Origin of the sequence: Haloferula sargassicola (assembly GCF_040362925.1) — a bacterium.
In the GTDB taxonomy this organism is placed as follows: domain Bacteria; phylum Verrucomicrobiota; class Verrucomicrobiia; order Verrucomicrobiales; family Akkermansiaceae; genus Haloferula; species Haloferula sargassicola.
On sequence record NZ_BAABRI010000009.1, the window covers coordinates 55,891 to 110,611 of the forward strand.

Genomic DNA, 54,721 nt, shown 5'->3' on the forward strand with positions numbered 1-54,721 from the left:
CAGCGGGCCTTTGCGATGATCCGCAACCTGCCACAGATTCCGCGCAAGCAGGGCGAATGAGGGTGACCCACGAGATGACGGCCATCGTGGCCGCCGCGGTGCTGTTGTCCGCGGGGCATTGGCTGGCCGATGGCCGGCCGAGCGGCATTCCCGCCGTGGAGCTGGCAAAAACCCCGCTCAAGGAGGGCGAGATCGCGCTGGCGACCTTGCAGGAAGAGGGCCTTGACGGCGTGGTCTTCATCGACGCCCGGAAGCCGGAGGAGTGGCGGGCGGACGGGCTGGAGGGATCGATCAACGTGACCACGCTCAGCGACCAGGACCTGGTGCAGCAGCTCGAGCCCCACCTGGAGCGGCTGATGACGGCCCGCCGGATCGTGGTTTACTGCGGTGATATCCACTGCGGGCTCAGCCACGAGCTGGCCGAGCGCCTGAGGGACGGTTTTTCCGACGTACTGCCCGGGCGGCCGCTGGTCCTGCAGGGCGGCATGACGGCGCTGCGCGAGGCGGGCCTGGTCAAGGAGACCAGTTATAGCTCTTGATGTCCGAAACCCGGATGTAGGGGTGGTTCGGATCCTCGGTGGTGTTCCAGCTGAGCAGCAGGGTGGCGCACACGCGCTTGCCCCAGCGGGCGGGCGAGGAAATCGAGTAGAGCTGCTCGGCGAGCTTCGAGTGCTGGCTGGCGTAGGCGCGGGCGATTTCCGTGCCGCCATCGGCGGAGAGCAGCTTGTAGGTGAACTTGTCGTCGGGGTTGGGAATGCCTTCCTCGAAGGACCGCGGCATGGGCTCGATGATCGCCCGGAAGGGGTAGGTCATGCCGTCGCCGGTCGGCGCCTTGGCGAACTCCGCGAGGCGGCCGCCGAGGAGGTCGAGCACCGGCTCCACCAGCACCCGCGGCGGTTGTTGGTCGCGCTGACGGACCATCAGCAGCATCCGCCGCACCGGCGCATTGCCACTGAAGCCGACCAGGAAGGGGAAATCGATGTACTGCTCGACGATGTCGCGGGTCTGCGGCAGCTCCTTGATGGCGTGCATTTCGGGCAGCGGGCCGGCGAGGAGGGTGCCCCCGAGCTGTTCGGCGGTGAGGGCGGGCTCGATCATGTCGAGGCGCGGCTCCAGCGAGGTGGCCTTGAGAAAGGCGACGGCCACGCGCTTGGCCTCCTGGACCTGGGTGAGGGCGACCGGTTCGTTCTCGGGCGGCGTTTCCCCGGCGGGTGCCGGGGCCTCCGGCATGGCCGGCCGCACGGCGGGCGGCTGGGCGGTGGCTTCAAACGCGGCCGGCGGAACGGCCGGGACCGGCGGACGGGCCGTCGGCTCCTCGTCGCGCGATTTCATGATGAAAAACACGACCGCCCCGCTGGCGATCACCAGCAGCAGGGGAATGCCGATCCGGATCAGCCCGTTGCCGCCGGACGGGCTGTCGAGCGACTTGCGGTGGGGGGGGACGGCCGCGGTCGGCTGTTGGAAGTCCTCCATCGGCCGGGCCGAGATCTTTCTGGGGTCCCGCTCCGCCTGGAGGTGGCGCGGCGAGGGGGCCACGGCGAGCGGGTCCACCGGCGGGGCCGGCTCGGGGCGGGGGACGGGCACCTCCGCGGGGGGAGGGGGTGCTGGCAGCGGGGCCTGGATTTCCGCCGAGCAGATCGGGCAGGGTCCCCGCACGCCGGCCATCGAGGCGGGCACCGTCAGGACGGCTTGGCAGGCGGGGCAGTGGAAACGGAGGGTTTCGGCGGACATGGGCGAGTGGCGACATGTAACCAAAGCAACCACCAGCGTCAACGCCACCCCTTGTCTGCCGGGATAGCAGGTGACAGACCCGCGGAACCGGTCGTAGCATGCCGCCGCAGATGGAGTGGCAAGACATCACCCGGCACTGGCGGCACGCGGTCGAGATCCTCGTGCTGGCGGTCCTGATTTACCAGATTTACCGCGCTTTCCGCGCCACCCGCGGAGCGCGCATCTTGGTCGGGCTGGTGGTCATCCTGGTGGTCTTCACCGGGCTGCTGCAGTTGTTCAAGTTCCAGGTGATCACGTGGCTGGTCACCAAGGCGCTGTTCGTGCTGCTGGTCGCACTGCCGGTCATCTTCCAGCCGGAGATTCGCACCGCGCTGGCGCGGGTGGGCAGCAGCCGCTGGCTGGACTGGCTGCTGCGCAACGAGCGCCGCCAGGTCGCTTTCCTCGGGATTCTCGGCGAGGCCGTCGTTTCCCTCTCGAAAAAACGCATCGGCGCGCTGTTCGCGATCGAGCGCAACATCTCGCTCAAGCCCCAGCAGGACACCGGCGTGACGCTCAACGCGGTGTTCACGCCCGAGCTGGCGCAGAGCCTGTTTTTCCCGAAAAGCCCGCTGCACGATGGTGCCCTGATTCTCGCCGAGGAGCGCGTCCAGGCCGCCGCCTGCGTGCTGCCCGTGAGCCAGAAGGAACTCAGTGACCGCTCGATCGGCCTGCGCCACCGCGCGGCGATCGGCCTGACCGAGGAAACGGACGCGGTCTGCGTGGTGGTCAGCGAGGAAACGGGCGGGATTTCCATTTGCATGGACGGCCAGATCGAGCGCGGTCTGTCCGAGGAAAAATTCCAGGAACGGATGGAAGAGATCTTCCTGGGCAAATCAAAGGAACATGAGAAAGGCGTTTCGGAAGAACTGGGGGCCGAAGATGATCTCCCTGATCCTGGCGATCGCGATTTGGATCGTGATTCGGGCTCAGCTGATCGCTGACGGCGTGTGGGAGGACGAGAACGGTGGCGAGCAGCCCAAGCGCGCCATCATCGTGCCCGAAGACGAAGCCAAAGCCTACGAAGGACAATGAGCTGGTTCATCACAGGCACCGACACCGGCGTCGGCAAGACATGGTTCTCGCGGCTGCTCGTTTCCGCCCTGCGGGAAAACGGCATCCATGCCGCCGGCTACAAGCCCGTCTGCTGCGGTGATCGCGACGATGCCATCGCCCTCGCCGAAGCCTCCGGCGGACTCACCGTGGAGGAAATCAACCCCGTCTACCTGCAGGCCGGCGTGGCTCCGAAGGTCGCCGCCATGCTCGACAACTCGCGCGTGAACCCCGGCGCGATCCTCGCCGACTGCAAGCAGTTCGAGAAGCGCTTCGACACCGTCGTCATCGAGGGCGCCGGCGGCTGGCGCGTGCCGCTGGCCGACGGCTACGACATGGCCGACCTCGCCACCGACATCGGCCACCCGGTCATCGTCGTGGTCGCCAACCGCCTCGGCGCACTCAACCACACCATCCTCACCGTGGAGGACATCCGCGCCAGCGACCTCGAGGTCGCCGGGCTGGTGCTCAACCACCTCCAGGACGAGCTCGACACCGCCGCGGTCACCAACAAGGGCGTCATCGAGGAACTCACCGGCGCGCCGATCCTCGCGGAAATCATCCACGGCCAGGATTTCCTCGACGTGGATCCCTTTCTTCAGCTCGTCGAAGCGCGGACTTGAGAAAAGCCGGCGGACGGGGTTGGTTGAGACTTGTCGTGGAAACCTTTGCCAAGCTGCAGACCGTGGCCGGCCTCGACCCGATCCAGATCGGGTTCAACGAGGCCGCCGTGCTGCAAGTCGAGGGTGGCGAGTGGACGTCCTACCTGATCGCCGCCGGCTGCACGACCGGCCGGGAGGTGCTCCACCTGCACGAGGTTTGGTTCTGCGGCGTGTCCGCCGAAATCGTGGAGCTCGGCCACGCGGCGGAGGTCATGATCAGCTGCCGGCACGATTGGTGGTCGGCCGTCAATCCGGCAAGCATCGACCTGCTCCCTTGTCCGTCCCGCCAGGCCTATCCGCTGCGCTTCATTTCCCGGCACGGCTTCCGCTGGATGGCCGACATGATCCGCCACCAGGAGTTCGAGCCGCTGCTGGAGCACCTGCACGGGCGCTTCCAGGCCGCGGGGCTGGTGACCGATCGCCGGCAGCTCCGTGAGCTGCCGTTTTCCCGCGCCCGCACCGCGCCGGTCCGCGTCCATCCGCTCGATCGACTGCCGACCGGCTGAGCGGCGCATTTTCCCCTCGGCACGCGGCGCCCGCGCGCCCAGCCTGCACGCTCCCATGGCCCTGCTGGAACTGACCCTCCGCCCCGAGCGCACCACCGAAGTCCCGGACGAGGTGGCCGCCTACCTCGATGAGGCCGACCGCCGCGAGGCTGCGTTCTTCGAGCAGGGGCTGGGGAAAAAATTCTCCCGCTACGTGCCGAGCGACCCCGTCGCCTTCCTCGCGGCCCTCGTTTACCTGCGCAAAGAGAAGCTCCTGCGCGGCAGCCGGTTCTGCGAATGGGGCTGCGGCTTCGGCTTCGCCGCCTCGCTGGCCGCGATGGAGGGCTTCGAGTCGTATGGCATCGAGTTCGTCCCGGAGCTGGCCGAGCTGGCCGAGCAGCTGGCGGCCGACTTCGGCCTCGAGGTGACCATCCTCAACACCGACTACCTGCCCGACGGCTTCGACGACTGCGAGGGCGTCGGCGGCAAGATCCTGGTCTGTCCCAATCCCATGTCCGACCCGCCCGAGTACGACGGGCTGGATCCGGCCGAGGTCGATCTGTTCTATGTCTTCCCCTGGCCCGGTGAGGAGCGGCTGATGATGGACCTGTTCGAGGCCGTCGCCACCGAGGGGGCGATTCTTTTGATGTATCTCGGCGATGGCGAACTCGCGGCCTATCTGAAGGACGAGTGCTGAGACTTTCGGTGGACGCACCGCCAACCTCCGGCATGGTCGGAGAGATCATGGCGGATGATGGAAACGACAAGATGGGCCCCCTGTCGGCGGCGTTGATCGGCATCGGCGGCATGGTCGGCGGCGGCATCTTCGCGGTGCTCGGCACGGCGGTCGCGCTGGCCGGTGGTGGCACGCCGTTGGCCTTCGCCCTTGCCGGCGTGGTGGCGCTGCTCACCTGCTACGCCTACGTGAAGCTCTCCTGCCAGTTCCCGGAAGCCGGCGGCACCGCGTTGTTCCTCGACCAGGCCTTCGGCGCGAATCTTTTCACCGGCGGCCTCAACCTCACGCTGTGGCTCAGCTACCTGGTCACCATCGCCCTCTACGCCAGCGCCTTCGCCTCCTATGGCATGACGTTTTTTTCCAGCCAAGCCGGCTGGCTGGAGCACGTGCTGATCAGCGTGGCGATCCTGCTGCCGACGGCGATCAACCTCCTCAACGCGTCGATCGTCAGCAAGTCGGAGTCCTACATCGTGATCGGCAAGCTGATCCTGCTCGGCGTCGTGATCGCCGCCGGCATGTTCCACCTCGATGCCACCCGGCTCGAACCCGCATCGTGGAAGGCCCCGGGCGCGCTGGTGGTCGGCGGCATGGTCATCTTCGTGGCCTACGAGGGCTTCGAGCTGATCGCCAACGCCGCCGGTGACGTCCGCGAGCCGCGGAAAAACCTGCCCCGCGCGTTCTTCGGCTGCGTCGCCTTTGTGGTGCTGCTCTACGTGCTGGTCGCCGTGGTCACGGTCGGCGGTGTGCCCGCGGAGACGATCCAGCAGGAAAAGGACTACGCGCTTGCCGCCGCCGCCCGGCCATCGCTGGGTCAGGCTGGATTCACGCTGGTCTCGGTCTCCGCCTTGATGGCCACCTTTTCCGCGATCAACGCGACCATCTACGGCAATGCCCGCCTCGGCTACAGTCTCGCGGTCGATGGCGAACTGCCCGAGGAACTCGAGAAGAACGCCTGGAATCGCCCGCTGCCCGGGGTCATCGCCACCGCCGCCATCGCTTTGGCGCTGGCGAACTTCATCGACCTGCGCTCGATCGCCATCCTCGGCAGCGCCGGCTTCCTGGTCATCTTCGCCGCGGTGTGCGCGGCCGCCTTCAAGCTCTCCGCGAAGATCGGTGCCCGGAAATGGCTGTGCGCCGCCGGCTGTGCCGCCTGCCTCGTCGCGCTCGTGGCGCTACTCTACCACACGGCCACCGACAACCCGCCCGCCCTCGCCATCTTCGGCGGACTGCTGGTCGCGGCCTACGGTTTCGAGTGGCTTTATCCGAAGCTCAGCGGGCGGCCGAAACGCCAGGCATCGGAAGGGTAAATCGGATTCCACTTTCTGGATCGGTCGCGGGCGCAGGCTCGTCGCGGCGTTGGTGCTCTCTCAAACCCTCAGGAAAATCTGCCGCACGTAGAGGAACCGGCAGATCCATACGGAAAAGGCGAGCGCCAGAAGGGCGGTGGCGAGCTCGCCGAGACCGGTGCGCAGGCTCTCGAGCCAGGCGTGGATCTCCCCACCGATCAGACCGCTTGCCAGGCCGGTGAGGTCAACGACGTGGACCAGAAGATAGATCGTGATCGCGTTCATGCCGATCCACACGAAGGGCTGACACCAACGACGGTGCTGGCGAAGATCGACGACGAAATAAAACAAGGCCATCAACAAGGTGCTGAGGCCGCCCGTCAGCAGTACGAAGGACGAGGTCCAGATCTTCTTAATGACCGGAAACTGCAGGTGCCAGAGCAGCCCGGCCGCGACGCCGGCGAGGCCCCAGACCACCAGCCGTCGGACTTTTCGCGAAGCGTCCACCTCAGGGTCGCGAAGCAGCCGCCCGGCGAACACGCCGAGCAGGCAGGTGGCGATCGCGGGCAGGGTGCTCAGCAGGCCCTCGGGATCGTGGTCGCCATCCCATTTGCGGAAGGGGAGGTAGTGCTGGTCGATCCAGTTGGTGAGGTTGTGCCCCTCCGCGAAATCGCCGGCACCGAAGCCCGGGACCGGCGCGAAGGACAGCAGCGCCCAGTAACCCGCGATCAGCCCGACCGTGAGCGCCAACAGGCCCCGCGGCCGCAGCCAGACAAAGGCCAGGCCGGCCGCGAGGTAGCAGATCGCCAGCCGTTGGAGGACGCCCAGCAGGCGGACCTGCTCGATGCCTTCGCCGATGCCGCCATACATCCACACGCCGAGCAGATAGAGGATCGCGCTGCGTTTCAGGATCTTCAGCGTGGTGGATTTCCTGCCGTGCAGTTGGGTGGATTTGGTCAGGGAAAAGACCAGCGACACGCCGATGATGTAGGCGAACAGCGGGAAGATCAGGTCGTAGAAATGAAAGCCCGCCCACGGTGCATGCTGGACGCGGTCGTTGAGCGAGGGCGACATCGGGAACATTTCCGACAGCGCCTCGAAGACCTCCTCCATGCCGACGATGAAGAACATGTCGAGGCCGCGCAGGGCATCGATCGACATCAGCCGCGGGCTCTTGGGCAGTGGGCGGGAGTCTTCCTCACTCATTCGCGCAAGCTGGGCAACCGCGCGCAGCTCGACAAGGCGAATGCCCGCTCATCCGGATTCCGGTGGCTCCCGGGTGGTCGCGCGCCGGGCGAGGCTGATCGTGACGAACTCGAAGGTCAGCGGGTGGTCGCCTTCCGGGCTGGGGGGAGCTTGTAGGTGTAGTTCATCTCCGGGCTGGTCGGCCAGCCGGCTTCGTCCCCCTTTTCCCAGATAATGTGCGGGGAGACCGTCCAGACGCGGACCGTTTCGCCATCCGGCAGGAACTCCAGCAGGCGCAGCCAGCCATCGCCGCCGTGCGGCGCCCATTGGCCGTTGAAGAGCATCTGGTGCACGCTACGGTGATCATCGTAGACGTCGTTCCGGCGGGAGACGGCAAGCCCGCGGATGGCCTTCACCTCGTTGCCGTCGGGGCTGACGCGTTCGTAGGGCTTGTAGTGGCCGTTGACGACGAGCTCGAAGTTGGAGTGTTTGGAAACGAAGGCATCCCAGAGTTCCGAGCCGCAGTGGACGTTGCCGTCCTTGCTGATGCCGTAGGAGTAAGGACTGTTCTTCGTCTGGCGGGTGGTGCGGCGTGCCAGCCCGTCGTCGCTGAACAGGGTCGATTCCTGGTCGATGAACTCGTGGGTGACGAGGATGTAGGACTCGTCCGGATGGCGATCGGCGACCTTGCCGGCCCATTGCACGACCTCCCGCCGCGGACCGAACTCGAGCGAGAAAATGACGTACTTCCGGCCGCCGTGCTCGAAGTGATACCAGGCGTTCTCCAGCCGGCCTTCCTCGAAGGCACCGCCGAAGATCTGCTCGTTCAGGCGGTTGTCCGAGATCTTGAAGTAGTCGTTGAGCATCGTGCTGCGGTCCGAGGAATTGTGCCCGAGGTCGTGGTTTCCCACCGCCAGCACGTAGGGTAGCTTGCCATCCAGCACTTCGAGGCTTTCCTTCGCCCGTTCCCACTGCTCCGGGCGGTTGCCATCGACGATGTCGCCCACGTGAAGCACCAGCTGGATGTGGTACTTTTTCCGCTGTTTCACGAGCCAGCGGGTCATTTCCGTGAAATACGGGGCATGGTCCTCGTTGTTCACGTAATACTGGGTGTCGGGAATGACCGCGATGGTCCATGAGTCCTTCGATGGCCGCTCGTTCGGGCTTTGGGCAAAGCCGGAAGTCGCGGCCGCGAGAAGGAGGAGCGAGACAAGACGGGTGGTGGGGAATCGGTGGATCATCGGAGCGGGTTGCGAAGACATGGTCGGGCCCGCCATTTCCGCAGGAAGCCCCGACGGAGCGGATACTCGCCGAACCGGCCGATCTTTCCGCCTGATTTACCCCGAGGCCGCGGTCCTTCCGATGTGGGAACGGCCTCGGCACGCCCCGCCGCCGGGACCGGATTCCAGAGCCTAAAGCCCCAGCCATGCGCGGCCCCACAGCAGCACGAAGGGCAGCGTGACCAGGCTCGCTACCGTGGTCGCGACCACGATTTCCACCGCTACCGCCGGTCGGCCGCCGTAAAGCTTGGCCAAAAGAATCGGCGTCATCGCCGCGGGCATCGAGGCCTGAACCATCACCACCTGCTTCAGCGCCACCGGCATCGGCAGCCATTTCGCGACCGCGAGCATGACCAGCGGGATCAGCGCCAGCCGCATCGCCACCCCGCCGAGCGATGCCTTGAGGGTGGGTCGCTCGGTGCCGATCAGGTCGATCATCAGCGCGCCGGTCACGAAGATCGCCAGGGGAAAGGCGCCCGCGCCCAGCCAGTGCATCGCCTCGCGCGGGGGCCCGGTCACGCGGCGGTCCCAGCCGAGCCCGACCAGCGTCAGCCCGAGCAGCACCGAGACCGTCGGGCCGTTGATGACGCGCCGCCAGGGGATTGATTTGTCGCCGGACATCAGCATCACGCCGACCGACCACACCGCCAGCTCGACGCCGAGGTTGTGCACGAACAGCACGGCCAGCGCCCCGGTTCCCCACAGCGATTCGACCACCGGGATGGCGGTGTAGCCGAAATTCTGCACGCCCGCGGTGACGGCGAAGGTGCGTTTCCCATGGCCGCGCTGGTAACGCAGCACACCGGCGGCCAGCCATGCCAGCGTGAAGCCGCCGACAGTCAGGCCGAAGCCGGTGCCGAGCCCCCATGCCACCGTGCCGAAGCTACGCACGCTCTCCGCCCCCAGGATCTTGTCGAGGATGAAGCACGGATACATCACGTGGAAGACGAGCTGCAGCACGGCATCGTCGTTGCCGCGCTTCACCAGCCCCGCCTTGCGGGCCACCGCCCCCCCGATGATCAGCAGATAGACCGGGAAAACCTGCTTCAGAACCTCCAATGCGGACACGGGGGGAACGCTCGCGGGTCGGGCGCCCGATGTCGAGAGTGGCGCCCGCTCAAATGGCCGGCGGCCGGGGCCGCTTGAAGTAGACCACCAGCACGGCGACGACCCCGATGCCCCCGCCGATGATAAAACGGGTCAGCGACATCCTGCCGCTTTCCTCAAGCAGCATCTCCCTGCCGATCGCCGAACGCGTGGCGCCCAGCCAGAACAGCACGCCCGAAATAAGGAATACCAACAGTAGGGAAAAAGCGATCATCGCCCGGTGGAACCAGGGGGCCCACCACGGCTCCCGCTCCTCCTCCCCCGTCCAGGTTTCGAACGAATCCCAGTCCGGCGGCTTGGCGGGCGTCTCGCGCTCATCGTCCATCGACATCGACCAGAGCCTGTCATGCGGCCGGGGGGAAGGAGGATTTCGAAAACCCTCAATCCCGTTTTCCCGCCGCACTGCTCCAGGCCCGCAGCTTCGTCCAGTGAGCCGCGATGAAGTGGCTTTCCTGCTCTCGTCCGGCCGGGGAACGGAGCCAGCGCCAGCCATGACGCACCAGCGCCCTGAGGGTGCCGACCGCTCCCGACCACGCCACCTTCAGGCCGTGACGACGCGCCAGCCGGAACGCCACGGGGGCGAAAATGTCCATTCGTGTCCCGCCCTGCCGGAGGTGGCGGAAGGGGTATCGGAGCCGCCCCACCGCGTAGCCGCGCCGCAACATCGCCACGGCCCAGGCATAGTCCTCACACTCGCGCTGTTCGGGATCGAACGGGAACTCCCCCCAGCAGGCCCGGCGGAACATGCCCATGCTGTTGGAGTAAATGCCACCGAACTTGAGGCCCTTCTCCTGCAGTTCCCGCCAAGTGATACGACAGCTGTAGTAGTTGTCACCATCCCATGGGGAGCTCACCGCGCACAGTTCGGGGTCGCGGGCTAGGGCGTCGGCGAGCCGCTCGATCGTGTCGGGCCCATCAAGGGCGGTGTGCGAACTCAGTGCGAGGATGAAGTCGGCCGGGCAATGCTCCACCCCGAAATTGAGGACCCGCGGGTGCACATAGGCTTCCGACCATGAAATCACCCGTCCACCGGCTTGGCGGATGATTTCGGCGCTGCCGTCCGAGCTGCCGGTGTCCACTCCCACCAGCAGGTCGGGCCGGCGGGTCTGGGCCTGCAGGCAGCGGAGCACCTCGGGCAGCGTCCCGGCGCTATCGCGAAAACGGATCACCACCCCCACGGTCGGTGGGCCTCCGATGGAGGATGGGGTCGGATCGGGCATCGGAAGAGATGGGATAAGGAAAGCGCACGCATCTTGTGGCACCGATTCGTCTCCGGCCCACTTCCTCGAACACGTAGAAACGCGATCGCGTTCCCACGTGAGTTGGGAATGCCGGCCATCATTTTCCCATGGATGATCGGCACCACTTCACCGACGCCCATGTCATCCGATCTCCTCATGTCTCTTCGCCCCACCGCCTTTCGAAGCTGGCTGGTGCTCGCCCTTGGTCTGGCAGGCGCCACTTCCAGCCAGGCGGCCTTGATCATCACTTATGCCGAAAGCCCCGGCGAGATGCAGACCACGCTGACCTCGACCCAGGTCTTTACCTTCAACTCGCTGCCCGGCAATTCGCGCCAGTCCAACGTGAGCTGGGCCGGCGTGGGCACCATCAACCAGGTCTACGTCCGATCCGCCGACCAGTATGGCGGTGCCACGCTGGATGGCCTGACCACCGGCACCAACACCAACTACGCGGTGCAGTCGACCTCCGTCGGCGGCGGCAGCGCGACCTCCTCGACCACGCTCACCTTTGCCGCAGAACAAGCCTACTTCGGCCTGTGGTGGTCGGCCGGCGATCCCAACAACCAACTCCAGTTCTACAAGAACAGCGTGCTGGTGGCCCAGTATTCCACGCTCACCCTGCTCGACGCGGTGGCGGCCGACGCCGGTTACAAGGGCAATCCCACCACGGCCTTTGTCGGCAAGAACGCCGGCGAAGGATATGCCTTCGTGAACTTCTTCGGACTCGAAGGCACCACCTGGGACACCATCGTTTTCACCAACACCGCCAATACCGGCTTCGAGAGCGATAACTGGACGACCCGCTTCGAAGCCTACGGCACGCTTCCCGGAGAAGATCCCGACGAGCTGCCCGGCAAGGAAGTGGCCAAGGTGACCGGCACCCGGGTGGAGACGCTTCCCGAGCCCACTGCCGTGGTGTTCGCCGGTCTCGGCGGGCTTCTCGCCTTGGTCCGCCGTCGGCGCGCGGTCTGAGCTTCCTGCCACCCCGATTGGAGTAGACAGGGCGGAAAGGAGACCGGTGTAGTCTCCAGCACCCATGCGTGCCTTGATCCTCGTTCTTTCCTCGGCGTTCCTCATGGCGGCCTCGGCCCGTGAGGAACGCGTCATCAACCGGGACTGGTTTTTTCATCGCGGAAAACTGACCGGGCCGGATCAAGCCGACACGCCCGGCACCGACTGGCAGGCGGTCGATCTGCCGCACGACTGGGCCATCGCGGGACCTTTCGATCCGGAGGTCTCCGGCGAGCAGGGCAAGCTGCCGTGGAAGGGTCAGGGATGGTACCGGAAAAACCCTCGACCTCACCGAGGCCGCCCCCGCCGGCGGGGATGGTTCGGAAAAGGAGGTCCTCGCCCCGTATTATGCCGTCACTGACCGCCACCGGCTACGCTGGGAAAACGTGACCTATGAGCCCGGACGGGCCTCGATCCCTTTCAGGACGCGCGCCATCCGCTGTTCCATGGAAAAGCGGTGCTGATCCTGCGGCGCGATGGCGGAAAGACCGGCGAGGTGACGATCCGCGCCACCGCCGCCGGCATGCAGCCGGGCACCGCGAAGGTCACTTTCCGCTGATCGTCGGGATCGGCGAGCCGTGCCGGTGCAAGGTCTGCGAGATGGCCTGTTCGTGGAAATAGCGGGTCAGCTCGACGCGGCCGTTCGACACCGGCGCGGCGGGGCTGAGGCGCAGGCCGTTTTCCGCCGCGGCGGAGCGCACGGACGGTGGGGCCCCGACCACTCGCATCGAGCCATAGAGCCCGGGCGCGATCCGATCGGCGAGCTGCTTGTCCGTTTCCCGCAGCGTGGTGAAGCCGCGCATCCAGTCGAAGACCGGCTGGTCGGGCACCAGTGAAAGGTCGATATCTCCCGCCGTCCGTCCGCTGGCCAGCGCGGCGATCATCATCCGGCGCAGGTCGCGCTCGTCCTCGGAGCGCAGCAGCACGCGGCCGACGGCGCGGTAGCGGAAGACGTTGCTCTCGCACTTGAGGCCGCTGGGATCGTGCTCGATGCCGAACTCGTGCTTCATCCACCACGCATCGCTCTCCGCTGCCGGGCGGAACTCGCCGGTGGCGTCGAGTTTCAGGAAAGCCTCCACCGCCGGCGAAACGCGGGCCTTTTTTTCCGGAGGCGCGGCGTCCTCCCACGCACCGAACTGGGCGACGTAGTTCGGCCCGCCGGCCTTGGCTCCGGGGCCGAAGCACGACTGCTTCCAGCCACCGAAGGGCTGGCGACGGACGATGGCTCCCGTAATCGGGCGGTTGATGTAGCCGTTGCCCACCTGCGCCTGCTCGCGCCACCGCGCGATCTCCTGCGGGTCGAGCGAGTGGAGGCCGCCGGTCAGCGCGAAGGAGGAGTCGTTCTGGATTTCGATGGCATGCCGGAGATCGCGGGCGCAGACCACGCCGAGCACCGGCCCGAAGCACTCGGTGCGGCGGAACCACGAGTCCGGCTTCACGCCGAGCTTGATGCCGGGCGACCACAGCTGCGGGTTTTCCGGGTCCTGCCGCGGCTCGACGAGCCACGACTCGCCTCCGTCCAGCGAGCTCAGTGCGCGCCGGAGTTCGGGGCCGGGGGGACGGATCACGGGCGTGACCACCGAAGCGAAGTCCCACGACGGGCCGACCCGCAGCGACGAGGCGGCATCGGCCAGCTTGCGGCGGAAGGACGGATCATTGAAAACCTCGGCCTCCAGGATGGCCAGTGAGGCGGCCGAGCATTTCTGGCCGGCATGGCCGAAGGCGCTACGGACCAGATCCTTCACCGCCAGGTCGGGATCGGCCGCGGCGGTGATGATCAGCGAGTTTTTGCCCGAGGTCTCGGCGAACAGGTTCATGTCCGGTTTCCAAGAAAGGAACAGCCGTGCGGTGTCGAAGCCGCCGGTCAGGATGACCGCGCCGATGCGGGAATCCGTTACCAGCTCCTGGCCGACCGGCCCGTCCGGGCAAGGCACGAACTGCAGCACTTCCCGCGGCACGCCGGCGCGCCACAGGGCCTCGGCCATGACCCAGGCGGTGAGCACCGTCTGCGGGGCGGGCTTCAGGATCACCGAGGTGCCCGCGGCCAGCGGCGCCAGTACGCCGCCGCAGGGGATGGCGAAGGGAAAGTTCCACGGCGGGGTGACGACCACCGGCCCGATCGGCGTGAAGCTCGATCCGTCCGACCAGCCGTCCGCGCTCAAACTACGGGCGTAGTAGTTGGCGAAATCGATCGCCTCGCTGACCTCGACATCGGCCTCGACCACCGACTTGCCGGCCTCCCGCACCATGGTGGCGATGGCTTTTCCGCGCACCGCGGAAAGCTCGGCCGCCGCCTGGAGGAGAATCTCCGTCCGCTCGGCGGCGGGCTTCGCCATCCAGCGCTGGCGGGCATCCACGGCGGTCTCGATCGCCTCCATCACCTCATCCCAGCCGGCCTCGGCATACTCGCACACCACCGTCCCGGGCCGCGAGGGGTCCTCGGTGGTCGCGGTGCCCTTGCCGTCGTGGGGGATGCCGCCGATCTGCAGGGGCACCTTGGCCGGCGGGGCTTCCTTTTCCTCGGCGACCCGTGCGCGGATCCAGTCGACATTCGCTTCCAGCGAAAAATCGGTGTCCGCCTCGTTGTCGAAGGGCTCGTCCGGCAAGGTCGGGGCGTGGGTTTCCGCGGCGCGGTCCTGCCCCCGCGCCGGTCCCCAAGGGGTGGTCGGGATGGCGTCGCAGGCGGCCTTGAAGCGCTCGACCTGCCGCAGCCAGGCCTCGTCGCCCGGCTGCATGCCGAAGAGATCGTGGAGGAAGTTCTCCGGCGTCGTGTTCTCGTCGAGGCGGCGGATCAGGTAGGCGATGGCGCTCGGGAAATCGTCGGCCGCGACCACCGGCGCATAGAGCACCAGCCCGCCGGCTTCGGCCTTCACCGTGCGCGCCTGGTGGTTGGCCATGCCCTCCAGCATCTCGAAGCGGACGCGCTCGGCGACCCCGTTTTTTTCCCGCAGCAGCAGGCCGTAGGCGAGGTCGAAGAGGTTGTGGCTGGCGATCCCGACGGCCACCGCGGCGGCGTTCTCCGGTCGGCAGGCCTCCTGCATCATGCGCTTGAAGTTCGCGTCCGACTCGACCTTCGAGCCATACGGTGCCAGCGGCCAGTCGTGCCATTCGGCATCGACCCGCTCCATCGCCAGGTTGGCGCCCTTGACCAGCCGGATGCGGATGCCGGCCCCGCCGTTCTCCACCCGCTGCCGCCCCCAGGCATTGAGCGCCTTTTGCACCGGCCACGCGTCCGGCAGGTAGGCCTGCAGCACCAGGCCCGCTTCCAGATGGTGAAACTCCTCCTCGGACAGCACCTCGACGAAGGTCGCACAGGTCAGCCGCAGATCGCGGTATTCCTCCATGTCGAGGTTGACGTATTTCGGCATGCCGTCGGCCTTCGGGTGCCGCATCGCGGAGCGATAGATCTCGCGCAGCCGGTCCTTCAGTACCGCCACCGATTCCAGATCGGCCACGGGATGAATCTGGCTGAAAATGGCGGACAGCTTGACCGAGATGGCCTCGCAGGCGGGATCGGCGAGGCGGTCGAGGTTCGCGCGCAGGCGCCGAAGCGCCTCTTCCTCGCCGAGCACGGCCTCACCCAGCTGGTTCACGATCACGCCGATGTCGTGCTCCTTGCGTTTGCGCAGATGTCGGGAAAGGCCGGGCTCCTCGTCGGGCAGAATCACCTCCGCGCTCTCGTCGCGCAGCCGCTGGGTCACCTTCGGCATCACCAGGGCCGGCGCCAGTTTCGCGCCGAAGGTGCCGAGCTTCAAAGCCATCCGTGACGGCAGCGGGAGGTAGGAGGGCACGCCGAAGCGCTCGACGAGGTCGTGAAACAAGCGGGCCTGCCGTTTCGCCGTCGGCGGGCGGAAGACCTCGTCGGCCATGGCGAAGGTAAACGCCTTGCCCGCCTCGTCGTCCATCATGCGCGAGAGCTGGGCCTCGGCGCGCTTTTCGGCCGGCCGGCGGGCCTTCAAGGCGGCCGCTAACAGCCTTTCCGCCAATGCCACCACCGCCTGCGGATCGACCTCCGCCGCCGGCAGTTGATCGACTGCTTTTTCCTCCGTGAGCAAACCTCTCCACATCGCGAGCCGTGGCTAGCAGATCCCGCACCGGACGGGGAGTGACGAAGCTGCCAGCGGATGCGTTTTTTTGCTGATGCCGAGGGCCATTTCCCGGATCTCCGATCGGCGGCGGCCCAACAATCGATTCGTAGGGCCGATCGTCGTCGGCATGGAGGAAACGCCAGCTGCCCGATGGGTGGAAAAGCGGGTCCCGCGCCAGCCAGCGGGCCGCGGAACCGCGACCGGAAGCCGCCGATGTCGGGAATACCTCATTCGCTGACTTGTCCTACAACCTGTCCGCCCGCAAGCTGCCGCCAAAACCATGGCCTATCTCGACAACGACTTCCTGCTCCACTCGCCGACCGCCCAGCGCCTTTTCCACGAAGTGGCCAAGGACCAGCCGATCTACGACTACCATTGCCACCTCTCGCCCGCCGAGATTGCCGGCGACCACCGCTGGCAGACGCTGTCCGACATCTGGCTCGGCGGCGATCACTACAAGTGGCGGCTGCTGCGCGCCAATGGCATCGAGGAGCGCCTGATCACCGGCGACGCCTCGCCGCGCGAGAAGTTCCAGGCGTGGGCGGAAACCCTGCCGCTCACGCTGCGCAATCCGATCCACGCGTGGTCGCACCTCGAGCTGCGGCGCTACTTCGGCATCGATACGCTGGTCACCCCCGCTACGGCCGATGAGATCTGGGAAAAAGCCAACGCCCGGCTCGCCGAGCCCGACTTTTCCGCCCACGGCATCCTGAAGAAATTCGACGTGCGCATGGTCGGCACCACCGATGACCCGGTCGATCCGCTCGACCACCACCGCGCGATCGCCGGATCCGGCCTGGAAACCAAGGTCCTGCCCACCTTCCGCGCCGACAAGGCCTTCAACGTCGATCAACCCGAAGCCTTCAATGCCTGGCTCGGGAAACTGGAGTCCGCCTCCGGCATCGACATCTCCAGCCTCGGCGACCTGCTCGATGCGCTGCACCGGCGGCACGACGACTTCCACGCCGCCGGCGCGCGGCTTTCCGACCACGGACTGGAATCGATCCCGACCCTCGACTGCGACGACGCCCAGGCCTCGAACATCTTCGACAAGGCGCGCTCGGGCGGGCAGGTGACGCTCGAGGACCGGCAGCGGTTCACCTTTTTCCTGCTCGTCTTCCTCGGTCGCCTCGATGCCGCCAAGGGCTGGACCAAGCAGCTCCACCTCGGCGCCGCGCGCAACGTCAACCCCCACGGCTACGCCTCGCTGGGGCCGGACGCGGGCTACGACAACATCGGCGATTTCCGCCAGGGCCCCGGCCTGCTGAAGTACCTCGGCCGGCTCGCCTCGGAAAACGCGCTGCCGCACGTGATCCTCTACAACCTCAATCCGGCCGACAACTACCTCTTCGCCACCATCGCCGGCAGCTTCCAGGGCGATGGCATCATCCACCGCATCCAGTTCGGCTCCGGCTGGTGGTTCCTCGACCAAAAGGACGGCATGGAGCTGCAGCTCAACGCGCTGTCGATGACCGGGCTGCTGTCGCGCTTCGTGGGCATGCTGACCGACTCGCGGAGCTTCCTTTCCTACCCGCGGCACGAGTATTTCCGCCGCATCCTGTGCAACCTGGTCGGCGGCGAGGCCGACCGCGGCGAGCTGCCCGACGACTTCGAGGCCCTCTCGCAGCTGATCACCGCCGTCTGCTCCGGCAATGCGGCGCGGCAGTTCGGGCTGGGCTGATGGCCGGCCCGATCCTGGGGGGATTTTTGGGGAAAAACGTAGACTCCGCCCCGGGGACGACGGGCTCTCCCCCCAGATCGCCCGCCGCCTGGTCCGGGACGAAGTGCGATGACTATGGGGTAAGTTTCGCAAGGGGCAATCCCGATCGCGGCTGAGGACGGAGATTGTTGGTCGCTGAACTTCAACAGGGTGTATAGTTAGATAATGCTGACAGCGCGTGTCCTGGAAGCGGTCGGGGAAAACTCTTCGAACTCCGGGCGCTTCCCACCGCCGTGCGGGTTGCCGCGGCGCGCGGGATCTGGTTTCCTCCCGCTCCATGGAGGCGCCCTATTTCCCGGCCGGTGAAAAAATCGCCCTGTTCGGAGGCAGTTTCGATCCGGTCCACCTCGGGCATGTGGCGATCGCCCGACTGGCGGTCGCACAGATGGGCCTGGAACGCGTCATCTTCCTGCCCTGCCGGATTTCGCCCCACAAGCAGGCCGGTGCTCCGCCGGCCGCCGGCGAGGATCGGCTGGCGATGCTGCGGCTGGCCACCGCCGGGCTGCCGTGGGCGGAGATCGACGATTTCGATCTCGTCCAGCCACCGCCCTCCTTTTCCTATCTCACCGTGGCGGAAATGCAGCGCCGCCACCCGCGGGCGCGTCTTTTCTGGCTGCTCGGCAAGGACCAGTGGGACGCCCTGCCGCGCTGGAGGGAGCCGGAACGGCTGGCCGCCTCGGTCGAGTTCATCGTCTTTTCCCGCGAGGGCGAACCCCTCCCGCGCGCCGGCTGGACGATGCACCACCTGTCCGGCGAACACCCGGCCTCGGCCACCGCGATCCGTCGGAATCTCGCGGCGGGACGCTCGCCGCAGCATCTCGATCCGACCGTGCTTGATTTCATCCGCACCCGCGGACTCTACGGTGCCGGGCCGGCTTGATCCCCTGCTTGCGGTTTGCCGGGCACGTGCCTAGCGTGGCGCCAAGCTCATCCGAATGCCCATGAAACCCCGTTTTCTCCTCGCCGTTCTCTCGCTGCTGCTGGCTCCGCTCCACGCCCAGGAACCGTCCACTACGAAGGAAGATCTCGCTTGGGTCGCGGACTTCAAGAACCTGCCGGAGGAGAAGCGCATCGAGTTCGCCAAGGAGCTCGGCAAGGCCCGCGAGCTGTTCGCCCAAAAGCGGATCTTCGAGACGGAGGAGAAGCTCCACGACGCCCAGAAAATCTTCGCCGATTCTCCCGACGTGGAAAACCTGCTCGGCGCCTGCAAGGTGGAGTTTCGGTCCTTCGATGACGCCATGGAGCACTTCAAGAAGGCCGACGAATTGAGCCCGGACTCGCCCAACGTGCTGTTCAACATCGGCGAGGTCTACTTCGTGACCAAAAAGTGGAGCGAGGCCGAGCAGACCTTCCGCAAGGTGCTGGAAATGATCGGCGACGACGAAAAGCAGATGCAGCTCCAGCGGCTGGTCGAGTTCAAGCTGATGCTCTCCCTCATCAAGCTCGACAAGATCGACGAGGCCAGGGAGATGGCGGAAAAATACGACGAGTTCGACGATTCGCCCTACCCCTACTACGCCGAGGCCGCGCTCGCCTTCAACCAGGGCGATGAACTTAACGCCGAGCTGGCCCTGCGGCGGGCACAACGCATTTTCCGCAACCCCGAAATGCTCAATCCCTGGCAGGACACCCTGATGGAGTTCGGCTACCTCAAGAGCTTCATCGGCGCGATCCCCGACGCCATGGAGGATCCGGCCCCGGCTCCGGATCCGGCAGGAAAGTGAGTCATCCGGCGGTCGGAAAGTCCGTCACCCTCTCAAGCTGGATCCCGTAGAGCCGCGCGATCTCCGGCGCGTCGGAGGCGTGATACTGCTCCCGGTAGTAGATCTCCCTCACCCCATAGGCGCACAGCGTCTGCATGCAGGCGGTGCAGGGCATGGTGGTGCTGGCCACCAGCTTCACCTCGCCGCGGCGGAACAGGCTGCACAGGTTGATCTCCGCGTGCAGCATGAACTTCTGCCGCGCCTCGCGATCGTCCCAGAATCCGGCCGGCGCGTCGAAGCCCGGCGCGAGACCATTGTAGGCGGTGGCGATGACCCGGTTGTCGAAATCCAACGCCGCGGCACCGACTTTCCGATACGGGTCTTCGGAACGCAGCGAGGCCACGTGGGCCAGCGCCATGGCATAGCGGGGGATCGAAATCCGCGACATGCCCCGACTCAATCGGCCCCGCCCCGCAGCGTCAATGCTCGCTCGATGACCCGCCACTGCGCCATCCAAATCGGGTCATCATCGCGGGTCCGCTCAAGCAGCTTCTTCAAGTCGTCCGCGCTCACCTCCTCGTCCCGCAGCCACAGCCCGAAGGCCGCTTGGGTCGCCGCGCGCAGCATCGCCGGGTCGGGCTTTTCCTCCGGGATCTCCAGGGAAAAGGCATGCCCGGCCGCGTCGCTCAGCTCGACCGTGCCCAGCGCGCCTTCGCCGGAAAATTCCATCAGCACCAGCTGCGAGCGGCCCGCCGGCAGGGTCGTCGGCAATGCCGCATCCGAGCGCGTGACATACGAGCCCACCACCCGCCGCGGCCGCTCGGAAAGCGAGCGCAGCACCAGCCCCTGAACTTCCCTCTCCGGCGCGCGCAGCGAGATGCCGACCAGCCATCGGTCCGGCGCCCACGGGCAGGGCATCGAGGCCACACCGGCTTCAAGTTGGTCGCCGAGCGGTTTCATCGGCAGCGTCTGGCTGTTGATCATTTCCTCGACCCGCACCGCATCGCGCGGCGGCAGCATGCCCCGCTCCTCGATCCAGCGCCGGACCCAGACCGCGCTGCCGGTCCCGGTCACCACCGGCAGCCGCAGCTCGGAGCCGGCGGAAAACCCGGCCAGGTCGGTGGTCGCCGGCAGAGCCGAGCGCACCGGCAGGGGCGCTTGCGAGATCTTCTTCGCCAACTCGCGGAAGCGATCGCCTGGGGCTCCGCCCGACCCCGAAGGCGCCGTCGTTTCCTCGCCGCCGGAGGCCACCCGCGTGGATCCCGAGGACGGACCCGGAGCCGGCAACAAGGCCACGGCTTCCAGCATCGTGCCCGGCGATTTCCGCCCTGCCCCGAGCTGGCCCAGCATCACCGCCGCCAGGACGACCGCCGCCGCCGCCCCGAGGGCCACCAGCCACGGCTTCCAGGCCGGGCTTTTCCTCACGACCGCGGGCTCCGGCTCGCTCGCCTTCAGCACCGCGCGGCGCTGGCTCGGCCGCAGCCGGGCCTCGCCCGCCGCGCCGAAAACGTCGCTCATGAAGCCGCAGGTGCGCTCGATTTCATCCAGCGAGATGCGCAGCGCCGGATCGGCCGCCACCGCACGCTCGACCCGGCGCGATTCGTCATCGTCGAGCTCGCCGAGCGCGTAGGCCGTCAGCCGGGGATCGTCGGGAAGGAGTTTCATCGGTTCATCCGTCGCGATCGGGACCACCCCATTCGCGTCCATTCGCGTTCATTCGCGGTTGGTTTTTCATGGAAATCAGTAGCCGTCCATCAGGTCGGGCGGCAGCAGTTGGCGGATCCTTTTGAGGCCGGTGTGGATGAGGAAACCGATGTTGCCCGAGCTGAGGCCGGTCTCCTCGGCGATCTCCTTGTAGCTCTTGCCGTCGCGGAATTTCATCAGGATTACGGTTTTCTGGTTGTCGGAAAGGCGGTCGAGATAACTGAGAACTTGCTCGATCCGCTCATCGCGGTCGGCCTCGGCGGCGGGCGAGCTTTCCTCGACCGGCAGCGGGGCGTTTTCGAAATCTTCGAGGTGCGTCACCCGGCCCTCCTTGCGCAGGACGTCGAGCGCGCGGTTGCGGCAGACGGTGAAAAGCCAGCTCTTCAGGCCGTCGCGCACCTTCGACACGTCCTGCCGGCACAGCCGGATGAAGGTGTCCTGTACCACGTCGCGGGCGCGGTCGGCGTCCTTGACGATCGTCCGGGCGTAGCCGATCAGCGGCGACTCGTACTCGGCGAGCGCGCGCTCGATGAAGCGTTCGCGGGTTTCGACCATCTCGGGCGCCCCGGCCAGCGGCGGGGTGTCATCCGGGGAAACGGACGACCCGCCCGGCGTCTTGGGATTTTCTCCCATGGCCTAGCGCACGAAGAAACTCAGGTGCTCCAGCTCGATGGCGAGGTCGACGTTGTTCACCACCACCGGCTCGGGCACATCGAGGACCACCGGCGAGAAGTTCAGGATCCCCGCCACGCCGGCGGCGACCAGGCGGTTGGCCAGCAGCTGGGCGATCGGCCCCGGCACGCAGAGGATTGCCAGCCGCACATTCTCCCGCTGGATGAAGTCCTCCATTTCCGCCTCCGGCAAAACCGGCACCTGCACGCCCCGCGCGGCGGCCACGGCGGGATCGGCATCGAAGGCCGCGACGACCTCGAAGCCCTCCTTTTGAAAGCCTTGATAGCGCAGCAGCGCCGAGCCGAGGTTGCCCGCGCCGACGAGGATCACGGGCTGCAGCCGCTCGCGGCCGAGCACGTCGCGGATCATCCCGGCCAGGGCGGCGACCGGATAGCCGAGCCCGCGCGTGCCGAACTGGCCGAAGTAGGCCAGGTCCTTGCGCAGCTGCGCCGGCTTCACCCCCGCCGCCTTCGCCAGCGCGGTGGAGCTGACCGTTTCCTCCTCCAGCTCCTCCAGCCGCCGCAGGCAGCGGTGGTAGATCGACAGGCGGTAGATCGCCTTCTTGGGAATATCGATCCGTTCCATCAGCGCGGGCAAGGAACGCCGCCGAGCCCTCAGGGTCAAGCCCTTGGCTCAGCCCCGAGCCAAATACGGCCGCCAGCCGCCAAACGCGGTGATGTCTTCGGCACCCTCGGTCGCGCGGGGCTCGGCGATGAAACCGGGGACCTCGCTGCCGTCCTCGAGGAGTACCTTGCCGATGCCCAGCGGGGCGGGGACTTTCGACACGAAGTCGCCGAAGGCCGCCCGGTCGAGCGACCAGACTTCGACCTCGATCGCCGCGCCATTCGCATCTTCGCGGATCAACGCCGGCCGCGGCGGGATGCCCTCGCCGGCCGGCAACGCATACATCCGGTAGGCCGGCGCCGTCTTTGTCTTGGAAACCAAGCGCGCGCCGCGGTCGGCGAGCTGCCAGTGGAGCGCCAGGCCCTCGAGGTGGGCGCCGCAGACGACCACCGGGATCCCGCCCTGCGCCTGCCGCGACCAGGCTTCGCCCGTGAAACTCGAGGCCACTTCGAGCAAACTCGCATCCTTGCCCGCAGGAGCGGCCAGCGTCACGCCCCACGGCACCACGCCGTCGCGGGCGCGACCGGCGGGGATCGCCACCGCGCAGAGGTCGAGCAGGTTCATGAAATTCGTGTAGCGGCCGAGCGTGGCATTGGTCTGATACGGCTCTTCCAGTACTTCCTCGACGCGATACAGACACGGCGTGGTCGGCAGCAGCAGCAGGTCGATCGTTTCCCATACCGGCTCCACCTCGCGGGCAAAGGCCTTGAGCTTGTCCTGCGCGAGGAAGGTGGCGACCGCATCCCAGCCCTGCGAGGCTTCGAGGATCTGGCGCGTCACCGGGAAAACGGAGTCCGGCTTTTCCGCCACGAAGTCGCCCACCGCCGCCCAGCGCTCGGCGACCCACGGGCCTTCGTAGAGCAGCTTGGCCGCCTCGACGAAGGGCGTGAGGTCGATCTCGATCCGCTCGTATCCCAGCGCGGCCATTTTTTCCGCCGCGGCGGCGAAAAGCCCGGGCGTGTCGGGATCGCCGGAGAAGTCGAGGTCCTTCGGCACGCCGACCCGCTTTCCGAGCGGACGATCAACGCCGAGGTCGCGCGAGTAGGGATCCTCCGCATCGAAGACGCCTGCGACGTCCATGATCTCCGCGGCGTCCGCGACCGAGTTCGCGAACACCGAAACGCAATCGAGCGAGCGGCAGGCCGGCACCACGCCGCGGGTGCTGAGCAGGCCCTTCGACGGCTTCCAGCCGACCAGTTCCTGAAACGCCGCCGGCACCCGGCCCGAGCCGGCGGTGTCGGTGCCCAGCGAGAACACGCACAGGCCCGCCGCCACCGAGGACGCGCTGCCCGAGCTCGATCCGCCCGGCAGCCAGCCCGGCGCGACCGCATTTCGCGCCACGCCGTACGGAGAGCGAGTCCCGACGAGCCCGGTGGCGAATTGATCAAGATTGCCTTTGCCGATCGGGATCGCACCGGCCTCGCGCAGCCGCCTCACCACCGCGGCATCCGTTTCCGCGACGTAGGCAAAGTCGGGACATGCGGCCGTGGTCGGCCAGCCAGCGACGTCGATGTTGTCCTTCGCCACGAAAGGCACACCCCACAACGGCAGCGCGCGGTCCATCGCCTCGACCTCCGCCGCCATCGCCGCGAGCTGCTCACGCGAGGGCTGGAAAATGAAGGTCGCCGGATCGTCCCACGCTTCGATGCGCGCGGTCACCTCCTCCAGCACGTCCATCACGCTTGCCCCCTCGGCATAGCGCCCTCTCACCCAGCTCAAAGTCATCCGTTCCATGTCGTCCAATCGGCAATCTTCAATCTTAAATCGGCAATTCTCTAACAATGGCCACCACCTGCCCGGCGCGCACGCTGCCGCCTTCGGAAACGAGAACCTCGACCACTTCGACGGCCGTCTCGGTTTCCACCGGCATCTCCATCTTCATCGCTTCGAGGATCATCACGCCCTGGCCGGCTTGCAGCGTTTCGCCGGCGGCGGAAAGCAGCTTCCACACGCTGCCTGTGACCGGGCTTTCCAAGGCGACGCAGCCGTCCGGGATGACGAGTTCGTCCTCGTCGGCGACCTCGGTTTCCACCGGCGCATCCATCGCCAGCCCGGCCGCCTCCCAGCGCTCGCGTTCCTCTTGGAAAGCCTGCCGCTGATGGCTGCGGAACGCTTCGATCTCCGCCGAGTTCGACTCAAGGAACTTCTCGTAGTCGGCGAAACGGAACACCGTCTCCTCGATCTCCAGCTTGTGCCGGCCGAGCGGAACTTCCTCGCGCAGGCGCAGCAGCTCTTTGGCGCTCACCGGGTAAAACCGGAGCTGGTCGAAGAAGCGCAGCAGCCAGGGCTCGGAGAAGTCCTCCGTTTTCCGCCAACGATTCCACACGGGGACCGTGCGACCCGTGAACTGATAGCCGCCGGGACCTTCCATGCCATAGATGCAGAGATAGGCGCCGCCGATCCCGACCGCGTTCTCCGGCGTCCAAGTCCGCGCCGGGTTGTATTTCGTGGTGACCAGCCGGTGGCGCGGGTCGAGCGGCGTGGCGACCGGTGCGCCGAGATAGACGTCGCCAAGGCCCATGACGAGATACGAGGCGTCGAAGAAGATACGATGCACGTCGTCGATCGACTCCAGCCCGTTGATGCGGCGGATGAACTCCAGATTGCTCGGGCACCACGGCGCGTCGGGCCGCACGCTCTGCATGTATTTCCGGATCGCTTCCTGCGTGCTCGGGTCGTCCCAGCTGATCGGCAGGTGGACCACCCGCGCCGGGACCTCGATTTCCTCCAGCGGCGGCAGCGAACGGATGCCCTCCTCAATGATCACCCACAACGCTTCCCGCGAGATCACCCGCGGGTCGAAGTGAACCTGCAACGAGCGGATCCCCGGCGTCAGATCGACGATCCCCTCGAGCGCCTTTTCCTTCAGCCACTCATACACCACATGGACCTTGAAGCGCAGCTTCAGGTCGAGGTGGTGCGGGCCGAACTCGATCAGGAAATAGGTGTCGCCCGCGCGCCGCACGACCACCGCGTCGTCGCCCTCGCCGAAGGAGGCGAGAATTGCCGATTGAAGATTGAGGATTGACGATTGAGGAAGAGGAAGCGCGTCGAGCTGGCCGGCGAGGTAGGCATCGACGGCCTGGCGTTGGCTTTCGGCCCACGCCTCATCGACCGGTACGAAGGTGATCTTGTCGCCGGGACGGAGCTGGCCGAGCTTCCACAGCTCGGCCTCGACCACCACGCAGGGGCAGACGAAGCCGCCGAGACTCGGGCCGTCGGGACCGAGGATGACGGGCATGTCGCCGGTGAAATCGACGGCGCCGATCGCGTAGGCGTTGTCATGCAGGTTCGACGGATGCAGCCCCGCCTCGCCGCCATCCTTGCGTGCCCATTTCGGCTTCGGGCCGATCAGCCGCACGCCCGTCCGCGCCGAGTTGTAGTGAACCTCCCAGCTCGTCGCGAAGAAGGTCTCGATGTCCTCCGGCAAAAAGAAATCCGGCGCCCCGTGCGGCCCATAGAGCACCCCGATCCGCCACTCATTCGTCATCGGAATGCCTTCACCCCAATCGCCAATCGACAGTCGGCAATCAGGAATCCCCAGCACATCCCCGGGAAGCAAGGCCCGCCCGAACGGCCCGCCGAAGCGGCCCAGCGTGAAGGTCGAGGCACTGCCGAGATACTGCGGCGACTCGATCCCACCGTTCACCGCGAGGTAGCAGCGCATGCCGCTGCCTTCGATCCGGCCAACCTTCACCACGTCCCCGGCGGCGACATCGAAAGCTCCGCTCACCGGTTCGCCATTTCGGGTCACCTTCACCTCGGCGCCCACCACCGCGAGCTTGGTGGCGGTGTTGAAACGCAGCGTCGGTCCGGTCATCGTGATCTCCAAGGCGGGCGCACCTTCGGGGTTGCCGACCGTCCGGTTCGCGAGGCGGAGCGAGAGAGAATCGAAGGGCCCGCAGGGCGGCACGCCGACCTCCCAGTAGCCGATCCGACCCGGAAAATCCTGCACCGTGGTCATCGTGCCGGGCGATTGCACGTCGATCGTCCGAGGCTGGTAGTCGAAGCCGGCCATGTCGTGCATCGCCACGCCGCCATTGACGTACGGCGTCCACCGTACGACCTGGCGCAGGTAGCGCAAGTTGGTTTCGATCCCCGAAATCCGCGACTCGTCGAGCGCCTTGCCGAGCTTGACCACGGCGGCCTCGCGGTCTTCGGCGTGGACCATCACCTTGCACAACAGCGGATCGTAAAACGGGCTGACCTCGGTGCCGGGTCGGATCCAGCCATCGCAGCGGGTCCACTCCGGAAAAGTCGCCTCGGTCAGGAGTCCGGCGCTGGGCCGGAAGTTCTGGTTCGGATCCTCGGCATAGACCCGAGCCTGGATCGCGCAACCCTGCGGCGCGGGCGCGGCGTCGGGCATTGTCCAGTCGGGATCGAGCGCGAGGCGGATCATCCATTCGACCAGATCGATGCCGGTGACCATCTCGGTCACGCCGTGTTCGACCTGAAGGCGAGTGTTTACCTCGAGGAAGAAGAAGTCCCTACGGTCGGCATCGTAGATAAACTCGACCGTGCCGGCGGAGCGGTAGTTCACGCTCTCGCCGAGTTGCACCGCAGCGGCGTGAAGCGCCGAACGGGTTTCGTCGGTCAGCCCCGGCGCGGGGGTTTCTTCAAAGACCTTCTGGTTGCGCCGCTGCACCGAGCAATCCCGCTCGCCGAGCGCCAGCACGCGGCCTTTTCCATCGCCGAAAATCTGTACCTCGACATGCCGCCCCCGCTCGATGAAGCGCTCCACGAACACACCTCCCGAGCCGAAGCTGCGCTCGCTCAGCCGCACCACGCTCTCGAATTCGCGGCGCAGTTCGTCCTCATCGCGACAGACCTTCATCCCGATCCCGCCACCGCCGGCCGTGCTCTTCAGCATCACCGGAAAGCCGATCTCCCACGCCGCGGAAACGGCGGCCTCGGCGTTTTCGAGCAGGTCGGTCCCCGGAACCAGCGGCACGCCCGCATCGCCAGCCAAGCGACGCGCCTCGTGCTTCAAGCCGAAGGCAATGATCTGCTCCGGCGTCGGCCCGAGCCACTTCACCCCGGCCTCCTCGCACATCCGGGCGAAGTCGGTGTTTTCCGAAAGCAGGCCGTAGCCGGGGAAAACCGCCGCCGCTCCCGTCTCGCGGGCGACCTCGATCAGCTTGTCCTTCACCAGATAACTCTCCGACACGGGCCCCGGCCCGATGCGATGCGCTTCATCCGCCAGATCGACGTGCGGGGATGCGATGTCCGGATCCGAGTAAACCGCCACCGCGTCCATGCCCAGCGCATGGATCGTCCGGATGGCCCGCGCCGCGATCTCGCCCCGGTTCGCGATGAGGATTTTCGATTGAAGATTTCCGATTGTCGATGGGTTCATGGGACAGCTCGGTGGCTATTCGGAGTTCTTTCTTGAGGCGACCATGATGGCACATATCTCATCCGCCTCGGCGAGGAGCGGCTGCACTCGCTCAGCGGGCAGGAATTCTCCCTCGATGATGAGTTCCAGCCAGTATGCTGACTCATCCGCTTCCTCGATCACGATGCCGAGCTTGGCTCGAAACTCTGCCTTGGAGCGACCTCGACAAGCCGCTCGATAATTCGCGCCCACCGACGATCCGGAGCGAACCAGCTGCCCGGCGATAGCTCTACCGGCGAAGGTGTTCGGCAGGGCCTCCACCAACCGAAACACCCGCAGCCCGAACTGCTTCGTCCGTTTCTTCAATTCTTCCGGCGTCATCTCTTCAATCGTCAATCAACAATCTTCAATCGAAAATCAGCACCTCCACCGGCGTCGGGTTCCAGCCGTTGCAGGGGTTGTTCAATTGCGGGCAGTTGGAGATGAGGCACACCACATCCATCGCGGCTTGCATTTCGACATATCTTTCCGGCGCGGAAATGCCGTCGGCGAAGGTGAGCTGGCCGTCGGGGGTGACCGGGACGTTCATGAAGAAGTTGATGTTGCAGGTGATGTCGCGCTTGGTCAGTTCGCCGCGCCATTCCTGAGCGCCGCGGATGAAGCTGTCGCGGCAGGCGTGCATGCACTCCTTGTCATGGGAATAGCGCATGGTGTTCGACTCGCGGGAACACGCGCCGCCGAGCGTGTCGTGGCGACCGCAGGTGTCGGCGGTGATCTCGAGCAGGACATTTCCCTCCGTGCTCATCAGCTTCGTGCCGACCGTGAGATAGAGCGCCTGCTGGGCCTGGATGGTGCGGTCGGCGCTGTAGCGGTCGGTCGGGTCGGCGGCGCTGTAGAACAGCGTGTCGGCCGCCTGGTTGCCTTCGAGATCGAGGATCCGCAGCGTCTGGCCGGCCTTGATTTCATGCGTCCACCAATCGCCGGCGGGCACGACCTGCCGGTAGCTGGCGTTGGCGGGATCGAGGGGGCTCTCTTTCATCAGAAACGGAGGGCGTGATAGGTTTCGTTGTTTTCCCAGGCGCGGAGGTTTTCCGGCCGCACCGCGAAGCTCGGGTCATCGAGGGCCGGCTTGTCGCCGGAAAAGACCTCCAGTTTCACCCGGCGGGGATGGTAGGCGGGATCGGGGTCGAGCGGGTGCTGGCAGGTGTTCAGCACGACCAGCGTGTCGATCTCGAACCGCAGCTCGACGCGGTCGCCGGCCTGCGAATTCCCCGCCACGAAGGTCAGCGCGCCGCCCTCGTCGCTGACGACCTTGCTGAACCAGTTCAGGTTCGGGACGAGGTCCTTTTTTCCGAGGCCCCACTTCGCCAGCTCGATCAGGAAGCAATCGCGGGCGTTTCGATACCAGTCGTTGCGCGCGTCCTGATAACTGTGTTCGCCGTACTTCGACTTCACCAGCGCGGCATCCGAGTGACCGCAGACCGTGTCGTGCCAGCCGACCGAATCGGCCGTGATCGAGGCGAAGAGCCGCCCCATGTCCGAGTGCAGGCAGTAGGGCGCGCGCAGGTGGAAGACATGCTGGCCCTTGAGCGTGTCGGGCATGTTGTAGCGCTCGTGTCGCTCCAGTGCATTGTAGAGCAGCATGCCGACGTTGGCGCCGCCTTCGAGGTCGGTCAGCCGCAGCCGCTTGCCGCGGGAAACGACGGCCGACCACATGCCGGCACCTTCCAGGGTTCGTTCGAGCAGGGGTGTCATCGATCAGTCGGTGAGTCGTTTGGCGTGAAGCGGCGGGATCAGGTGCGGCGTGAGCGTCAGGTGGGCGCGCTTGACGCCCTTGCAGGTGACCAGCTTGTTGGCGATCTCCCGCAGCGTTCGTGCCGGGCCCTGCATGAGGAGCACCTCCATCACGTGCTCGTCCTCGAGCAGCACATGCTGGGAGGAAATGACCTCCGCCACGTGCTCGCGGCAGATCCGGGACAGGTCGCGCAGCAGCGTGCTCTTCGACTCGTCATAAACGAGCGTCAGCGCCCCCGCCATGACCTCCGTGCCGATCTTTCCGAGATGCTCGGCGGCCTGCTGGTGGATCATTTCGGCGATCGCCTGCGAGCGGCTGTCGAAGCCGCGCTCGTTCACCAGCCGGTCGAGCGACTGGAACGTCTCTTCGGGCATCGAGACGGTGATCCGTCTCAAGCCTTCGCCATTGTCCTCGCGTGCCATGCCGGGGAGAAAAAGCAGGCACCGGGCCGGGTATGAAGTTTTTTCGAAAAAATCACACTATAGCTGTGAGCGACCCGTCACCCAGTTCAAGTGATGGCAATTTCACTTTTCCATTCAGCGGCCTCCGTTCCTCGGCGTAAATCAGACGGCGAATTGCCGGGAAAACATCATGTCAGCCGAACGAGCCGGAAGCCGAGGTTGTCCCGACGAGCGTCGATTGGCGCGCGGTCGCGCCAAGAGGAGCGGAGCAGGCGCGGCATGAGGTCCCAGGCGCCGCCGCGAATGACCTTGTCCGGGTGCGGCGGCCCCCCGTGGGTGGGCCGCCAGCGGTTGGCGGTCCACTCGCAGACGTTGCCGTGCATGTCGTGCAGGCCGAAGGCATTCGGCGCATAGCGGCCGACCGGCGTGCGTCCGCCGGGGCCCACGCGGTTGCCGTCCTCGTCGTAGAGGAAATTCGCGTCGTCCGGCGTGATCATCGATCCGCAGGAAAAGGGCGTCATCGTCCCGCCGCGGCAGGCGTATTCCCACTCCGCCTCGGTGGGCAGCGAGATCGACGGATCGCCATCGCCGAGCCACTCGGCGAAATCGCAGGCGTCCTCCCAGCTCACGCCGACCACCGGCAAGTTGCTGTCCGGCCCGCCACCCGCGAACTTCGCCCACTGCCACTCGATCACCGGGCAGGCCATCATTTCGAAAGCCTTCATCTCCATCCGCTTCACAGGCAGTTCGGTGCGGTTGACGAAGCGATCGTCCTCCGAGCCGCCCATCAGGAACTCGCCGGCCGGCACGTGGATCCAGTGGATGTCGGCGAGGCGTGTCATTCGATCCATGCTCCTTCCCTGACCTGCGGCGGCGCGACCCCCTCGTGCTCCATCCAGCCGGCGGCCTCCGCCGAGGCCAGAAAATGGAAGACGTCCGCGATTTCCTCCGACTTCCCGAGGCGGCCGAGCGGCGTCGTTTTCCCGAGGAAGGGAATCTCCGGGATGTCCCTCACTGCCGGCGTCTCGACCGGGCAGACGCAGTTCACCGTGATCCCGCGCGGCGCCAACTCCAGGGCCGCAGCTTGGGTCAGATGGATCACCGCGGTCGGTCCGTGAACGGCGGCCTTGGGCGCGCCGATGCCCGCCGTTTCCACGAGGTCCGCGATGACCCCCCGCGCACCAGTGGATCGTTCGGCGAGCGCGCGACCGATCCCCGAGGCTCCGCCCGTCACCACCGCGACCTTGCTTTCCCGAGAAAAGAACATCAGCGCTGGCTCGGAGCAGGTGGGTGATCGAGTCCCGGCCAAGTCCCGCGGGCGCGCGCGGCCAGGTAGCGCTGCATCAGCCAGATCGGCATCTCGAGGTGGCTCAGCCGGCCGCGCTGGTAGCCGCTCGCGTGCAGGCTGCGTTGCACGGCGGCGACCACTTCCATGTCCTCGAGGTGGAAGGCCACCGCCTCGGCGGTCGCGCGGTCGAGCATCTTGCCGAAGTCCGGATGCCCGATCGTCGATTTCGGCACCAGCACCGTGGTCAGCAGCTTCAGCGAATCCGGACCGGTAGGCAGGATGCGATACCACACAAGCTGATCCGGCGTCAGCACGAAGGTGAACAGCGGATAGCCGAGCATCAGGCCCCACTCGAAACGGTCCTCGCCTTCGAGTCCCTCGACCGCCGGGAACGCCTCCCAATGCCCGCCCGCCGCCTCCGCGTCGGCGATTTCGTCACGCACCTTCGCCTTGTAGGGCAGGTGGCAGCGGATGAAGTGCGGCCGCTCCTGCTCGGTCCAGGTGTGCTTGGCCGGCATGATCGTCTGCAGCGTCTTCGCGTGCGCGCCAGCGTGGTGGTAGGACTCCATGAAGTTCTCCGTCAGCACCTTCCAGTTGCACGGCACGTCCCACTCGCGCGCGACCACGATCTCCATCCCGGCGGTGTTCCATTTCGAGACATGCTCGCCCAGCTCGGCGTATTGCTCGGCCACGCTCGACGGCGCATTTCCATCGAGGTTCACGAAAACAAAGCCCTGCCAGACCTCGGCGCGGAACTCCTTGAGGCCCCAGTCGTCCCTTTCGAAACCCTCGGCCTGCTGCATTTCCGGACAAGCCTTCAGGCGGCCGTCGAGCTCGAAGGTCCACGAGTGGTAGGGACAGAGAAACAGTCGCGTGCTGCCGCAGGCGGGGCTGCTCTCGCGACGCACCGCCGGGCCGTGGCCATCGTGCCCGAAGCCCGGCGGCATGATGTCCATCCCGCGGTGCGGGCACGCGCGCGACAGCACCCGCACCGTGCCGGACTTGTCGCGCACCACCACCAGCGGATCGCCGGACAGGTCGAGGTTGATGAAATCGCCGTTCTCCGGGATCTGCGAGACGTGGGCCACGCAGAACCATTCCTTCGAAAACACCTCGTCCACCTCCCAGGCGAAGAACTCGTCAGAGGTGTAAACCTCCTTCGGCAGCGTCTCGCTTTTCTCCAAAGGAAGTGCGGCAATCCGCCGAACCTCGGCGAGCAACGCATCGAGCGATTCCACCTCACGCGCCTTCCTCAACCCCGCCCTAGCCTGCTCCTGCAGCCGGGCGTTCTCCGCACAACCGCGCAGCACCCGCGCTTCCTCGCCCGCCACCGCGGCGGACGTCGTCCCGCCCCATCCACCGGCCTTGACCGCCGACAGGGTTGGATTCGACTCGCTCGACATAGGCCGTCCAAAAAGCACGCGACATGCCATGTAGTTGCGCGCGCAACTACTTGGGAGCATCCCCCTGAATGACCCTCTACTGGGCTCACCATTTGAGGGTAGTTGCGTGCGCAACTACTTGGGGCCACCGCCCTGGATCACCCTCTGCCAGGCTCGTGGTTCCAGGTAATTGCGTGCGCAACTACATTGCGCGTCGTCCCGCACTCGTGGTAGCAAGGCGGCGATGAGTGGCGGTGTGATGGCTGAAATGGGGAGCAACGGGGCGGCGATGGCGCCGTTGAGCGGGGCGTCGAAGACGAAGCACGTCGCCTGGCGCATGCTGCTGACGACCCACGGGCTGCTGGTCAGGCGGATCGAGGAGCGGCTGACGGAGGCGGGGACGATTCCGCTCGATTGGCAGGATGTGTTGATGGCGCTGCATGAGGCGCCGGGCGGAAAACTGCGGCCGAGCGATGTGGCGGAGTTTGTCCTGCTCAGCCGGGCCGGGATTTCGCGGCGCGTCGAGAGGATGTGCGCCCGCGGGCTCATCCAGCGAGAACAGCATCCGAGCGACCGGCGGAGCGTCTTTTTGAGCCTCACGGAAAAAGGTCGTCGAACGCTGTTTGATTTCTGGCCGGTGTATCGCGCGGCCATCGAGGAAACTTTCACCGCGGCGCTGACGGCGGAGAAGGCGGACACGCTTTCCGCGATTCTTCACGGGGTGCTCGAGAAGGTCGGCTCGGACCACCACCAGACGATTTATCCGGCGGGCATCACGGAGGAGCCGCAGGTCGGGGCGGGCTAGAGGGGCCGCTTCTTCGAGTCCAGGTTTTCAAGGGCCGGCGGTCGATCGTTTCAGCGGTTTCAGCGAGTTCGGTTTTTCAAAAGTCAGCGGGCGATCGTTTCCGGCTGGCGCTGGTAGGCGGGGCGACCGCAAACGTTGGCTCTGGGAGGCTGGCGGGGCGCTCCGCTACTCCTCAAGTCCACCCGGGAACGCAGCGCGAAGGTGAGCGGCCATCCAGCGGTTCACCTCGCGCAGGTTGGCGAGCGGGCGGCCTGAAAGGTCGCAGGGTTGGTAGCCGTCGGGGCCGGCTTCGGGGGTCATGGTCACGCGCGTTTCGCCGCGGGCGGCCATGGTTTTCCAAAGGTGGCGCCACCAGCGGGTGTGAGCTTCGAGGTCGGTGGCGTGCATCGGGGCGCGGGGATCGATGACCTGCGGACCCTGTGCGTGGCCGACACGCGCGTGGATGTGCGCGGCACAATCGGCGACGAGGTCGAGCAGGCCGGGATCTTCGTCGAGGACGAGGCGCTCGGTGACGACGCACCAATGGCTGAAGTCGCAGGTGAGCCGGATCTCGGGTAATTCCCGTAGCAGCTCGCGCGTGATCCAGGGGCTGTAGGTGCAGCGGGTGCGGTGGGTTTCCACCCGGATGGCGGCGCCGAGTTTTGCTTCCAGCTCCACCACGCCTTCGAGAAAGCCGACCATTTCGGAAAAATTCCACGCATCCCAGCCGGCCATGGTGGTGAGGAAAAGCGGACTGCCACCCAAGGCGGCATCGGCCGACCGAGCGAGAGAATCGAGGTGCTCAGCGGGGCTCCGGCCGGGCTCGGGAATATAGAACCCCGGCGGCGTGCAGGTGCAGATCTCGGCGATCCACGGAAGTCCGGCGAGCCGGTCGAACCACTCCTTTTCCCGTCCTGGCGGCACAGGTCCCTCGATGCCATCGAAGCCGTCCTCGCGGGCATGCGCGACGGCTTCGGACAGGCTGCCCTCATGGCCCCAGAGCGTTTTGAAAAGCAGCAGCTTCATCCGTCGCCGGGGAGCGGTGAGGTTTCGTCGAAGCGGGGCAGGGTGGCGATCTCCGATGTCCACCGTAGTTCGTCGTGGACCCAGCACTGGTCGCCGGGCGGGAAAGCGTCGGCTCGATCGAGCGTGCAGGTGTTGACCTCGGTGAAGTCCGGTCCGGCGGGATCGACGAAGAGCAGCGGGCTGCCGCAGTCGCCGCAGAACCAGCGTTCGCGGCCGGCGAACTCGACTTTCCGCGGCTCTCCCGTGGTCCATGCCAAGGCACCGGGAGGAAAGAAGGTCCAAGCGACGAAGGGCGCGCCGCTGGCGCGTCGGCAGTCCTCGCAATGGCAGAGGCTGGTCTGAAGGGCGGAACCGCGGACCTGGTAGCGAACCCGGCCGCAGAGGCAGCCGCCGGTGTGGAGCGCTTCAGTCATAGCGGATCTCGGGTAAATCGTTCCAGTGCTCCGCAGCGAGGGGCGGCTCCTCCCCGCCGGCGCGGCCGATCGTTTCCACGAGCGCGGCGGTCATCGCGGTGAAGAGTCGCTCGCCTTCCTCCGCGGTGGCGTCGGAGGGCTTGCCGGTCACGCCATTGAGGCTGGTCTGGGCGACCGGATGGGAAAACACGGTGCCGGCCGTGCGGTCGGGGTCGTCGGCCCCCGCCAGCCGATCCATGTGGACGAGGTCGGGATGGAGGTGAAACATCAGCGAGGTTTCCGCACGGTTGGCATGGAGGTCGTCGGCATCGGAAAAATAGGCCTCGCGGGTGCCGTCGCCGAGATGGAAGACATGGACGAGCCCGACCTGGAGGCGACCCAAGTACGACAAACGCAGTTGATCGACCGCGACGCGGGCGGGCGCGTCATTGCCGAAGTGGGCGTTGACGAGAAGGAGCCGCTTCCAGCCGGTGGCGACGGCCCAGGCGGCGAGCTCGCGCAGGGTGGCGATGAAGGTCTCGTGGCGCAGCGAAAAGGTGCCCGGCCATTTCGGGGTGTGGCCCTGCGAGACTGTGTAGCGCAGGGCGGGCATGACCGGCGCGCCGGTGCGCGCCGAGGCGGCGTAGCAAACCGCCTCGGCGAGCAGGGTGTCCATCGCCACCGGCAGGTGTGGCCCGTGCTGTTCCGTGGCCCCGAGCGGAAGGAGCAAAAGTCCGCCAGTGCGGTCACGGATTTCCCCCAGCTCCGGCCAGGCGAGGTTTTCGAGAAGGACGGGGGTCATGTCAGTAGACCTGATTGTGGGCGCCGACATCGAGAAGGACGACGGTGATGAATCCTCCCTCCTCGCGGTAGATGACGCGCAGATCGAATCCGGCGGAAAAGGATCTCAGGTCGGACATCTTGCCCTTCAGGGCGTGGTCGCGGAGAGCCGGGTCCCGGCGATCACTCCCGAAACGGAGAATGGCATCGTCAACCGCCCGCTGTTGCTGGACGGCCAACCTTCGATACGCCTTCCGGAAATGACGATGGGACTCGATTTTCATCAGTCTTCGTCGTCAGCCGTCTCATGAAGATATCGAACGAAATCCTCAGCGCTTTCGAACGGCCCCACCCGATAGGCCGGGTCCTTCGACTCTTTCCAGGCCTTCAGAATGCGTGCCTCGGCCTCGGGCGAGAACTCGGGCTCGACCTTCAATTTGAAGGGGATGCTCTGGGTCTTCACCACCTTGGTGAAAAAAAGACGAACGGCGGTGGCTGCATCGATCCCGAGTTCGGAAAAAACCTCGTCCGCGCCTTCCTTGAGGCTTCGATCAAGGCGGATTTGGAGCTTGGCAGTGTCGTTCATGGGCCAAATGTATCCAAAACGACTCCAAAGACAACCCTTTAGAACGTCCGCGCGTATTGGTCGATTTCCCACTGGCTGACGCGCTGGTGGTATTGGCGCCATTCTTCGGACTTGTAGGTGATGAACTCGTCGCGCAGGCCCTGGCCGAGGGTTTCGGTGACGAAAGGATCGGCGGCGAAGGCTTCGACGGCCTCGTGGAGGGTGCGCGGGAGTTCACAGATGCCTCTTTCGGCGAGCTGCCGGGGCGTCCACTCGTAGAGGTTCTCCTCCTGGGCCGGGCCGGGGTCGAGGTTCTCGCGGATGCCTTCCAGGCCGGCGGCGAGCACCAGCGAGGCGGCGAGGTAGGGGTTGCAGGCGGCGTCGGCGTTGCGGCTCTCGCAGCGGCCGCCGGCCATCGGGACGCGGACCGAGTTGGTGCGGTTGTTTTTTCCGAAGCTGTTGAAGACGGGTGCCCAGGAGTAGTAGGACATGAGGCCGCGGCGGACGAGGCGCTTGTAGCTGTTCACCGTCGGCGCGAAGGCGGCGCAGAGGGCGGGGCCGTGTTTCAAAATGCCGGCGACGAACTGGTAGCCGAGTTCGCTGAGGCCGAGGCCGCGGGGGTCGTCGGCGGGATCCCGCCTGAAGAGGTTCTCTCCACTATGGATGTCGTAGATGGACATGTTGAAATGCGCGCCGCTGCCGGTCTTGTCGGCGAAGGGCTTGGGCATGAAGGTGGCGAGCAGACCTTCCTCGGCGGCATACTGTTTCGCCATCAGGCGGAAGAAGATGTAGCGATCGCACATGGTGAGTGCGTCGGCATACTTGAAGTCGAACTCGAACTGCGAGTTGGCGTCCTCGTGGTCGAGCGAGTAGAGGTCCCAGCCGAGGTCGTTGATGGTGGAGGAAACCTTGTCGAGCCAGGTGTAGCGATCGAGAAAGCGCTTCACGTCGTAGCAGGCCTTGACCTGGTTGTCGTCGGTGTTGGGGATTTCGAGGCGGCCGTCGTCGGTGTATTTCACGACGAACAGCTCGCACTCGATGCCGAGGTTCATGCCGAAGCCCATCTCCGCGGCCCTGGCGAGCTGCTTCTTGAGCGCGACGCGGGTATTGATCTCGTACGGCTGGCCCTTGAAGGTGTTGTCGGCGGGAAACCACGCGACCTCCTTGTTCCAGGGCAGGACGATGCCGCCATCGAGGTCGGGCACGGAGGCGATCTCGTCGTCGTTCGGCCGCTGGCCGAGTCCATCGAGCGCGTAGCCGGTGTAGAGTTCGCTGCCGGCGGCGAAATCAAGGAAGTGGTCGATGGGCACGAACTTGCCCTTGGGCACGCCGTGGATGTCGACGTAGGCGCCGACGCAGTACTTCACGCCCTGCTGCTTGAGTTCGGACTGGAGCGCGCGGGCCTTTTCGGGATCGAAGTCGGGGTTGTTCATACCTTTTTCGTGAAACGTGTGAAACGCGGGAAGTAAAGTGTCCCTAGTAGCTGATAAGTCGGCGGAACTCAGAGGATGTCCGGATCGGGCGCGGCGAGGCGCATCACGGGCGTCTCCTTCTTTTCCGAACCGGGCGGGTGGATGAGGTCGTCGACGTGCTTGCGGGTCGCCATGAAGGGCGGATCGAAGAGCTGCGAGGAATCGCGCGGGCGCGGCACGGGAACCTGGATGAACTCGCGGACGCGGCCGGGGTTGGGATCGAGGACCAGGATGCGGTCGGAAAGGAAGACGGCCTCGTCGAGATCGTGGGTGATGAAGACGATGGTGATGTCGACGTTTTTCCAGATCTCCAGCAGGTATTCCTGCATCTGGCAGCGGGTCTGGGCATCGAGCGCGCCGAAGGGCTCGTCCATGAACAGGACGCGCGGCTGGTTGGCGAGGGCGCGGGCAATGGCGACGCGCTGCTTCATGCCGCCGGAAAGCTGGTGGGGGTAGGAGTTTTCGAATTTCGAGAGGCCGACCATTTCGATCCACTGCCGTGCCTCGCGCTCGGCGGCGAAGTCGGGGGTGCCGGACATTTTCGGGCCGAACATGACGTTCTGCTTCACCGTGAGCCACGGAAACAAGGTGTAACTCTGAAACACCATGCCGCGGTCCGGGCCGGGGCCGAAAACCGGTTGGTCATAGACGCGAAGTTCGCCGGAGGTCGGCGTTTCGAGGCCGGCGAGGACGCGGACGAGGGTCGACTTGCCGCAGCCGGACGGGCCGATGACGCAAGTGAACTCGCGCTTGTGGACTTTGAAAGAAACGTCATCAAGCGCGGTGACCGAGCCCTTCGGCGTTTCGAAGACTTTGGTGAGACTCCGGACTTCCAGCGCGACCGGGCGCTGGACGAGGCGATCGAAGCGGGCCGCGACCTCGGGCTCCATCTCGCGGTAGTCGGGCAGGATGGTGTGGGCGGCGGTCATGGGCGTTCGGTCTGCGGGCTGAAGCGTGACAGGCGGCGGGCTTCGCGGTCTTGTTCGTCGGCGGCGATGCGCTCGCGGGCGCCGGCGACGACGGTGCGGACCGGCCACATCACGGCATCGGCCACCGCGCGGGAGAGTTTTCCGGACTTGCCGGCCCAAGGGAAAAGCACGCCGTGGAACCAGGCGAGGATCTGGTCGGTGACGAAGCCGGTGACCCCGATGAGGATGATGACGGGGAACACGCGGTCGAAATTCCGGAAGCGGCCCTGGGTTTCGATGAACTCGGTGAGACCGCTTTTCACGCCGATCAGCTCGGCGATGACCAGCCAGGTCCAGGCCCAGCCGAGGAGGATCCGGAGGTCGTTGTAGAGGTTCGGCAGGATGCCGGGGATGACGACGCGGGTGACCATCTGGCGTGGCTTGGCGCCGAGCGTCTGGGCGGCCTCGAGCAACGAGGGATCGAGGAGTTTCGTCGTTTTCGCGACCACCAGGACCATCTGGAAGACGGTGCCGATGAACACGAGTGCGACCTTCGGGGCATCGCCGGCGAGCAGCACGGCGACCAGCAGCGTGCTGAAGGTCGGCGCGGGCATGTAGCGGAAGAAGTCGACGAAGGGCTCGAGCAGCTTCGAGAAGAAATCGAAGACGCCGCAAAGGATGCCGAGCGGGATGCCGATGAGGCAGGACCAGAGGAAGCCGGAAATGATGATCCGCAGCGAGTGGACGTAGCGGTCACCCATGGTCGGCTCGCCCTCGGGAGCCTCGGCGGTGAAGTCGCGCAGGCCGGCCTTCCACACCTCGTGCGGCGCGGGAAGGTAGACCGGGTTGGCGGGGACGCCCTGCGGGACGAGCTTGAGCAGCGGTTCGTCGGGCAGCTGACGGTACGAAAACTCGGGGGACAGGGCGGAGAGCGTGGCCCAGTTGGCTTTCACGACCGCCAGGTTCTCGGGGCTGAGCGGCGGGTGGACGGCGGCTTTTTCGCCCGTGGCGAGGTCGCGCCAGATGGCGTAGATCTTGTCGTCGTTCTGGCCTTCCTCGTAAGGCAGCCAGCCATTTTCGACGGCGACCGGGGCGATCTGGCGGAGCAGCTTCTGGTTCTTGCGCTTGACGCCGGACTCCGGGCTGCCGGCCGCGCGGGCAGCCTCGACAGCGGCATTTTCCTGCCGCACCGCCTCGACGAACTCGGGAAAGAACCCGCGGCTGACGTGATCGCCGGCGGTGAACACGGTGGTCACGCCCTCACGCTCGGCGGAAACCTGGATCTTGATGTCCGGGTGCCAGATCCACGGCACGTAGGAGACCATCGCCCACACCGCCAGCGGCAGCAGGAAGGAAACGACGGTCAGCACCAGGCGCCGGCCGTGCGGGAGATCGCGACGGATCGGAAACCAGTGGCGCAAGATGCCGGGAAGAGCCATGCGGGCGGGAAAAAGGGTTCCACCTCGCCCATCCCGGCGGGCGTACCGCGGGCTGGGCGTGGGGAGTGAAACGGAATCAGTCCTTCGACCCGGCGAAGGCCTTGGTCAGGGACGGATCGAGGTATTTGTCGATGTCCTGGCTCTTCTCGTAGACGCCGAACTTGAGGTTGAAGTCGTCGACGATCTTGGACGAGCCGTAGATGCTGCCGAGGCCGTCGGTCTTCTTCCAGCGTTCGAGGGCTTCATCGAGAGTCAGGATGTAGGTGCCCTTGAGAAAGGGCTCATACTCCTCCGGGGTGATCTTCACCCGGGCGGAAAGGATTTTCAGGGCGTCGTCGAGGTTCTCCTCGTCGCGGATGTAGTCGGCCACCTTGTACCAGACCTTCATGATCTTGGCCCAGTCGTCCTTGTGCTTTTCGAGGCTCTCCGGGGAGACATAGAGGCCATCGTAAATGATGCCGGGCACGTCGGCCGAGGTGAAGATCGGCTTCGAGCCGGGAACCGCCTTGAGCGCCTGGCCGGAGCTCGGCTGCCAGGCACCGATGGCGTCGACTGCCTTGGAGGCGAGCACCTGCGGCGTTTCGTTGGTCGGGGTGTTCACCACGGTCACGTCCTCGGGCTTCATGCCGTTCTTTTCCAGACCGGTGAGGAGCAGGAGGTGGTCGACGAAGCCTTCCTCGACGCCGACCTTCTTGCCTTTGAGGTCCTTGAGCGACTCGATGCCCGGTGCGCCGACGATCATGTCGTTGCCGTTCGAGTAGTCGTTGATGACGATGCAGACGGAGGGCTTGCCGGTTGCTCCGGTGACGAGGGCGTCGCCATTGGTCATGGTGACGGCATCGACCTTGCCGGCGACGTAGGCGTCCATCGAGGGGACGTAGTCGAACCATTGGAAGTCGACCTCGACGCCCTCGTCCTTGAACCAGCCTTTCTGGATGGCGATTTCCCACGCGACCCAGCCGGGCCAGTCGGAGTAGGCGATCTTGAGGGGCTCTGCGGAAACGCTGGCGGCCGTGGCGGCGAGACCCAGCAGGGCGGACAGGAAGCGGTGGGATGTTTTCATGGCGGAGTCGCTGTTTGGGGAAGGCCGGCTCAGTATGAAGTTTTTTGGCCAACTTCATACCGGATTAGCACCATCCATACCAAGAGCGAGGGTTGGAGCGCCGATGATGAAATCGGCATCGCCTGACCCGTCGAGATGGAGGGCTGGTCGGTAGGGAGCGGGGAAGAGGTTTCGTCGCTGCCGGTCGCGAAGTGGCAGGCTCCGCGAAGTGGCGATGCCGATTTCATCATCGGCGCTCCTGCGGCGGCGCGGACTCTTCCGTGGCTTCCGTGATTCCCCGCTTTTCAGATTTCGTCCATTTCGACGATTTCGTTGTTCGGTCCTCCGCGAAGAAATGAGGGAACAACGAAAAGGTCGAAAGTGACGAAAAGGGAGGCCAAGGAAGCGCTTTGCGGGGATCCACCTTGAAGTGGGTCACCGTGAACTGGCGATGCCGATTTCATCATCGGCGCTCCCAATTCGTGATCACCCGCCGGTGCGGGGGCCGCGGGGCTTGGTCGGCTTGTCGTTGCCGCCATCGACCACGCGTCCCTTGGCCTGCTTCAATTTCTGCTGTTTCTGGGCCTCCTCCGCGGCGGCCGCCATGCGCTCCATGAAGGACATGCCGGGCTTTTTCCCGCCGGCTTTCGCCTTCAGCTCGGGCTCGGGCATCTTCTTGGTGATCCAGGTCTGGGCGATCGAGAACAGGTTCGAGGTCGTCCAATAGAGCGCCAGGGCCGAGGCGTAGTTGTAGCAGAAGAAGAGGAACATGAGCGGCATGAACTTCATGACCGCCTGCTGGGTTTTGTCGCCGCCCGCCGTGTTGGGCATCATGTGCATCTGCAGGAAGCTGGAGAGGCCCATGATGATGGGCAGGATGTTGATCGGGAAACCGGCGACCACGGCGATGGTGTCGGGCATCGACAGGTCATCGACCCACAGGAACCCGTGGCCGCGCATTTCCACGGCGTGCTGGAGCATGCGGAAGAAGCCGAAGAAGATCGGGATCTGGGCGAACATCGGCAGGCAGCCGCCCACGGGATTGATCCCGTACTGCCGGTAGAGCCCCATGATTTCCTGCTGCTGCTTGGCGGGATCGTCGGGATACTTTTCCTTCAGCTTGTCCATCTCCGGCTTGAGCTTGGACATCTTTTTCATCGTCCGGTTCGAGCGCGCGTAGAGCGGCCACATCGCGGAGCGGACGAGCAGGGTGACAAGGATGACGGCGAAGCCCCAGGACCACTTGTCGGAGACCTTCGAGACCACGTCATGGACGTGGACCAGCAGGAAGTTCATGAAGCGGGCCGGCCAGCGGAAGATCGGCCAGCCGTAGTCCATCACCTCGCCCCAGTTGCCGCCCATCCGGCGCAGCATGCGGTTGTCCTTGGGGCCGGTGAAAACGGTGTAGCCCAGGGTTTTTCCCTGACCCGGCGCGAGCGCCCCGGCCGGCAGGGTGAAGCCGCCGCGCAGGGCGGGTTTCTGCTCGTCCTCGTCGGGCACATCCACGTGGGAAATCTTGGCCCACAGGTTGGAGGCGTAGTCCTCGTCCGGCTGGATGACGGTCGAGAAGAACTGGCTGGAGACGGCGGCGAACTGCAGGTCGTCGGCCTTTTTTGAAATGAGGCTCTTCTCGCTCTTCAGCATGCCGCCGCGGAACGAGACCGACTTGATCTTCTCGACGTTGCTGCCATCGAGCCAGGTCAGCGTGGCGGGGTTGATCCGGTTTTCCCCCTTTTGCAGCGGCTGGGCGCGGCCGAGGAACAGGCTGAAGGAATCCAGCGGAACCTGGGCCTGGGCGTCGTCCGGGTTTTTCACCTCGAGGGTGAAATGGAGGAGGTAGGGGGCGCCGGCGGCCTCCTCCTTCGTTTCCTCGCTGGCATCGGCCGGCGGCTCGGAGGGCACCAGCTCCCAGGTCTTGCGGACCAGCAGGCCGGAGGGATGGCGGGCGGCAAAGACCAGCTTGCGACCCATCTCCGACTGGTCCTCGATCAACGGGTAGTTCAGGTGCTCGAAGGCATCGAACCCCTGGCACAGGGTCCCGATCCCGTAGTTGCCGCCGGCGTTCAGCGTGACCAGATGGCCGGCATCCTTGACCGCGGGGTAGTCGAGCAGCTCGGCCCGCAGCAGGCTGCCGCCGAGGGTGGAAAAGGTGTACTTCGTCTTGCCGCTGGTCAGCTCGTAGGTCTGGCTGGCGACGGTCGGCACCGGATCGACTTCTTCCAGGACGCCGGGCTTTTCGGACTCATCGCCCGCCTCCGCGGGGGATTCGCCCCGTTCGGCGGCCGCGGCCTGCTCCGCCGCCTCCTCCGTGCGGAGCTTCTCGGCGTTCTGGTGTTGGAAATAAAGGTTGGCCGCCAGCAGCAGGCTGCAGGCAACGACGACGATCCAGGTCTTGCGGTCGTACATGTGGGAGAGGGATTACGGGTGCCGGCAGGGCGTTTCCGGGTCTTCCCGGGCGGATCCCCGCCGCGGCGGGACGGGGTCATAACCATGCCCGCCCCACGGATGACAGCGGAAAATCCGGGACAGCCCGAGCCACGAGCCCTTCCAGGGCCCGTGAATTTCAACGGCCTGCAAAAAATAATGCGAGCAGGTCGGCTGGTAGCGGCAGCCGGAAAGCGGCCCGCCGAGCGCGTGGAGCACCGGGTTGAGGAACCTCTGGTAGCCCCGGATCAGCACCCGGATCAGGATGGAAAGCACCCGGTTCATGGCGTCTCGCGCAGCAGCCCGAGGCGGCGCGCCTGCTTCAGCCAGTCTTTCTCCAAAGCGGCGAACCCGCACTCCGCGGCCCCGTGGCGGGGGATGGTGACCAGGTAGCGGTGCGGGTTTTCCAAAAATTCGCCATGCCGGGAAACGATGGCCCGCAGCTGGCGGCGGAGCCGGTTCCGGTCGTGCGCCTTGCCGACCCGGCGGGTGGTGATGAAGCCGGTCATCAGGTGCGGCAGCGCCGGATCCTCCAGCGTGCTGACAATGAGAAAACGGCCGGCTTTCGACCGACCGTCCTTTTTCACCCGCTGGAACTCGCGCCAACGGGTCATGCTGTGCTTCCGCGGGAGGCGCATGGCCCGGAAGCAGGCGGGGCTCACACGCCGTGCTGGGTCGTGTGGCGATCGTACTTGATCTCGGCACCCTTCGGCAGGAGGCGCTTGCGGCCCTTCTGGCGGCGGCGGCGCAGGATGTCGCGGCCGGCCTTGGTCGCCATGCGGGCGCGGAAACCGTGCTGGCGCTTGCGGGTCCGCTTGGAAGGTTGGAAGGTGCGTTTCATGGCGTGATCGAAAAATGAAGGTTCAGAAAGGGCGCCGCGGCGCGGGCGGGCACTCTAGGAGCAAGCCCTTCCTTGTCAATCCGTCAATCACCCCGATTTTCCAAAAATTTCTCTAACCCGACGAGAAATCCATGTTCCCTTGGCTCGAACCATGCAAGGCTTGCCCGACATGAGCCTTCCCGAATCCTCGAACTCGTCCCTGACCCTTGAAGATACCCCGCGGGTGGAGACGGCGACGATCGAGGACCTTCCGTCGTTGGTGGAGCTGACGATGGAGCTGTTCCGGCTGCAGGGCGACTTCGAGCCCGACCCGGTGGCCCAGGAGCGCGGGCTGGCCCTGATCCTCGAACAACCGGCGCGCGGCCGCATTTTCGTGGTCCGCAACGGGCACCTCACCGTCGGCATGGTCAACCTGCTGTTCACCATTTCCACGGCCATGGGCGGGTTCGTGATCCTGATGGAGGACGTGGTGATCCACCCCGACCATCGCGGCCAAGGCTATGGCAGCATGCTCGTCCAGCACGTCATCGAGTTCGCCCGGAGCAAGGACTTCAAGCGCATCACGCTGCTGACCGACAAGATTTCCGCCGACTCGCAGAACTTCTTCCGCAAATACGGCTTCGAATACTCCAACATGATCCCCATGCGGCGGATCCTGCAGCCCGAATGATCGCCATGACCGAGGCCGACGGGTTCGCGCTCGCCATGATCGCCATGCTGGCCCTCAGCCTGGGCACCGTGCTGGTCATCCTGATCGCGATCGTCCGCGCTGGCTCGCGCCAGGACCGCGAGGTCGAGGACCTCATCGATGAGATTTCCCGCGAGGAAAAAAGCGATGCCGCCCCGGCCGGCAAGGGCGACGCCGCGCCGCTCGAGGCGTGGGAGAAGGAGGCCGACTGGTGGAAAAACTGATCGCCTGCCCGCGGGATTGCCGGCGGGCCATCCGGCCGCCAGCCTGAGCCCGTGCGGGGAGAGGACGAGATCATGATGACCCTGTGGTGCCGGGAAACGGCCGGCCGACTGGGCTTGGGCCGGCTCGCGGAGCGGGTTGAGGTCCGCTGGAATGGCCGCCTGCGCTCGACCGCCGGCCGTGCCTGGCCCGGTGCGGAGTGCATCGAGCTGAACCCCCGCCTGCGGGAGTTCGGGCGGGACGAGATCGAGCGCACCCTGCGCCACGAGCTGGCCCACCTGATCGCCCATGCCCGCGCCGGCCGTCGGCGGATCGAGCCGCACGGGTTGGAATGGCGCACGGCCTGCGCCGACCTCGGCATCGCCGGCGAACAGGCGACTCATCGCCTGCCCCTGCCGCGCACCCGCATGGTGCGGCGTTTTCGCTACCACTGCCCCGGCTGCGGGGTGGAAATCCACCGCGTCCGGCGGCTTCGCCGCGGCTCCGCCTGCGCCGCCTGCTGCCAACACCATGCCGGCGGCCGCTACGACGCCCGCTTCAGGCTGGTCGAGCGGGGCGGCGGGCACTGACCGCCGGGCAGGGCGGCCACGGTCAGGAATGGACCGAGCTACTTGGAGTCCAGAAAAGCGATGGCCCGGAAGGGGGGCGGCGGGCATCGACCGCCGGGCAGGGCGGCCACGGTCAGGAATGGACCGAGCCGCTTGGAGTCCAGAAAAGCGATGGCCCGGAAGAGGGGCGGCGGGCATCGACCGCCGGGCAGGGCGGCCACGGTCAGGAATGGACCGAGCCGCTTGGAGTCCAGAAAAGCGATGGCCCGGAAGAGGGGCGGCGGGCATCGACCGCCGGGCAGGGCGAGCATCGTCAGGCATGGGCAAATCCCCTTGGAGCCCAAGAAACCCACGGCTGCAAGGGACGCGGAGCCTCTCTCCTCAAAGCCGCGCTGCAAAACCCCCGCCCGGCGGTCGATGCCCGCCGCCCCGATGCGGCTGCAAGGGACGCGGAGCCTCTCTCCTCAAAGCCGCGCTGCAACCCCCCTGCCCGGCGGTCGATGCCCGCCGCCCCGATGCGGCTGCAAGGGACGCGGAGCCTCTCTCTTCAAAGCCACGCTGCAGAACCCCCGCCCGGCGGTCGATGCCCGCCGCCCCGATGCGGCTGCAGGGGACGCGGAGCCTCTCTCCTCAAAGCCGCGCTGCAACCCCCCCGCCCGGCGGTCGATGCCCGCCGCCCCGATGCGGCTACTAGAGACGCGGAGCCTCTCTCCTCAAAGCCGCGCTGCAACCCCCCCCGCCCGGCGGTCGCTGCCCGCCGCCCCCGTTTCAATACCCGCGCATGAACGATTCTTCCGGCGGAGCGGGAACGATCTCGGGGAAATCCACGTCCAACACCGCCTGGCGGCCCTCGCCCTCGTCGGGGAAGGTGATCGTTCCCGACAAACGCACCCACTCGTTTTCCTCGAACTCCGGCGCCGGCTCCTCGAAGCGTACGATGATCGCGATCGGCCGGCTGTCCGCCGCGCAGCAGGTGATGAACAGGCGGTAAAGCCGGCGCTGGGCGGCCGGCGCGTGCGGATCGGGATCATCGACCACCCGGCCATCGGTGACGACCTGCATGCCCTCGACCAGGCCGATCATTTCCGGGTCCCCGCTGGAAAAGTAGAGGTCCAGCAGCGGAAACTCACGGTAGCCGTTCTTGTCCGGCGGGTGCTGGGACTCGATGATCTCCTTGGTCAGCGGCGGCAGCGTCGAGGCCAGGAAAAGCCCCGACTCCTGCGGCGAATCGTCGAGGCCCTTGCGCGTCAGCGCGGCCACCGAATAGCCGTCGGTGGTCCAGACCACCGCCAGGGCCACCGGCGCCACCATGATCAGGAAGGCGCCGAGCGGATGGATGTCCAGCGACTCGTGGTCATGCGCGTCGCCCGGGCCGTGATCGTGGCCGCAATCGGCCTTCCGGCGCGCGGTCAGCAGGCAGAACAGACCCAGCACGATCAGTCCCAGCCCGCCGCCCAGGGCCAGCGTCCGAAAGTCCGGCGCCAGGTATTTCACCATCCGCCCGCTGGCATGGAAGGCCACCAGCGTGCCGCCCCAGAGAATGAGAGCGAGCGACTGAAGGACGCGGTTGAGGATCGCGCTCATGGCTGTTCGAGCGGGGGATTGAGGGCGGAAATGCCGGCTTGCCAGGCGATCGCCGCCAGCCCGATGGCCACGAACAGCCCGACCGCCAGGCCGAGAATGAAGCGCCGCTTCATGACCGTCTGGTAGAGGAAGATCAGCTTCACGTCCATCATTGGACCGAAGGTCAGGAAAGCCAGCTTCGCGCCCCACGAGAACCTGTGCAGGGTGGCGGCGATGAAGGCATCCGAAGTGCTGCAGAGGCTCAGCACGAAGGCCAGCACCATCAGCGCGGCCGGGGCGCCGGCGGGGTTGCCCGCGACGCGGTCGAGCCACTCCGCTCCGGGCGCGATGCCGGTGTTGAAGAGGGCGGTGATCACCACGCCGACGGTGAAATAAACGCCCACGTCGGTGAAATCGCGCATCGCCGAGCGCAACGCGGCCACCAGCTTGCCGTCGGAGTCCTCTTCATGGTGACGATGGCCAGCGCAGCACTCGTGGTCGTGGCCATGATCGTGCCCGCGGCAGCCGTGGTCGTGAGCGTCGTCGGAGGAGTCGTCCTTTTCCAGCGACTCGATCAGCCGCGGCCGCAGGATGGCCCGCAGCGGCAGGCGGGAGACGAGGATCCCGACCGCCACCGCGATCAGAAACCCGAGCCCGAGGCGCGATGCGGTCATCACCGTGCTCGCCGAGGCCGTGCCGAATTCGCCCAGCGAAACCACGGGGCCCTTGAACGCCTTCCAGGTCGAAAGCGCGGTGATCGGGTTCACGATCGGGGCGGCCAGCATGTAGGTCAGCGCGCAGGAGACCGGCAGGCCTTTTTTCACCAGCCGGCGGATCACCGGCACCACCGCGCACTCGCAGACCGGCAGGATGGCGCCGAGCAGCCCGGCCACCAGGATGGCGGGGATTTTCCGCCGCGGCAGCAGCCGGTCCATGGTGTTGGCCGGGAGGTAGACATCGATGAATCCGCTGATCAGCGTGCCGAGCAGAATGAAGGGCGCACCCTCGAACAGGATGCTCAAAAAGGCGAAGGCGAAATCCTGGCGGCTCTCCGGTGACACGCGGGTCAGCATGGCGGGCGCGCGGGACGTGGCAAGGGAATGAGGCCGGCCCCGCGGGCTTGGCAGGGAGTGCCTGATGCCCTACGGCAGCCAGCGGTCAGATCGCCCAGCTGGAAAAGGAGCTCGGCTTGCGGCTGTTCCAGCACCGGCCCTTCCAGCTCACCCCCGCGGGCCGCGAGCTGTTCGAGTCCGCCGCGCTCGTCTTCGGCGGGCTGGCGCCGCGGGCCGCGCGCTACGCGATCGCGTGATCCTCGCCCCGGGTTTCGCTGTTACCCTGCCTGCAGCATTTTCAGCACTCTTTCCCGAGAGCTTCCCCCTTACACCCCACTCCCCCGTAATGACTGCTGCCGTTCTCCCCAAACGGCGGAACAACTCGCCCCGAGGAATGACGCTCCTCGAGTTGACCGTCGTCATCTTAGTCCTGATGTCGCTGATCTCCATCCTGATGATCGGCGCCCGCGCCTGGATTCGTGGCACCGACCGTGCCACCTGCATCCTCAACCTTTCGACCATCCAGAAAGGGGTCCGTTCCTACCAGAACATGTACTGCTATTCGCCCGGAACCCTGCCCATGGCGCAGAACGGGACGCAATCGATCGCCAAGCACCTCCTCGACAAGGGCTACGTGACCGACGATCTGTACGACATGATGATGGGCACGCGCCCTTGCCCCGGCGGGGGTACCTACAGCATCGCCCAAGAGGACGTCTTTCCGCTCGAAGGCACGCTCTACGTGGCGTGTTCGCTGGAGGAATCCCGCCGGCACGGCATCCCGCCGGAGCAGCGCTTGGACTGGTAAATCCACCATCATTTTCAAATTCGCTGCTTGCACCGCCAGCGGCGAAACGCCCAGGGTCCGCCTTCGCCGCGGGCCCTGCTCGTTTGTCCCACGCGGCGATCTTTTTTCCCGTCATGGAAACGCCTCCCTTCTCCGAGCTGGGACTGCCCGCCCCGCTCCTCGCCGCCGTCGAAGCCCTCGGTTTCGAACGCCCGTCGCCGATCCAGGCCCTCTCGATCCCGCCCGCCCTCGAAGGGCGCGACCTCGTCGGCCTGTCGCAGACCGGCTCCGGCAAGACCGCCGCCTTCACGCTGCCGGTGCTCGCCCGCATCGACCTCGACGAGCTGCGCCCGCAGGCGATCGTGCTCTGCCCGACCCGCGAGCTGGCCCATCAGGTCTGCGAGGAAGTCCACCGCCTGGGGGCGGAAATGAAGGGCCTGCGCGCGGTGCCGGTCTACGGCGGCGCGCCGATCGATCGCCAGTTCCGCGCGCTGCGGCAGGGTGCCCACGTCGTCGTCGGCACGCCCGGCCGGGTGCTCGACCACCTGCGCCGCGGCTCGCTCGACACCGCCGGCATCCGCACCGTCACGCTCGACGAGGCCGACCGCATGCTCGACATGGGTTTCCGCGAGGACATGGAGACACTGCTCGCGGACATGCCGGAGGACCGGCAGACGCTGTTCTTTTCCGCCACCATGAATCGCCAGGTGCGCGCGCTCATCGATCGCTTCGGCCGCGAGCCGGAGACGGTGCAGATCGAGCAGAAGGCGAAGACCGTCTCGACCATCGACCAGTGCGCGTATGAAGTGCGGCAACGCTCGAAGGTCGAGGTCGTCTCGCGGCTGCTCGACATCGAGCCGGCCCGGCTTTCCATCATCTTCTGCAACACCAAGCGCACGGTCGACGAGTGCACCGAGGCGCTGCTGGCGCGCGGCTACGCGGTCGACCGTTTGCACGGCGACATCACCCAGCAGATGCGCGAGCGGGTGCTCAAGCGCTTCCGCGACGGCGTGGTCGAGGTGCTCGTGGCCACCGACGTCGCCGCCCGCGGGCTGGACATTGATGAGATCGACATCGTCATCAACTACGACCTGCCGCAGGATCCCGAGGACTACGTCCACCGCATCGGCCGCACCGGTCGTGCCGGGCGCAGCGGACGCGCGGTGTCGTTCGTCTTCGGCCGTGAACTGCACCGGCTGGAAATGATCGAGCGCTACACCCGCCACCCGATCCGCCGCGAGCGCGTGCCGTCGCAGGAGGTCGTCGAAGGCCGCTTGGCCGACCGCCTGTTCGAGCAGCTCAAGGACCGCCTGGCGGCTGCGGATTTCCCGTCCTTCGAGGGCCAGTTCGACCGCTTGCTCGAGCAGGGCTTCACGCCCACCGAGGTGGCCAGCGCGCTGTTCGCGATGCTGCGCGAGGAGGGTGGGCGCGAGTTCAGCGAGATCCAGGAGGACCGCGAGGAGCCCGGCCAGCGCCGGGGGAAACGCGAGCCGCGGGAGCCACGGCCACGCCGCGAGCGGCCGGCGGACCTCGCAGGCGATGCCGACATGGTGCCGCTGTTCTGTTCGCTCGGAAAACGCAGCGGCATCCGCGTCGGTGACCTGATCGGGATGTTTTACAACGAGGCCAACCTGCCGCAGGGCGCGATCGGTCACGTGAAGCTCTTTGACAAGCACAGCCGCATCGACGTGGCCGCCGAGTATGCCGACCAGCTCATCGAGATGGCCGGCCGCATGAACCTTCGCGGCAAGCGTTTCGTGCTCGACCACGACCGCGGCCCCGGCGGCCGGCGGTAAGGAGCGGCGTGCCTAGGGCCGCCGATCCCTGAAAGCCCGCCTGTGAATCCAGGCGCGAACGATCCCGAGAGCGTTGGAACAATCGAACCGCGGAGAAAAATCCCGCCCCACCTCCGGCAGCCGAAGGCGCGCCGTTCCTTTCAGCTCTCGATTCGACGCCCGGCCGTTTCCCGCCACCACAGCTTCACCGCCGCCCAGCCGCGCTTCCAGGCGTGGTCGCGCACGGCGTGGAAACCCAGCGCCTCGCTCACCTCGGCCTCCCTGCCCCGGTAGCGCGGGAGCAGCAGCAGCGTGCGCGATTCGTCCTCGCCATCAATGGTCAGCAGCACCGGCATCAGCAGGCCCTTCGCCAGCTCGAGGCGGCCGGGCGGAAGCAGCACCGAGCGCTCGGGGCCGAGGCACCCGCGGCGGTAGCGAAACTCGATGCCGCCTTCGGCGTTTTTCGCCAGCCGGCCCCCGATGCGGCTCGGCAGGCCCTCCGTTTTCCGCAGAAGAAAGGCATGCGGCCGGGAAATATCGGCCCGCGCCCGACCCCGCGCTCCGAAGACGACATCGAAGGCCAGCCGGGTGCCGAAGATCGTGAGCCGCATCGCCGCCGGGGCATACCAGATGGCCGCCAGCAGGATCACCCCGCAGACCGCCGCGCCGAGCCAGGGGGCGATGGCGTAGGCGATGGCCACCGTGGCGAGCATCGCGGTGCGGGCGAGCTTGAGCAGCGCATCGACGCTGGAGAAGGGCGAGAGGATGATGAGGACATTGATCGAGTGGCTGCAGATCCAGATCAGTCCGAAGGCCATCAGGGCCAGCGGCACGGTGATCCAGGAGGCATCGATCATGGCCATGAAGGGCATCCCGAGGATCGCCGCGGGTGCCTCGACCGGACCGGTGGCGCGGGCCATTTCCCGGGCCACCAAGGGCACGAAGGCGGCGCTGGCGACGAGGGCGCTGGCCTTGTTCTCAAGCAGCTCGGCGAGGTCGAAGGGCTTCTTCAGGATCCCGGGCGCGGTGGCGCCCAGCGAGTCCTTGAGGAAGCATAGCAAAAGTACGGCGTATCCCGTACACCACGCCCACGGCTGGGCGTACCAGGGGAGGTCGGTGCGCTGTTCCTGCGGCGTATGGAGGTAGGTCCAGCTGCCCACCACCGACACTCCGAGCAGCGGTGAAATGGCCACGCCGGTGATCTCGGTGACTCCCTGTGCCAGGGCGACGCCCGGCGTGCCGCGATCCTCCTCGGCCGCAGCCAGCGGCGAGGCGGTTACGAGCAGTGAGGCGAGAAGCAGCCAGACCCATTTCATGGCGGCATGCTAGCACCGATCGGCGCGGCAGGGGATTCTATAAAGTTCCGTCGAAGTTCGAATGGGGAAGGGGGGCGGCGGGCATCGACCGCCGGGCAGGGTGGCCAGACGGAGGCGTGGTGGGAGCCGCTTGGTGTGTTGGGAAGCGATGGCTTCGGGAAGGGGGGCGGCGGGCACTGACCGCCGGGCAGGGTGGCCAGACGGAGGCGTGGTGGGAGCCGCTTGGTGTGTTGGGAAGCGATGGCTTCGGGAAGGGGGCGGCGGGCATCGACCGCCGGGCAGGGTGGCCAGACGGAGGGGTGGTGGGAGCCGCTTGGTGTGTGGGGAAGCGATGGCTTCGGGAAGGGGCGGCGGGCATTGACCGCCGGGCAGGGTGGCCAGACGGAGGCGTGGTGGGAGCCGGTTGGTGTGTTGGGAAGCGATGGCTTCGGAGGACGCGGAGCAAGTTTCCCAGCGGGCGCGCTGCAAGAGCCCTGTCCGGCGGTCGATGCCCGCCGCCCCCATGCGGCTGCATGGACGCGGAGCAAGTTTCCCAGCGGGCGCGCTGCAAGAGCCCTGCCCGGCGGTCGATGCCCGCCGCCCCCATGCGGCTGCATGGGACGCGGAGCAAGTTTCCCAGCGGGCGCGCTGCAAGAGCCCTGCCCGGCGGTCGATGCCCGCCGCCCCCCCCTTACTCGTCCAACGCTGCTCGCAGGTCGCTGGCGGCGGCGGTGTGGGCGGGCCGGCCGACCGGTGCCTGCTCGTCCGCGAAGCCGCTGGCGGGCAGGCGGGCCGATTTTTCCACGGGCATCAGGTCGGGCAGGGCCTGACCCTCAGGCGCGGCTTGCAGGTCCTCGAACTTGCGCGCGGTGGTCAGAACGCGGGCTTCATACGAACCCACGGCCGAGTTGAAGTGGCCGACGGCGCTGTCGAGCGACTTGCCGAGCTTGCTGAAGTGCCCGGCCAACGTGCCGAGCCGTTCGTGCAGGACCTGGCCGAGCTTCCAGATCTCCTTGGCGTTTTCCGACAACGCGACTTGCCGCCAGCCGTAGGCCACCGCCCGCAGCAGCGCGATGAGCGTGGTCGGCGTGGCGAGGATGACGCTGTGCTCCACGCCGCGTTCGATCAGGCCGGGATCGGTCGCCAGCGCGGCGGAAAAAAACGACTCGCTCGGCAGGAACAGCACGGTGAACTCAGGCGCGTCGTCGAACTGCGCGGTGTAGTTCTTCGACGACAGCTGGCTGATGTGCGTGCGGACCTGCCGCGCGTGGCGGGCGAGCGCGTCCTCGCGGTCGCGGTCGTCGCGCGACTCCATGGCGTCGAGGTAGGCATCCATCGGCGTCTTGGCATCGACGACGATCGTCTTGCCGCCGGGCAGGTGGACGATGAGGTCGGGCCGCAGCCGCTTGCCCTCGTCGGTGGTGGTCGAGTTCTGGGTTTGGAAATCGCAGTGCTCCTGCATGCCGGCCATCTCGACCACGCGGCGGAGCTGCATTTCCCCCCACTGGCCGCGGCCGGTCGGCTGGCGCAGCGCCTTGACCAGCTGGGCGGTCTCGCGCTGCAGCCCGAGCTGGGCTTCGGCCATCGAGGCGACCTGGGTCTTGAGTTCGGCGTAGGCGCCCTCGCGGGCTTTCTCGATGTCGCCGACGCGGGTCTCGAACTTGCCGAGCGACTCGGTGACCGGCTTGATCATGTGCTCGATGGCGGTGCGGCGCTTCTCGAGTTCGCTTTTCGCCTCATCCTGCTGGGCGCGGAGCGATTGCTTGGCGAGGGAAAAGAACTGGTCGGTGGTGGCCTTCAGCGCATCGGCGGAGAGCGCCTTGAAGGTTTGCGAGAGGCGGGCTTCGGCCCGTTCGAGCAGGGCCTGCTTTTCGGCGGCGGCCTTGGTTTCCGCCTCGAGGCGGGTGCGGATTTCGGCCAGCTGGGTGCGCAGCGGGCGGGATTCCTTTTCCAGCTCGCTGATCTCGGCCGCGGCCTGCGCGAGCCGGACCTCCAGCTCCGATCCGCGGCGGTGCTCGGATTTCACCTGCTCCTCCAGGCGGAAGCGGCGAGGGCGCACCGCCAGGAAGGTGATCAACCAGCCGAGCAGCAGGCCGGCGGCGCCGCAGAGGATCCACGGCAGGTGGGGGTCGAGGGCGGGTGGCAGGGCGGCGAGCATGATTGTTCCTTGCGGACCGGGCGGACCGGGCCATCGTGCCGTCGGTCGCGCGGCTCCCCGGACTACCCGTCCGTGCCGCCCGACGCAAACCTAACCAAACATTCCACCATGTCACATTCCCTCCCGGAACTCGGCTACCCCTACGACGCGCTCGAACCGCACATCGACGCGAAGACGATGGAGATCCACCACTCCAAGCACCATGCCGCCTATGTCTCGAAGCTCAACGACGCGCTCGAAGGCACCGGCCTCGAGGACAAGAGCATCTGTGAACTGATCGGCGATCTTTCGGTCGTCCCGGAGGCCAAGCGCACCGCGGTCCGCAACAACGGCGGCGGCCACGCCAACCACTCGATTTTCTGGAAAATGATCGCCCCCGGCGGTGCCTCCGCCCCGTCGGGCGACCTCGCCGCGGCCATCGACAAGGCTTTCGGC

The 54,721-nt window shown here is 66.4% G+C and carries 55 protein-coding genes and 2 pseudogenes (2 of these 57 running past the window's edge); 20 read left to right on the plus strand and 37 right to left on the minus strand.

Features of this window, described 5'->3' with window-relative positions; all coding sequences use genetic code 11:
- Both ABXH26_RS09270 and ABXH26_RS09275 read left to right on the plus strand, forming a co-directional pair.
- Positions 1–60 carry the final stretch of a DUF1573 domain-containing protein gene (locus ABXH26_RS09270; protein ID WP_353566777.1) on the plus strand. It extends 639 nt beyond the left edge of the window, so only the last 60 of its 699 coding nucleotides appear in the window; its start codon lies off the left edge, out of view; the stop codon is at positions 58–60.
- Complete coding sequence (locus ABXH26_RS09275; RefSeq protein WP_353566778.1) at positions 57–539, plus strand: rhodanese-like domain-containing protein; 483 nt, start codon at positions 57–59, stop codon at positions 537–539. The genes ABXH26_RS09270 and ABXH26_RS09275 overlap by 4 nt, the downstream gene beginning before the upstream one ends.
- Here ABXH26_RS09275 and ABXH26_RS09280 read toward each other — a convergent pair.
- Complete coding sequence (locus ABXH26_RS09280; RefSeq protein ID WP_353566779.1) at positions 514–1,731, minus strand: hypothetical protein; 1,218 nt, start codon at positions 1,729–1,731, stop codon at positions 514–516. The genes ABXH26_RS09275 and ABXH26_RS09280 overlap by 26 nt on opposite strands.
- Before the next feature lie 110 nt (positions 1,732–1,841).
- Between ABXH26_RS09280 and cdaA the strand changes: the two genes are divergently transcribed.
- The 5 genes from cdaA (at position 1,842) to ABXH26_RS09305 (ending at position 6,010) form a co-directional block, all read left to right on the plus strand.
- Positions 1,842–2,711 (plus strand): diadenylate cyclase CdaA, encoded by an 870-nt coding sequence (gene cdaA, locus ABXH26_RS09285; RefSeq protein WP_353566780.1) that lies wholly within the window; start codon positions 1,842–1,844, stop codon positions 2,709–2,711.
- An 87-nt stretch (positions 2,712–2,798) separates the two neighbouring features.
- Positions 2,799–3,443 (plus strand): dethiobiotin synthase, encoded by a 645-nt coding sequence (gene bioD / locus ABXH26_RS09290; protein WP_353566781.1) that lies wholly within the window; start codon positions 2,799–2,801, stop codon positions 3,441–3,443.
- Positions 3,444–3,478: 35 nt separating this feature from the next.
- A complete protein-coding gene (locus ABXH26_RS09295; RefSeq protein WP_353566782.1) occupies positions 3,479–3,988 on the plus strand; it encodes a hypothetical protein in 510 nt (169 codons plus the stop codon).
- Between the two features lie 55 nt (positions 3,989–4,043).
- Positions 4,044–4,664, plus strand: a complete 621-nt coding sequence (locus ABXH26_RS09300) for a class I SAM-dependent methyltransferase (protein ID WP_353566783.1) — start codon at positions 4,044–4,046, stop codon at positions 4,662–4,664.
- A gap of 32 nt (positions 4,665–4,696) precedes the next feature.
- Positions 4,697–6,010, plus strand: a complete 1,314-nt coding sequence (locus ABXH26_RS09305) for an APC family permease (RefSeq protein ID WP_353566784.1) — start codon at positions 4,697–4,699, stop codon at positions 6,008–6,010.
- Positions 6,011–6,070: 60 nt separating this feature from the next.
- On the opposite strand, the gene ABXH26_RS09310 is transcribed toward ABXH26_RS09305, so the two are convergent.
- The 5 genes from ABXH26_RS09310 to ABXH26_RS09330 form a co-directional block, all read right to left on the minus strand.
- Complete coding sequence (locus ABXH26_RS09310; protein WP_353566785.1) at positions 6,071–7,195, minus strand: acyltransferase family protein; 1,125 nt, start codon at positions 7,193–7,195, stop codon at positions 6,071–6,073.
- A gap of 116 nt (positions 7,196–7,311) precedes the next feature.
- Positions 7,312–8,415, minus strand: a complete 1,104-nt coding sequence (locus tag ABXH26_RS09315; protein WP_353566786.1) for a metallophosphoesterase — start codon at positions 8,413–8,415, stop codon at positions 7,312–7,314.
- A 171-nt stretch (positions 8,416–8,586) separates the two neighbouring features.
- The gene (locus ABXH26_RS09320) at positions 8,587–9,522 is read right to left on the minus strand and encodes an AEC family transporter (protein WP_353566787.1); all 936 of its coding nucleotides are present in this window, start codon (positions 9,520–9,522) and stop codon (positions 8,587–8,589) included.
- A 49-nt stretch (positions 9,523–9,571) separates the two neighbouring features.
- Complete coding sequence (locus ABXH26_RS09325) at positions 9,572–9,886, minus strand: hypothetical protein (protein ID WP_353566788.1); 315 nt, start codon at positions 9,884–9,886, stop codon at positions 9,572–9,574.
- 55 nt (positions 9,887–9,941) lie between these two features.
- Entirely contained in the window at positions 9,942–10,781 is an 840-nt protein-coding gene (locus tag ABXH26_RS09330) for a glycosyltransferase family 2 protein (protein ID WP_353566789.1), read from the minus strand.
- Positions 10,782–10,940: 159 nt separating this feature from the next.
- Between ABXH26_RS09330 and ABXH26_RS09335 the strand changes: the two genes are divergently transcribed.
- A complete protein-coding gene (locus tag ABXH26_RS09335) occupies positions 10,941–11,774 on the plus strand; it encodes an Npun_F0296 family exosortase-dependent surface protein (RefSeq protein ID WP_353566790.1) in 834 nt (277 codons plus the stop codon).
- A 64-nt stretch (positions 11,775–11,838) separates the two neighbouring features.
- Positions 11,839–12,174, plus strand: a complete 336-nt coding sequence (locus tag ABXH26_RS09340; protein ID WP_353566791.1) for a hypothetical protein — start codon at positions 11,839–11,841, stop codon at positions 12,172–12,174.
- Between the two features lie 184 nt (positions 12,175–12,358).
- On the opposite strand, the gene ABXH26_RS09345 is transcribed toward ABXH26_RS09340, so the two are convergent.
- Entirely contained in the window at positions 12,359–15,880 is a 3,522-nt protein-coding gene (locus tag ABXH26_RS09345) for a proline dehydrogenase family protein (RefSeq protein WP_353566792.1), read from the minus strand.
- A 301-nt stretch (positions 15,881–16,181) separates the two neighbouring features.
- On the opposite strand from ABXH26_RS09345, the gene uxaC reads away from it, so the two are divergent.
- The 3 genes from uxaC to ABXH26_RS09360 all read left to right on the plus strand — a co-directional run bounded on the left by uxaC (position 16,182) and on the right by ABXH26_RS09360 (position 19,345).
- Entirely contained in the window at positions 16,182–17,582 is a 1,401-nt protein-coding gene (gene uxaC, locus ABXH26_RS09350; protein ID WP_353566793.1) for a glucuronate isomerase, read from the plus strand.
- Between the two features lie 316 nt (positions 17,583–17,898).
- Positions 17,899–18,501, plus strand: a complete 603-nt coding sequence (gene nadD, locus ABXH26_RS09355) for a nicotinate (nicotinamide) nucleotide adenylyltransferase (RefSeq protein ID WP_353566794.1) — start codon at positions 17,899–17,901, stop codon at positions 18,499–18,501.
- A 61-nt stretch (positions 18,502–18,562) separates the two neighbouring features.
- The gene (locus tag ABXH26_RS09360) at positions 18,563–19,345 is read left to right on the plus strand and encodes a tetratricopeptide repeat protein (RefSeq protein WP_353566795.1); all 783 of its coding nucleotides are present in this window, start codon (positions 18,563–18,565) and stop codon (positions 19,343–19,345) included.
- Between the two features lies 1 nt (position 19,346).
- Here ABXH26_RS09360 and ABXH26_RS09365 read toward each other — a convergent pair whose 3' ends face one another.
- From ABXH26_RS09365 to ABXH26_RS09425, 13 genes are all read right to left on the minus strand, one after another.
- The gene (locus tag ABXH26_RS09365) at positions 19,347–19,772 is read right to left on the minus strand and encodes a deoxycytidylate deaminase (RefSeq protein WP_353566796.1); all 426 of its coding nucleotides are present in this window, start codon (positions 19,770–19,772) and stop codon (positions 19,347–19,349) included.
- Between the two features lie 8 nt (positions 19,773–19,780).
- Positions 19,781–20,989 carry a VWA domain-containing protein gene (locus ABXH26_RS09370; RefSeq protein WP_353566797.1) on the minus strand — a complete coding sequence of 403 codons (1,209 nt, stop codon included), beginning with the start codon at positions 20,987–20,989 and terminating at the stop codon, positions 19,781–19,783.
- 75 nt (positions 20,990–21,064) lie between these two features.
- Positions 21,065–21,661 carry an RNA polymerase sigma factor gene (locus tag ABXH26_RS09375; protein WP_353566798.1) on the minus strand — a complete coding sequence of 199 codons (597 nt, stop codon included), beginning with the start codon at positions 21,659–21,661 and terminating at the stop codon, positions 21,065–21,067.
- A gap of 3 nt (positions 21,662–21,664) precedes the next feature.
- The gene (locus ABXH26_RS09380; protein ID WP_353566799.1) at positions 21,665–22,285 is read right to left on the minus strand and encodes a redox-sensing transcriptional repressor Rex; all 621 of its coding nucleotides are present in this window, start codon (positions 22,283–22,285) and stop codon (positions 21,665–21,667) included.
- 48 nt (positions 22,286–22,333) lie between these two features.
- Complete coding sequence (atzF, locus tag ABXH26_RS09385; RefSeq protein ID WP_353566800.1) at positions 22,334–24,058, minus strand: allophanate hydrolase; 1,725 nt, start codon at positions 24,056–24,058, stop codon at positions 22,334–22,336.
- Between the two features lie 25 nt (positions 24,059–24,083).
- Positions 24,084–27,680: an urea carboxylase gene (gene uca, locus ABXH26_RS09390; RefSeq protein WP_353566801.1), complete on the minus strand. Its 3,597-nt coding sequence runs from the start codon at positions 27,678–27,680 to the stop codon at positions 24,084–24,086.
- Between the two features lie 15 nt (positions 27,681–27,695).
- Positions 27,696–28,055 carry a four helix bundle protein gene (locus ABXH26_RS09395; RefSeq protein WP_353566802.1) on the minus strand — a complete coding sequence of 120 codons (360 nt, stop codon included), beginning with the start codon at positions 28,053–28,055 and terminating at the stop codon, positions 27,696–27,698.
- Between the two features lie 10 nt (positions 28,056–28,065).
- Positions 28,066–28,698, minus strand: a complete 633-nt coding sequence (locus ABXH26_RS09400; protein WP_353566803.1) for an urea amidolyase associated protein UAAP2 — start codon at positions 28,696–28,698, stop codon at positions 28,066–28,068.
- On the minus strand, positions 28,698–29,414 hold the full coding sequence (locus ABXH26_RS09405; protein WP_353566804.1) for an urea amidolyase associated protein UAAP1: 717 nt from the start codon (positions 29,412–29,414) through the stop codon (positions 28,698–28,700). Before ABXH26_RS09405 ends, ABXH26_RS09400 begins: the two co-directional genes overlap by 1 nt.
- A gap of 3 nt (positions 29,415–29,417) precedes the next feature.
- The gene (locus tag ABXH26_RS09410; RefSeq protein WP_353566805.1) at positions 29,418–29,876 is read right to left on the minus strand and encodes a CopG family ribbon-helix-helix protein; all 459 of its coding nucleotides are present in this window, start codon (positions 29,874–29,876) and stop codon (positions 29,418–29,420) included.
- Between the two features lie 167 nt (positions 29,877–30,043).
- Positions 30,044–30,697, minus strand: a complete 654-nt coding sequence (locus tag ABXH26_RS09415; protein ID WP_353566806.1) for a formylglycine-generating enzyme family protein — start codon at positions 30,695–30,697, stop codon at positions 30,044–30,046.
- Positions 30,694–31,122, minus strand: a complete 429-nt coding sequence (locus ABXH26_RS09420) for an SDR family oxidoreductase (RefSeq protein WP_353566807.1) — start codon at positions 31,120–31,122, stop codon at positions 30,694–30,696. The genes ABXH26_RS09415 and ABXH26_RS09420 overlap by 4 nt, the downstream gene beginning before the upstream one ends.
- Complete coding sequence (locus ABXH26_RS09425; RefSeq protein ID WP_353566808.1) at positions 31,122–32,546, minus strand: aromatic ring-hydroxylating oxygenase subunit alpha; 1,425 nt, start codon at positions 32,544–32,546, stop codon at positions 31,122–31,124. The genes ABXH26_RS09420 and ABXH26_RS09425 overlap by 1 nt, the downstream gene beginning before the upstream one ends.
- Positions 32,547–32,814: 268 nt before the next feature.
- Here ABXH26_RS09425 and ABXH26_RS09430 point away from each other — a divergent pair, with 268 nt between their 5' ends.
- Positions 32,815–33,330: a MarR family winged helix-turn-helix transcriptional regulator gene (locus ABXH26_RS09430; protein ID WP_353566809.1), complete on the plus strand. Its 516-nt coding sequence runs from the start codon at positions 32,815–32,817 to the stop codon at positions 33,328–33,330.
- Between the two features lie 165 nt (positions 33,331–33,495).
- On the opposite strand, the gene ABXH26_RS09435 is transcribed toward ABXH26_RS09430, so the two are convergent.
- The 13 genes and pseudogenes from ABXH26_RS09435 to rpmH form a co-directional block, all read right to left on the minus strand.
- Positions 33,496–34,335, minus strand: coding sequence for a sugar phosphate isomerase/epimerase family protein (locus ABXH26_RS09435; protein ID WP_353566810.1), 840 nt, complete (start codon positions 34,333–34,335; stop codon positions 33,496–33,498).
- Positions 34,332–34,748 carry a GFA family protein gene (locus ABXH26_RS09440; protein ID WP_353566811.1) on the minus strand — a complete coding sequence of 139 codons (417 nt, stop codon included), beginning with the start codon at positions 34,746–34,748 and terminating at the stop codon, positions 34,332–34,334. Before ABXH26_RS09440 ends, ABXH26_RS09435 begins: the two co-directional genes overlap by 4 nt.
- Positions 34,741–35,529, minus strand: a complete 789-nt coding sequence (locus tag ABXH26_RS09445) for a creatininase family protein (RefSeq protein WP_353566812.1) — start codon at positions 35,527–35,529, stop codon at positions 34,741–34,743. The genes ABXH26_RS09440 and ABXH26_RS09445 overlap by 8 nt, the downstream gene beginning before the upstream one ends.
- Before the next feature lies 1 nt (position 35,530).
- Positions 35,531–35,791: a type II toxin-antitoxin system RelE/ParE family toxin gene (locus tag ABXH26_RS09450; protein ID WP_353566813.1), complete on the minus strand. Its 261-nt coding sequence runs from the start codon at positions 35,789–35,791 to the stop codon at positions 35,531–35,533.
- On the minus strand, positions 35,791–36,093 hold the full coding sequence (locus ABXH26_RS09455; RefSeq protein ID WP_353566814.1) for a type II toxin-antitoxin system RelB/DinJ family antitoxin: 303 nt from the start codon (positions 36,091–36,093) through the stop codon (positions 35,791–35,793). The genes ABXH26_RS09450 and ABXH26_RS09455 overlap by 1 nt, the downstream gene beginning before the upstream one ends.
- A gap of 38 nt (positions 36,094–36,131) precedes the next feature.
- On the minus strand, positions 36,132–37,505 hold the full coding sequence (glnT, locus tag ABXH26_RS09460) for a type III glutamate--ammonia ligase (protein WP_353566815.1): 1,374 nt from the start codon (positions 37,503–37,505) through the stop codon (positions 36,132–36,134).
- Between the two features lie 68 nt (positions 37,506–37,573).
- Positions 37,574–38,473, minus strand: a complete 900-nt coding sequence (locus ABXH26_RS09465; RefSeq protein WP_353566816.1) for an ABC transporter ATP-binding protein — start codon at positions 38,471–38,473, stop codon at positions 37,574–37,576.
- Complete coding sequence (locus tag ABXH26_RS09470) at positions 38,470–39,891, minus strand: ABC transporter permease (RefSeq protein WP_353566817.1); 1,422 nt, start codon at positions 39,889–39,891, stop codon at positions 38,470–38,472. Before ABXH26_RS09470 ends, ABXH26_RS09465 begins: the two co-directional genes overlap by 4 nt.
- A gap of 76 nt (positions 39,892–39,967) precedes the next feature.
- On the minus strand, positions 39,968–40,954 hold the full coding sequence (locus ABXH26_RS09475; RefSeq protein ID WP_353566818.1) for an ABC transporter substrate-binding protein: 987 nt from the start codon (positions 40,952–40,954) through the stop codon (positions 39,968–39,970).
- A gap of 465 nt (positions 40,955–41,419) precedes the next feature.
- Positions 41,420–43,339, minus strand: coding sequence for a YidC/Oxa1 family insertase periplasmic-domain containing protein (locus ABXH26_RS09480; protein WP_353566819.1), 1,920 nt, complete (start codon positions 43,337–43,339; stop codon positions 41,420–41,422).
- A 12-nt stretch (positions 43,340–43,351) separates the two neighbouring features.
- Entirely contained in the window at positions 43,352–43,642 is a 291-nt protein-coding gene (yidD, locus tag ABXH26_RS09485) for a membrane protein insertion efficiency factor YidD (RefSeq protein ID WP_353566820.1), read from the minus strand.
- Positions 43,639–43,995 (minus strand): ribonuclease P protein component, encoded by a 357-nt coding sequence (gene rnpA / locus ABXH26_RS09490; RefSeq protein WP_353566821.1) that lies wholly within the window; start codon positions 43,993–43,995, stop codon positions 43,639–43,641. The genes yidD and rnpA overlap by 4 nt, the downstream gene beginning before the upstream one ends.
- 77 nt (positions 43,996–44,072) lie before the next feature.
- Positions 44,073–44,198, minus strand: a pseudogene (gene rpmH, locus ABXH26_RS09495) (50S ribosomal protein L34); the annotation flags it as partial.
- A gap of 169 nt (positions 44,199–44,367) precedes the next feature.
- Between rpmH and ABXH26_RS09500 the strand changes: the two are divergent.
- The 3 genes from ABXH26_RS09500 (at position 44,368) to ABXH26_RS09510 (ending at position 45,677) form a co-directional block, all read left to right on the plus strand.
- Positions 44,368–44,868, plus strand: a complete 501-nt coding sequence (locus tag ABXH26_RS09500; protein WP_353566822.1) for a GNAT family N-acetyltransferase — start codon at positions 44,368–44,370, stop codon at positions 44,866–44,868.
- Positions 44,865–45,110 carry a hypothetical protein gene (locus ABXH26_RS09505; RefSeq protein WP_353566823.1) on the plus strand — a complete coding sequence of 82 codons (246 nt, stop codon included), beginning with the start codon at positions 44,865–44,867 and terminating at the stop codon, positions 45,108–45,110. The genes ABXH26_RS09500 and ABXH26_RS09505 overlap by 4 nt, the downstream gene beginning before the upstream one ends.
- A gap of 72 nt (positions 45,111–45,182) precedes the next feature.
- Positions 45,183–45,677, plus strand: a complete 495-nt coding sequence (locus ABXH26_RS09510; RefSeq protein ID WP_353566824.1) for a SprT family zinc-dependent metalloprotease — start codon at positions 45,183–45,185, stop codon at positions 45,675–45,677.
- Positions 45,678–46,424: 747 nt separating this feature from the next.
- Here the strand turns inward: ABXH26_RS09510 and ABXH26_RS09515 are convergent.
- Together ABXH26_RS09515 and ABXH26_RS09520 are read right to left on the minus strand one after the other, a co-directional pair.
- Positions 46,425–47,240 (minus strand): TIGR03943 family putative permease subunit, encoded by an 816-nt coding sequence (locus ABXH26_RS09515; RefSeq protein WP_353566825.1) that lies wholly within the window; start codon positions 47,238–47,240, stop codon positions 46,425–46,427.
- Complete coding sequence (locus ABXH26_RS09520) at positions 47,237–48,292, minus strand: permease (protein WP_353566826.1); 1,056 nt, start codon at positions 48,290–48,292, stop codon at positions 47,237–47,239. Before ABXH26_RS09520 ends, ABXH26_RS09515 begins: the two co-directional genes overlap by 4 nt.
- An 83-nt stretch (positions 48,293–48,375) precedes the next feature.
- Between ABXH26_RS09520 and ABXH26_RS09525 the strand changes: the two are divergent.
- The 3 genes and pseudogenes from ABXH26_RS09525 to ABXH26_RS09535 form a co-directional block, all read left to right on the plus strand.
- Positions 48,376–48,528 (plus strand): annotated as a pseudogene (locus ABXH26_RS09525) (LysR family transcriptional regulator); the annotation flags it as partial.
- A gap of 137 nt (positions 48,529–48,665) precedes the next feature.
- The gene (locus tag ABXH26_RS09530; RefSeq protein ID WP_353566827.1) at positions 48,666–49,079 is read left to right on the plus strand and encodes a type II secretion system protein; all 414 of its coding nucleotides are present in this window, start codon (positions 48,666–48,668) and stop codon (positions 49,077–49,079) included.
- A gap of 113 nt (positions 49,080–49,192) precedes the next feature.
- Positions 49,193–50,854: a DEAD/DEAH box helicase gene (locus tag ABXH26_RS09535; protein WP_353566828.1), complete on the plus strand. Its 1,662-nt coding sequence runs from the start codon at positions 49,193–49,195 to the stop codon at positions 50,852–50,854.
- Positions 50,855–50,994: 140 nt separating this feature from the next.
- On the opposite strand, the gene ABXH26_RS09540 is transcribed toward ABXH26_RS09535, so the two are convergent.
- Together ABXH26_RS09540 and ABXH26_RS09545 are read right to left on the minus strand one after the other, a co-directional pair.
- On the minus strand, positions 50,995–52,149 hold the full coding sequence (locus tag ABXH26_RS09540) for a hypothetical protein (RefSeq protein WP_353566829.1): 1,155 nt from the start codon (positions 52,147–52,149) through the stop codon (positions 50,995–50,997).
- Positions 52,150–52,819: 670 nt separating this feature from the next.
- Positions 52,820–54,286, minus strand: coding sequence for a DNA recombination protein RmuC (locus tag ABXH26_RS09545; RefSeq protein ID WP_353566830.1), 1,467 nt, complete (start codon positions 54,284–54,286; stop codon positions 52,820–52,822).
- 108 nt (positions 54,287–54,394) lie between these two features.
- Between ABXH26_RS09545 and ABXH26_RS09550 the strand changes: the two genes are divergently transcribed.
- Positions 54,395–54,721, plus strand: the 5' portion of a protein-coding gene (locus ABXH26_RS09550; RefSeq protein WP_353566831.1) for a superoxide dismutase. The gene runs 294 nt beyond the window's last position; 327 of the gene's 621 nt are visible here — the first part of the coding sequence; it begins with the start codon at positions 54,395–54,397; the stop codon falls past the right edge of the window.

Coding starts and splice junctions, on each gene's coding strand:
- ABXH26_RS09365 (WP_353566796.1), bottom strand. CDS start 19,772: ATGTCGCGGATTTCGATCCCCCGCTATGCCATGGCGCTGGCCCACGTG.
- ABXH26_RS09470 (WP_353566817.1), bottom strand. CDS start 39,891: ATGGCTCTTCCCGGCATCTTGCGCCACTGGTTTCCGATCCGTCGCGAT.
- nadD (WP_353566794.1), top strand. CDS start 17,899: ATGGAGGCGCCCTATTTCCCGGCCGGTGAAAAAATCGCCCTGTTCGGA.
- ABXH26_RS09415 (WP_353566806.1), bottom strand. CDS start 30,697: ATGACACGCCTCGCCGACATCCACTGGATCCACGTGCCGGCCGGCGAG.
- ABXH26_RS09400 (WP_353566803.1), bottom strand. CDS start 28,698: ATGAAAGAGAGCCCCCTCGATCCCGCCAACGCCAGCTACCGGCAGGTC.
- ABXH26_RS09325 (WP_353566788.1), bottom strand. CDS start 9,886: ATGGACGATGAGCGCGAGACGCCCGCCAAGCCGCCGGACTGGGATTCG.
- ABXH26_RS09435 (WP_353566810.1), bottom strand. CDS start 34,335: ATGAAGCTGCTGCTTTTCAAAACGCTCTGGGGCCATGAGGGCAGCCTG.
- ABXH26_RS09475 (WP_353566818.1), bottom strand. CDS start 40,954: ATGAAAACATCCCACCGCTTCCTGTCCGCCCTGCTGGGTCTCGCCGCC.
- ABXH26_RS09455 (WP_353566814.1), bottom strand. CDS start 36,093: ATGAACGACACTGCCAAGCTCCAAATCCGCCTTGATCGAAGCCTCAAG.
- ABXH26_RS09345 (WP_353566792.1), bottom strand. CDS start 15,880: ATGTGGAGAGGTTTGCTCACGGAGGAAAAAGCAGTCGATCAACTGCCG.
- ABXH26_RS09370 (WP_353566797.1), bottom strand. CDS start 20,989: ATGAAACTCCTTCCCGACGATCCCCGGCTGACGGCCTACGCGCTCGGC.
- ABXH26_RS09425 (WP_353566808.1), bottom strand. CDS start 32,546: ATGTCGAGCGAGTCGAATCCAACCCTGTCGGCGGTCAAGGCCGGTGGA.
- ABXH26_RS09405 (WP_353566804.1), bottom strand. CDS start 29,414: ATGACACCCCTGCTCGAACGAACCCTGGAAGGTGCCGGCATGTGGTCG.
- ABXH26_RS09445 (WP_353566812.1), bottom strand. CDS start 35,529: ATGACCCCCGTCCTTCTCGAAAACCTCGCCTGGCCGGAGCTGGGGGAA.
- ABXH26_RS09315 (WP_353566786.1), bottom strand. CDS start 8,415: ATGATCCACCGATTCCCCACCACCCGTCTTGTCTCGCTCCTCCTTCTC.
- ABXH26_RS09480 (WP_353566819.1), bottom strand. CDS start 43,339: ATGTACGACCGCAAGACCTGGATCGTCGTCGTTGCCTGCAGCCTGCTG.
- ABXH26_RS09310 (WP_353566785.1), bottom strand. CDS start 7,195: ATGAGTGAGGAAGACTCCCGCCCACTGCCCAAGAGCCCGCGGCTGATG.
- ABXH26_RS09510 (WP_353566824.1), top strand. CDS start 45,183: ATGATGACCCTGTGGTGCCGGGAAACGGCCGGCCGACTGGGCTTGGGC.
- ABXH26_RS09305 (WP_353566784.1), top strand. CDS start 4,697: ATGGTCGGAGAGATCATGGCGGATGATGGAAACGACAAGATGGGCCCC.
- ABXH26_RS09440 (WP_353566811.1), bottom strand. CDS start 34,748: ATGACTGAAGCGCTCCACACCGGCGGCTGCCTCTGCGGCCGGGTTCGC.
- bioD (WP_353566781.1), top strand. CDS start 2,799: ATGAGCTGGTTCATCACAGGCACCGACACCGGCGTCGGCAAGACATGG.
- yidD (WP_353566820.1), bottom strand. CDS start 43,642: ATGAACCGGGTGCTTTCCATCCTGATCCGGGTGCTGATCCGGGGCTAC.
- ABXH26_RS09360 (WP_353566795.1), top strand. CDS start 18,563: ATGAAACCCCGTTTTCTCCTCGCCGTTCTCTCGCTGCTGCTGGCTCCG.
- ABXH26_RS09380 (WP_353566799.1), bottom strand. CDS start 22,285: ATGGAACGGATCGATATTCCCAAGAAGGCGATCTACCGCCTGTCGATC.
- ABXH26_RS09530 (WP_353566827.1), top strand. CDS start 48,666: ATGACGCTCCTCGAGTTGACCGTCGTCATCTTAGTCCTGATGTCGCTG.
- ABXH26_RS09340 (WP_353566791.1), top strand. CDS start 11,839: ATGCGTGCCTTGATCCTCGTTCTTTCCTCGGCGTTCCTCATGGCGGCC.
- uca (WP_353566801.1), bottom strand. CDS start 27,680: ATGAACCCATCGACAATCGGAAATCTTCAATCGAAAATCCTCATCGCG.
- atzF (WP_353566800.1), bottom strand. CDS start 24,058: ATGGAACGGATGACTTTGAGCTGGGTGAGAGGGCGCTATGCCGAGGGG.
- ABXH26_RS09300 (WP_353566783.1), top strand. CDS start 4,044: ATGGCCCTGCTGGAACTGACCCTCCGCCCCGAGCGCACCACCGAAGTC.
- ABXH26_RS09545 (WP_353566830.1), bottom strand. CDS start 54,286: ATGCTCGCCGCCCTGCCACCCGCCCTCGACCCCCACCTGCCGTGGATC.
- cdaA (WP_353566780.1), top strand. CDS start 1,842: ATGGAGTGGCAAGACATCACCCGGCACTGGCGGCACGCGGTCGAGATC.
- rnpA (WP_353566821.1), bottom strand. CDS start 43,995: ATGCGCCTCCCGCGGAAGCACAGCATGACCCGTTGGCGCGAGTTCCAG.
- glnT (WP_353566815.1), bottom strand. CDS start 37,505: ATGAACAACCCCGACTTCGATCCCGAAAAGGCCCGCGCGCTCCAGTCC.
- ABXH26_RS09410 (WP_353566805.1), bottom strand. CDS start 29,876: ATGGCACGCGAGGACAATGGCGAAGGCTTGAGACGGATCACCGTCTCG.
- ABXH26_RS09335 (WP_353566790.1), top strand. CDS start 10,941: ATGTCATCCGATCTCCTCATGTCTCTTCGCCCCACCGCCTTTCGAAGC.
- ABXH26_RS09420 (WP_353566807.1), bottom strand. CDS start 31,122: ATGTTCTTTTCTCGGGAAAGCAAGGTCGCGGTGGTGACGGGCGGAGCC.
- ABXH26_RS09280 (WP_353566779.1), bottom strand. CDS start 1,731: ATGTCCGCCGAAACCCTCCGTTTCCACTGCCCCGCCTGCCAAGCCGTC.
- ABXH26_RS09430 (WP_353566809.1), top strand. CDS start 32,815: ATGGCGCCGTTGAGCGGGGCGTCGAAGACGAAGCACGTCGCCTGGCGC.
- ABXH26_RS09465 (WP_353566816.1), bottom strand. CDS start 38,473: ATGACCGCCGCCCACACCATCCTGCCCGACTACCGCGAGATGGAGCCC.
- ABXH26_RS09330 (WP_353566789.1), bottom strand. CDS start 10,781: ATGCCCGATCCGACCCCATCCTCCATCGGAGGCCCACCGACCGTGGGG.
- uxaC (WP_353566793.1), top strand. CDS start 16,182: ATGGCCTATCTCGACAACGACTTCCTGCTCCACTCGCCGACCGCCCAG.
- ABXH26_RS09505 (WP_353566823.1), top strand. CDS start 44,865: ATGATCGCCATGACCGAGGCCGACGGGTTCGCGCTCGCCATGATCGCC.
- ABXH26_RS09535 (WP_353566828.1), top strand. CDS start 49,193: ATGGAAACGCCTCCCTTCTCCGAGCTGGGACTGCCCGCCCCGCTCCTC.
- ABXH26_RS09275 (WP_353566778.1), top strand. CDS start 57: ATGAGGGTGACCCACGAGATGACGGCCATCGTGGCCGCCGCGGTGCTG.
- ABXH26_RS09515 (WP_353566825.1), bottom strand. CDS start 47,240: ATGAGCGCGATCCTCAACCGCGTCCTTCAGTCGCTCGCTCTCATTCTC.
- ABXH26_RS09540 (WP_353566829.1), bottom strand. CDS start 52,149: ATGAAATGGGTCTGGCTGCTTCTCGCCTCACTGCTCGTAACCGCCTCG.
- ABXH26_RS09450 (WP_353566813.1), bottom strand. CDS start 35,791: ATGAAAATCGAGTCCCATCGTCATTTCCGGAAGGCGTATCGAAGGTTG.
- ABXH26_RS09500 (WP_353566822.1), top strand. CDS start 44,368: ATGAGCCTTCCCGAATCCTCGAACTCGTCCCTGACCCTTGAAGATACC.
- ABXH26_RS09520 (WP_353566826.1), bottom strand. CDS start 48,292: ATGCTGACCCGCGTGTCACCGGAGAGCCGCCAGGATTTCGCCTTCGCC.
- ABXH26_RS09375 (WP_353566798.1), bottom strand. CDS start 21,661: ATGGGAGAAAATCCCAAGACGCCGGGCGGGTCGTCCGTTTCCCCGGAT.